General features: G+C 37.2%; 52 protein-coding genes (1 of these 52 running past the window's edge). 32 read left to right on the top strand and 20 right to left on the bottom strand.

Annotated features, from left to right (window positions below; translation table 11 throughout):
• From HHL23_RS08465 to HHL23_RS08450, 4 genes are all read right to left on the bottom strand, one after another.
• Window positions 1–1,618: the 5' end (the start) of a hypothetical protein gene (locus tag HHL23_RS08465; protein ID WP_169234378.1), read on the bottom strand. It extends 2,045 nt beyond the left edge of the window; the window shows 1,618 of its 3,663 coding nt (coding positions 1–1,618); it begins with the start codon at window positions 1,616–1,618; the stop codon falls past the left edge of the window.
• Between the two features lie 440 nt (window positions 1,619–2,058).
• Window positions 2,059–3,519, bottom strand: a complete 1,461-nt coding sequence (locus HHL23_RS08460; RefSeq protein WP_169234377.1) for a RagB/SusD family nutrient uptake outer membrane protein — start codon at window positions 3,517–3,519, stop codon at window positions 2,059–2,061.
• Between the two features lie 8 nt (window positions 3,520–3,527).
• Entirely contained in the window at window positions 3,528–6,482 is a 2,955-nt protein-coding gene (locus tag HHL23_RS08455) for a SusC/RagA family TonB-linked outer membrane protein (RefSeq protein WP_169234376.1), read from the bottom strand.
• A 198-nt stretch (window positions 6,483–6,680) separates the two neighbouring features.
• The gene (locus HHL23_RS08450) at window positions 6,681–6,836 is read right to left on the bottom strand and encodes a hypothetical protein (RefSeq protein WP_169234375.1); all 156 of its coding nucleotides are present in this window, start codon (window positions 6,834–6,836) and stop codon (window positions 6,681–6,683) included.
• A 374-nt stretch (window positions 6,837–7,210) separates the two neighbouring features.
• Between HHL23_RS08450 and HHL23_RS08445 the strand changes: the two genes are divergently transcribed.
• The 12 genes from HHL23_RS08445 to HHL23_RS08390 all read left to right on the top strand — a co-directional run bounded on the left by HHL23_RS08445 (window position 7,211) and on the right by HHL23_RS08390 (window position 16,060).
• Window positions 7,211–7,774: a hypothetical protein gene (locus tag HHL23_RS08445; protein WP_169234374.1), complete on the top strand. Its 564-nt coding sequence runs from the start codon at window positions 7,211–7,213 to the stop codon at window positions 7,772–7,774.
• A gap of 12 nt (window positions 7,775–7,786) precedes the next feature.
• On the top strand, window positions 7,787–8,431 hold the full coding sequence (locus HHL23_RS08440) for a hypothetical protein (RefSeq protein WP_169234373.1): 645 nt from the start codon (window positions 7,787–7,789) through the stop codon (window positions 8,429–8,431).
• 14 nt (window positions 8,432–8,445) lie between these two features.
• Window positions 8,446–9,216 carry a sensor histidine kinase gene (locus HHL23_RS08435; RefSeq protein WP_169234372.1) on the top strand — a complete coding sequence of 257 codons (771 nt, stop codon included), beginning with the start codon at window positions 8,446–8,448 and terminating at the stop codon, window positions 9,214–9,216.
• Entirely contained in the window at window positions 9,213–9,857 is a 645-nt protein-coding gene (locus HHL23_RS08430) for a response regulator transcription factor (protein ID WP_169234371.1), read from the top strand. Before HHL23_RS08435 ends, HHL23_RS08430 begins: the two co-directional genes overlap by 4 nt.
• Window positions 9,858–10,402: 545 nt before the next feature.
• Window positions 10,403–11,248, top strand: a complete 846-nt coding sequence (locus HHL23_RS08425; protein ID WP_169234370.1) for a caspase family protein — start codon at window positions 10,403–10,405, stop codon at window positions 11,246–11,248.
• Window positions 11,249–11,318: 70 nt separating this feature from the next.
• Entirely contained in the window at window positions 11,319–12,329 is a 1,011-nt protein-coding gene (locus HHL23_RS08420) for a trypsin-like serine peptidase (protein ID WP_169234369.1), read from the top strand.
• Window positions 12,330–12,509: 180 nt separating this feature from the next.
• Entirely contained in the window at window positions 12,510–12,776 is a 267-nt protein-coding gene (locus tag HHL23_RS08415; RefSeq protein WP_169234368.1) for a recombinase family protein, read from the top strand.
• The gene (locus tag HHL23_RS08410; RefSeq protein WP_169234367.1) at window positions 12,773–13,987 is read left to right on the top strand and encodes an NUMOD4 domain-containing protein; all 1,215 of its coding nucleotides are present in this window, start codon (window positions 12,773–12,775) and stop codon (window positions 13,985–13,987) included. Before HHL23_RS08415 ends, HHL23_RS08410 begins: the two co-directional genes overlap by 4 nt.
• A 174-nt stretch (window positions 13,988–14,161) precedes the next feature.
• A complete protein-coding gene (locus HHL23_RS08405; RefSeq protein WP_169234366.1) occupies window positions 14,162–14,671 on the top strand; it encodes a hypothetical protein in 510 nt (169 codons plus the stop codon).
• On the top strand, window positions 14,668–15,015 hold the full coding sequence (locus HHL23_RS08400; RefSeq protein ID WP_169234365.1) for a tRNA-binding protein: 348 nt from the start codon (window positions 14,668–14,670) through the stop codon (window positions 15,013–15,015). Before HHL23_RS08405 ends, HHL23_RS08400 begins: the two co-directional genes overlap by 4 nt.
• A 13-nt stretch (window positions 15,016–15,028) precedes the next feature.
• Window positions 15,029–15,730 (top strand): 3'-5' exonuclease, encoded by a 702-nt coding sequence (locus tag HHL23_RS08395; RefSeq protein ID WP_169234364.1) that lies wholly within the window; start codon window positions 15,029–15,031, stop codon window positions 15,728–15,730.
• Window positions 15,731–15,733: 3 nt separating this feature from the next.
• Window positions 15,734–16,060 (top strand): SUF system Fe-S cluster assembly protein, encoded by a 327-nt coding sequence (locus tag HHL23_RS08390; RefSeq protein WP_169234363.1) that lies wholly within the window; start codon window positions 15,734–15,736, stop codon window positions 16,058–16,060.
• Window positions 16,061–16,284: 224 nt separating this feature from the next.
• Here HHL23_RS08390 and HHL23_RS08385 read toward each other — a convergent pair whose 3' ends face one another.
• The gene (locus HHL23_RS08385) at window positions 16,285–17,124 is read right to left on the bottom strand and encodes a sulfurtransferase (protein WP_169234362.1); all 840 of its coding nucleotides are present in this window, start codon (window positions 17,122–17,124) and stop codon (window positions 16,285–16,287) included.
• A gap of 197 nt (window positions 17,125–17,321) precedes the next feature.
• Window positions 17,322–18,170: a hydroxymethylglutaryl-CoA lyase gene (locus tag HHL23_RS08380; RefSeq protein WP_169234361.1), complete on the bottom strand. Its 849-nt coding sequence runs from the start codon at window positions 18,168–18,170 to the stop codon at window positions 17,322–17,324.
• 922 nt (window positions 18,171–19,092) lie between these two features.
• On the opposite strand from HHL23_RS08380, the gene HHL23_RS08375 reads away from it, so the two are divergent.
• From HHL23_RS08375 to HHL23_RS08310, 14 genes are all read left to right on the top strand, one after another.
• Window positions 19,093–20,811: a S41 family peptidase gene (locus HHL23_RS08375; RefSeq protein WP_169234360.1), complete on the top strand. Its 1,719-nt coding sequence runs from the start codon at window positions 19,093–19,095 to the stop codon at window positions 20,809–20,811.
• A gap of 37 nt (window positions 20,812–20,848) precedes the next feature.
• Window positions 20,849–21,046 (top strand): FlmA family RiPP peptide, encoded by a 198-nt coding sequence (locus tag HHL23_RS08370; protein ID WP_169234359.1) that lies wholly within the window; start codon window positions 20,849–20,851, stop codon window positions 21,044–21,046.
• Window positions 21,047–21,300: 254 nt separating this feature from the next.
• Window positions 21,301–22,764: a radical SAM/SPASM domain-containing protein gene (locus tag HHL23_RS08365; protein ID WP_169234358.1), complete on the top strand. Its 1,464-nt coding sequence runs from the start codon at window positions 21,301–21,303 to the stop codon at window positions 22,762–22,764.
• A gap of 15 nt (window positions 22,765–22,779) precedes the next feature.
• Complete coding sequence (locus HHL23_RS08360; protein ID WP_169234357.1) at window positions 22,780–24,654, top strand: S8 family peptidase; 1,875 nt, start codon at window positions 22,780–22,782, stop codon at window positions 24,652–24,654.
• Between the two features lie 5 nt (window positions 24,655–24,659).
• Entirely contained in the window at window positions 24,660–25,475 is an 816-nt protein-coding gene (locus HHL23_RS08355) for a JmjC domain-containing protein (RefSeq protein ID WP_169234356.1), read from the top strand.
• Window positions 25,472–26,035 (top strand): FlmC family 2OG-Fe(II) oxygenase, encoded by a 564-nt coding sequence (locus HHL23_RS08350; protein WP_169234355.1) that lies wholly within the window; start codon window positions 25,472–25,474, stop codon window positions 26,033–26,035. Before HHL23_RS08355 ends, HHL23_RS08350 begins: the two co-directional genes overlap by 4 nt.
• Window positions 26,032–26,292: an acyl carrier protein gene (locus HHL23_RS08345; protein ID WP_169234354.1), complete on the top strand. Its 261-nt coding sequence runs from the start codon at window positions 26,032–26,034 to the stop codon at window positions 26,290–26,292. The genes HHL23_RS08350 and HHL23_RS08345 overlap by 4 nt, the downstream gene beginning before the upstream one ends.
• Window positions 26,276–28,636, top strand: coding sequence for an outer membrane beta-barrel family protein (locus HHL23_RS08340; RefSeq protein WP_169234353.1), 2,361 nt, complete (start codon window positions 26,276–26,278; stop codon window positions 28,634–28,636). The genes HHL23_RS08345 and HHL23_RS08340 overlap by 17 nt, the downstream gene beginning before the upstream one ends.
• Window positions 28,633–29,001: a hypothetical protein gene (locus HHL23_RS08335; protein ID WP_169234352.1), complete on the top strand. Its 369-nt coding sequence runs from the start codon at window positions 28,633–28,635 to the stop codon at window positions 28,999–29,001. The genes HHL23_RS08340 and HHL23_RS08335 overlap by 4 nt, the downstream gene beginning before the upstream one ends.
• A 39-nt stretch (window positions 29,002–29,040) precedes the next feature.
• Window positions 29,041–30,597: a glycosyltransferase family 9 protein gene (locus HHL23_RS08330; protein WP_169234351.1), complete on the top strand. Its 1,557-nt coding sequence runs from the start codon at window positions 29,041–29,043 to the stop codon at window positions 30,595–30,597.
• The gene (locus HHL23_RS08325) at window positions 30,598–32,247 is read left to right on the top strand and encodes an ABC transporter ATP-binding protein (protein ID WP_169234350.1); all 1,650 of its coding nucleotides are present in this window, start codon (window positions 30,598–30,600) and stop codon (window positions 32,245–32,247) included.
• Window positions 32,213–33,109 (top strand): DUF6734 family protein, encoded by an 897-nt coding sequence (locus HHL23_RS08320; protein ID WP_169234349.1) that lies wholly within the window; start codon window positions 32,213–32,215, stop codon window positions 33,107–33,109. The genes HHL23_RS08325 and HHL23_RS08320 overlap by 35 nt, the downstream gene beginning before the upstream one ends.
• Window positions 33,093–33,620 (top strand): hypothetical protein, encoded by a 528-nt coding sequence (locus HHL23_RS08315; protein ID WP_169234348.1) that lies wholly within the window; start codon window positions 33,093–33,095, stop codon window positions 33,618–33,620. Before HHL23_RS08320 ends, HHL23_RS08315 begins: the two co-directional genes overlap by 17 nt.
• Window positions 33,621–33,624: 4 nt before the next feature.
• Complete coding sequence (locus HHL23_RS08310) at window positions 33,625–34,947, top strand: condensation domain-containing protein (protein WP_169234347.1); 1,323 nt, start codon at window positions 33,625–33,627, stop codon at window positions 34,945–34,947.
• Window positions 34,948–34,974: 27 nt separating this feature from the next.
• Here HHL23_RS08310 and HHL23_RS08305 read toward each other — a convergent pair whose 3' ends face one another.
• From HHL23_RS08305 to HHL23_RS08255, 11 genes are all read right to left on the bottom strand, one after another.
• Entirely contained in the window at window positions 34,975–36,501 is a 1,527-nt protein-coding gene (locus tag HHL23_RS08305; RefSeq protein WP_169234346.1) for a TSUP family transporter, read from the bottom strand.
• Between the two features lie 5 nt (window positions 36,502–36,506).
• Window positions 36,507–39,380 (bottom strand): TonB-dependent receptor, encoded by a 2,874-nt coding sequence (locus tag HHL23_RS08300; protein ID WP_169234345.1) that lies wholly within the window; start codon window positions 39,378–39,380, stop codon window positions 36,507–36,509.
• A 125-nt stretch (window positions 39,381–39,505) separates the two neighbouring features.
• The gene (locus HHL23_RS08295) at window positions 39,506–41,179 is read right to left on the bottom strand and encodes an NADPH-dependent assimilatory sulfite reductase hemoprotein subunit (RefSeq protein WP_169234344.1); all 1,674 of its coding nucleotides are present in this window, start codon (window positions 41,177–41,179) and stop codon (window positions 39,506–39,508) included.
• 16 nt (window positions 41,180–41,195) lie between these two features.
• Entirely contained in the window at window positions 41,196–42,902 is a 1,707-nt protein-coding gene (locus HHL23_RS08290) for a diflavin oxidoreductase (protein WP_169234343.1), read from the bottom strand.
• Window positions 42,892–43,737 (bottom strand): uroporphyrinogen-III C-methyltransferase, encoded by an 846-nt coding sequence (gene cobA / locus HHL23_RS08285; RefSeq protein ID WP_169234342.1) that lies wholly within the window; start codon window positions 43,735–43,737, stop codon window positions 42,892–42,894. Before cobA ends, HHL23_RS08290 begins: the two co-directional genes overlap by 11 nt.
• Before the next feature lie 24 nt (window positions 43,738–43,761).
• A complete protein-coding gene (cysK, locus tag HHL23_RS08280) occupies window positions 43,762–44,673 on the bottom strand; it encodes a cysteine synthase A (RefSeq protein ID WP_169234341.1) in 912 nt (303 codons plus the stop codon).
• 33 nt (window positions 44,674–44,706) lie between these two features.
• Window positions 44,707–45,537, bottom strand: a complete 831-nt coding sequence (gene epsC, locus HHL23_RS08275; protein ID WP_169234340.1) for a serine O-acetyltransferase EpsC — start codon at window positions 45,535–45,537, stop codon at window positions 44,707–44,709.
• A 3-nt stretch (window positions 45,538–45,540) separates the two neighbouring features.
• A complete protein-coding gene (locus HHL23_RS08270) occupies window positions 45,541–46,779 on the bottom strand; it encodes a sulfate adenylyltransferase subunit 1 (protein WP_169234339.1) in 1,239 nt (412 codons plus the stop codon).
• Window positions 46,780–46,910: 131 nt separating this feature from the next.
• Complete coding sequence (gene cysD / locus HHL23_RS08265; protein ID WP_169234338.1) at window positions 46,911–47,819, bottom strand: sulfate adenylyltransferase subunit CysD; 909 nt, start codon at window positions 47,817–47,819, stop codon at window positions 46,911–46,913.
• An 11-nt stretch (window positions 47,820–47,830) separates the two neighbouring features.
• Entirely contained in the window at window positions 47,831–48,544 is a 714-nt protein-coding gene (locus HHL23_RS08260; RefSeq protein ID WP_169234337.1) for a phosphoadenylyl-sulfate reductase, read from the bottom strand.
• 84 nt (window positions 48,545–48,628) lie between these two features.
• Window positions 48,629–49,045, bottom strand: coding sequence for an RrF2 family transcriptional regulator (locus HHL23_RS08255; RefSeq protein WP_169234336.1), 417 nt, complete (start codon window positions 49,043–49,045; stop codon window positions 48,629–48,631).
• Between the two features lie 146 nt (window positions 49,046–49,191).
• Here HHL23_RS08255 and pepT point away from each other — a divergent pair, with 146 nt between their 5' ends.
• From pepT to HHL23_RS08225, 6 genes are all read left to right on the top strand, one after another.
• Window positions 49,192–50,439 (top strand): peptidase T, encoded by a 1,248-nt coding sequence (pepT, locus tag HHL23_RS08250; RefSeq protein WP_169234335.1) that lies wholly within the window; start codon window positions 49,192–49,194, stop codon window positions 50,437–50,439.
• Window positions 50,440–50,444: 5 nt separating this feature from the next.
• A complete protein-coding gene (locus tag HHL23_RS08245) occupies window positions 50,445–51,014 on the top strand; it encodes a hypothetical protein (protein ID WP_169234334.1) in 570 nt (189 codons plus the stop codon).
• A gap of 159 nt (window positions 51,015–51,173) precedes the next feature.
• Window positions 51,174–51,407, top strand: a complete 234-nt coding sequence (locus HHL23_RS08240) for a hypothetical protein (protein ID WP_169234333.1) — start codon at window positions 51,174–51,176, stop codon at window positions 51,405–51,407.
• Between the two features lie 149 nt (window positions 51,408–51,556).
• On the top strand, window positions 51,557–52,153 hold the full coding sequence (locus HHL23_RS08235; RefSeq protein ID WP_169234332.1) for a porin family protein: 597 nt from the start codon (window positions 51,557–51,559) through the stop codon (window positions 52,151–52,153).
• A gap of 78 nt (window positions 52,154–52,231) precedes the next feature.
• Window positions 52,232–53,293, top strand: coding sequence for a sensor histidine kinase (locus HHL23_RS08230; RefSeq protein WP_169234331.1), 1,062 nt, complete (start codon window positions 52,232–52,234; stop codon window positions 53,291–53,293).
• Window positions 53,283–54,017 (top strand): LytR/AlgR family response regulator transcription factor, encoded by a 735-nt coding sequence (locus tag HHL23_RS08225; protein WP_169234330.1) that lies wholly within the window; start codon window positions 53,283–53,285, stop codon window positions 54,015–54,017. The genes HHL23_RS08230 and HHL23_RS08225 overlap by 11 nt, the downstream gene beginning before the upstream one ends.
• A gap of 161 nt (window positions 54,018–54,178) precedes the next feature.
• On the opposite strand, the gene HHL23_RS08220 is transcribed toward HHL23_RS08225, so the two are convergent.
• The 3 genes from HHL23_RS08220 to HHL23_RS08210 all read right to left on the bottom strand — a co-directional run bounded on the left by HHL23_RS08220 (window position 54,179) and on the right by HHL23_RS08210 (window position 57,425).
• Window positions 54,179–55,081 (bottom strand): DUF6268 family outer membrane beta-barrel protein, encoded by a 903-nt coding sequence (locus HHL23_RS08220; protein ID WP_169234329.1) that lies wholly within the window; start codon window positions 55,079–55,081, stop codon window positions 54,179–54,181.
• A 153-nt stretch (window positions 55,082–55,234) separates the two neighbouring features.
• Entirely contained in the window at window positions 55,235–56,425 is a 1,191-nt protein-coding gene (locus HHL23_RS08215) for a multidrug effflux MFS transporter (protein ID WP_169234328.1), read from the bottom strand.
• Between the two features lie 181 nt (window positions 56,426–56,606).
• Entirely contained in the window at window positions 56,607–57,425 is an 819-nt protein-coding gene (locus HHL23_RS08210) for a helix-turn-helix domain-containing protein (RefSeq protein ID WP_169234327.1), read from the bottom strand.
• Window positions 57,426–57,671 lie beyond the last annotated feature (246 nt).

Below are 57,671 nucleotides of genomic sequence, written 5' to 3'. Positions count from 1 at the left end.
CCTCAAGTTCAAACTTAGAAGAAATACAGTTTTTTACAGTAATTCCCGGTGTTTTAAATTTAGCAACCTGTCCATTTGTAAAATACAGCTCAATATGAAAAGATGCGCCTTCAAATTCTGAGAAATCAGCTCCCTGTCCTAAAAGATCATTTAAGAAAATAGTATTCCCGTTTCTGGATTTTACAAAATCATTCCCCGTTTTAGTTCCAATGCTGGAAACCAGCTCATGATATACTCCTGAAATATCCCATGAAGCATCAGGAACATTTAAAGACATATTAAGCCCATAAAATCTGAAAAGATCCTTTGGACACAGCTGATAAGTAAACGGAACGGCAGCGGCTTTTGCCATTGGAACAATAACTCCTCCGATACTGGTATAAACTTCAGTATCCGTTTCTGTATTTTCTGCAATAACTCTGTTCCTGTTTTCCGTTGATTCTGAGATGAGAGAATTGATTTCCGAAAACGTATTTCTTCCTTCCAACAATTGATGCAGATCAGATATTCCATTTGCAGCAGCGCGTTCTTTATCTGTTGATCTAGGTTGAAAATCATAACCTAAAATATCCAGTAAAGTATCCATATTTTCAGGTTTTAATACAGTTGCCAGATATTCAGCCTCAATTTCGGGACGGAATTGAAAGTCGAGCTTGGGCAATACTGGTTCAGGAACTTTGGGAATCTGCTGGCAGGGATCTTTCGGGTCATAAATTTCTCCCGGCACTCTCACTAGACAGTATTTCTCTCTGTTTGCTGCTACATCATCGTTATATTTTTCAATAATAGGGGCAATTCTTAACTGATGTTCTTCGTACCGGATTTCGTATTCTTTTTGATATTCATCCCTGTACTGTTTCTCCAAAAGAGAAAAATTCTTGGTCAGTTTTTCATATCTACCAAGCCTTAACCTTCCTTCGGAAATAAGCTGCTGTTTTTTCATTTCCTCACTTGGAGAGGTTTCCTTAAACTCATTGACTGCTATTTTTGAAAGCCTCTGAGATGCGGAATCCGCATTTTCATCCAGCATAAGTTCTTTAGGAAGGACCACTTTAGCATTCAATAAAAGCTTAAATTCTTCTTCATTGAAAGCAGAGGAAACATGTCTTACCAGAAGAAACTGCATAACAAGTTCTTTTATATAAAAATCTTTTTGTACGGCTACCTGATAAATTAAATTATTCCAAAGATCTAACAGATCGGGGGCAATATTAAACTGTCCGTTATATATTTCAGCTTTTTTTGCTGTAAATTCTTCATACGTACACGTTCCTTTATTCCTTGCCAGCCAAACAGCCAATTGATGATCTAAAGAATAAGTTCTCTTGAAGCTTTCAAGACTGTGTATACTATTGGGCCCAGATGAAATACATTTCGTGTTATTTGCAAAAGTAGCTGCACACTCAAGAAGTTTTCTACGTTTTGATCCTGAAGCCTCTACTACCGGTTTGTAAAAAGTACCATCATCTTTTAATTGCTGGGGAGCTAGAATAAATCTTTTATCCTGTTCATTTTCATCTGACAGCTGTGGGCTTCTTAAGCTTACAAACCTAAAAAGTGTCTGTGTTGGAGTGTTTTCTGCCGGCAATTCGGCAGGGAGGTTTTCAATGTTGTTCATTTTGTGATTTTTGTAATTGTATATTAATAATAGATTGCAAGTCATTTTCTCATGACTTCTCATTTTAGCCCTATTTTTTTAGGTGGTTTACGGCAAGAAGATTTCCACCTTTTGTTTTAAAGTCTATTTTCATTTGTGTGTTTTCCTGAGGCAAATATCAGAGCCGGAAGCGACAGAACTTGACGTGTTGAAAAAGAATTTTATTTTTTTTGAAACGATGTACACAAACAACCTAAAGCAATGAAATAGAGAGTTTTAGATCACAAAAAACCGTTTCACTAGTTGTGAAACGGTTTTTTTTATAGAACTTCCCAGTACCTTCCCTGCATTTTATGGGAAACAATTCTGCATAAGTGATTATAAACCAGACTATTGAATCATGAGACAAATTCTAAATAATTTGATCAATCCCTTCTAAAATGAATTTAAGAAATGATCTATCAATTTTGTACAATCTGCGGATTATTATTAATCTCTTTATTCGGGATCTGGAATATGAATTTATCAGGCGAAAGATTCAGTCTTCCAAATGTATGATTCGTTCCCGGATAGATTCTTTCCAGAGGTGTACCCAATCTTTTCATATCAAACCAGGCGCAGCCTTCCCCCCAAAGTTCAATTCTTTTTTGAAGAATAATTTCGTTGATCAGCTCGTTTCCTGAGTTTGAGGACAGCGTATAGGCATTGTTTCTTTTTGAAGTGATTTCATATAAAACCTGTTTCGCTTCTGCCTCTCTACCCTGTCTGGCCAGCGCTTCAGCTTCTATATAATAAAGCGAGGATGCTCTGATATAGATATAATCTCCTTCAAAAAGAGTGGGATCCTTAAATTTCCAGTTTACATATGCAGGGTAATTTTTCTTTTTTCCATTAAAAGTATACGCCGCGCCCTGACTCCCATTAAATACCTTTTTACGATAATCCGTATCCGGTATTGCCTCATAGAGACGTTTATCGATCAGCTTGTAGATCCTTGCGGCACCCGCATACCCTTCATTGGTATTATCAAACATAGAGAAGAATGAAGCATAGTAGTTTCCGATACTCATGGTAGATACGGTGTTATGAAAACCCCATAAGACCTCAGGATTATTGATATTAGAGAATCCGGTTGTAGTATAATCATTTTCAGTCATCAGTGCTATTCCCTGCTTGCTTTCATGCGCATACTTCCCTGCTTTGATATAATCTCCTGTTTCCAGATAGACCTCAGCGGCAATAGCTTTCGCTGTTCTTTGATCGATCTGGGCTCTTGACGGACGTGCAAAGCTGTCCAGAAGGATAATAGATTCTTCAATATCTCTTGTAATCTGCTGATAAACATCCGATACTGACGACCTCGCAAGACCCTGACTTTGGTTACTGCTGGTAAGAACAAGCGGAAGACCCGGTGCTGATTGATTGCCCTTGTAGCTTTTTGCGTAGAAACGGACCAGATAAAAATAGGAGTAGGCTCTCAGAGCAAGTAATTGCCCTTTGATGGCTGTATTATTGGATTTCGTATCGTTTTTTAAATCATCAAGCAGTTTATTGATGACAAATATTCTTGCATAAAAAGTAGTCCACACAAATTCTGCGGCAGAATTACTGGCATTGGTCGCTTCATAATTATAAAACATCCCCAAATGCTGATTGGTGGCCTGTATCACATCATTAGACATCAGATCTGATCCTCCTTTGATGCCCATAATCCCAAAATCAGAATGCGCTGTAGAACCTCCGGCACCGTTACTCCGGAAATCAAGATAGATTCCACCTAAGATTTTTTCGGGCTTTGACTGGTCATTATTCAATTGTTCCCCGGATATATCTCCTTCCGGGAGTGTATTTAAATCATTGGCACAGCTACCCGTTATCAAGGTGATAGAGAGAGCTGCTATAAAGTATTTTATTGTTTTCATCTGTTTTCTTAAAAGTTAAATTTAAATCCTAAAGAAACACTGGACAGCAGTGAGTATCTGTATGGGTCTGAAACTCCGGTTAATGAAGCTCTTGGATCATATCCTTTTCTTTTGGACCATAAGTAAAGATTGTTCCCCGTCACATACACTTTAAGACCTGACAAACCTGCCTGCTGTGCGAAACCCTCCGGTAGCTGATAAGACAAGGTCACATCCTGAAGGCTGATGTAATCTGATTTGATCAGATAAAGTGTAGAATGTCCGTTCTGATTGGTTGAGGTCAAATCTACCCTTGGTAAGGCTGCATTTGGTTTTTCCGGGGTCCAGGTCTTATTTAAATCCGTTGAATAATTAGAAGCATACGTGTCTGAATGGAATAAACTTCTGTAGATATCATCATAGCCATATCCCCCAAACTGGTAGGCAAAATTAACCGCCAGATTGAAGCCTTTGTACGTGAAATCGGTTCCGAATCCACCATATACTTTCGGAATGGCTGATTTTCCCGTGTTGTAATCGGTAGCCTCTTTATAATTGGCTGTAATCGTGGTTTCTTCCTGTTGTGTATTTGGGTTAACAGCTGTTCTATACCATTGTGCATCTCCATTTTCAGGATTTACTCCTGCAAATTTCTTCAGATAGTAGGTATATCTGTCATCTCCTTCGTTCAGAATAAACAGACCGCTTACAAGGCCTGTATTTCTTTGCTCGGCAGGCAGTTTGGTAATTTTGTTTTTATAATGGGTGGCGTTTCCGTACACATTCCACTGGAATTGTCCTGACCGAAGAATTTCCACATTCAGATTCGTCTGAACCCCTTTGTTGATCATGTCTCCGATATTACCGTATTTCACATAAGAACCCGCATTGGAAGGAGGTAAAGGAAGTGCATAGATCATATCTGATACTTTTCTCTCAAAATAATCCGCATTCAGGTTGATTCTGTTTTTAAAAAGAGAGATTTCGAAACCGGCATTCAGATTTTTGGAAGTTTCCCATTTTAAATCTTTATTTCCCTGTTTTTTAAGGGACAGAACGGGTTTGTCATCTCCAAAATTGTTGATTCCATAGATATCCTGATAGGCGTAATAGTCTCTGGTAGAACCATCCAGCAAAATATTATCATTTCCCTGTTGTCCGTAAGAAGCTTTCAACCTAAGAGAATTGATGACCTCATTGTCTTTAAGGAAGTCTTCTTTAGCCACATTCCAGGCTATGCCCAAACCGTAAAAATTACCCCATCTGCTCTCCGGAGAAAAGACAGAGGAACCATCTCTTCTCATGTTGGCATTAAAGAAATATTTCCCGTCATAATTATAAAGCAATCTTGTAAAATACCCTTCTACGGCATATTCATAGCCATTTCCAGACAGATCGGTTATTCTTACAGCATTATCAAAAGACAATGAGTTCGGCAATAAAAGCTGTTGTTTGGATCCTGAAAATCCATCGCTTTTTATTTTGTTTAATTCATGCCCGATAAGAATATTAAAGTTGTGTTTATCCAGTTTTTTCTGGTACGTAAGCAATTGCTGGTGGTTTAAGGTATGTTTAAATACAGACCCCATATTGATTGTTCCTCCTACAGATGAGGAAGTTCCTCCTAATGTATTTCCAAACTGAAGGTTTTTTGTGTTTTCCAGATACGCTCCGAAATTGTAGGTGAAGTCTAACCCTTTAATGATTTCATAATTCAGACCCAAATTGACATTGGTAATATTATTGGTGGTCTGCGATTTGTCGTATTGGAGATTCCCCACCGGGTTTTCAAAAACCGCATAAGACCTCGTTGCTCCGTTTGGCCCTTGTCCATCCCCATAATCGTATAACACCTGTCCACTGTTGTCATACAGGATCTGGTAGTTATTATCCCTTAGAAAAACAGGATAAAAAGGCGCTATATTTCTCGCAAACTGAAAAGGATTGGAAAATCCACCAGATTCACCAAAATCCTGTTTGCTATAGGTATAGGAAAGGCTACTGGTCAGTTTCAGTTTTTGGGTAATCGCATAATCCAGGTTCGATCTTATTCCAAATCTTTTAAATCCGGAACCGATGAGATATCCCTGATCGTCTAAATAATTTAATGACGTATACGATTTTACCTGATCATTATTGGCTGTGATCCCTACACTGGCTTCTCTTCTTAATCCTGGCTTAAAAAGCAGATTTTTCCAGTTATCCTGATACAATAGTTTGGCATCAGGATTAAAAATACCATCCTTCCCTATCAGTGCGCTAAATGGCACATTATAAGCACTATACCCCAACTTATTCAGGGCGGCAATACCAACATCATGAGGGCTCGCTCCGGAAGGAACGGCTCCCGGCTGTTTCAATCTCGCAACTTCACCAACTCTTGCCCGGTTATAAAATGCAGTGTAGTAATCCTGCGGCGAAGTATACACCGAATAATCTTCGATGGATCGGAAATTCACTCCTGTTTTCACATCTGCTTCTATGTGCAGACCTTTAGATTTTCCTCTTTTGGTATTAACGATGATCACCCCATTCGCTCCTCTTGAACCATATAAAGCATTGGAAGAAGCATCTTCAAGAAAAGAAATACTCTCAATATCCGTTCCCGGAATACTGTTCAGGTTTCCATTGTAAGGAATGCCATCCAGTACAATAAGCGGATCGCTGGATGCATTAATAGAACCAATTCCTCTCATTCTGATGGTAGGCTGCGATCCCGGCTGCCCCGAAGATATGACCTGTACTCCGGCCACCTTTCCCCCAATGCCCTGAAGTATATTTCCGTTTTGAAGATTAGCCAGATCTTTCGTTTTCAATGATTGTACCGATCCTGTTATTTCCTCTTTTTTCTGCTTCCCAAAAGCAACCACTACAACTTCCTGTATGGCATGCTCTTTGGAAAGGCTGTCCCTGTTTTGTGCAAAGCCAAATTCTGCAAATAAAATCATGGCCAATGCACCCATTTTACATTGTCTTTTCCTCATTATACTAATTTTGTTTTTAAAATTGATTGATACATTACTTTTATTCCTTCCGGTTATGAAACAAGGATTCCCTTTCCCCCTTTTTAGAGAGATTGCCAGAGAGAAAATTTTGAAACCGGCAGAAAGTAAGCCTGCCTTAAAAAGATTTTGAAATTACTGTGATTTAATTTCTACAGTAATATCCGTGTTTTCGGAAGTTTATACCTGCATCATTCTGCACATCATCAATTCAAAACACATATCAGGAATGATAAGATTGTGTTGTGAAAGGCAAGCATCTGCACAACATTGATGTTGAGTAGATACAGAAGCCATACCGGTGCATAAGTAAGAATTGAATGAATGCTTATTCATGAGAATAATTTTAACTTTTTTTTAACTGTGTCAAAAGTATTTAATTATTTACGAATCAAATCACATGATAGCATGAGATAAATCATACAAACCTACTAATTTTGTAGACTATTAAAAATATTTAAACAGAATGTGAATTAATGGAGTCATTTGATGAGATAAAACAGGAGTAATAAGAACGTTTGAGCTATTCCTCGTTTTAAAGGTTCACGTCTAAAACCCTTACTGGATAAGCATTATACAAAAATGATTTATCTCTCTGAAAGTCAAATGAAAATGTTGTAAATTTAATAAAAGACAAAAACAGTGTTTTCCCTCTTTTGTAGAGTCAAGCAGTTACCTAATTTTGTTTTATAAAATTAAAAACCATCAACATGAAAACTCCTTTTCTATTCAAAAATCTAAGACCGCTCTTTGTCGTTCTTATTTTAAGCTTTTGCACGCTGAGCTGCACCCGCTGCTCCGAACCGCCCAAAGAACCTGTCAGTAACAGTTATAAAAAGAAGCTCATCAGCTACCGTGAAGGCCGGGTACTTTATGATGAATACTCTAAAACAAACAACATCATTCTCACCAGAGCCAGAAACGGAGAACCCGATTCACGCTGGTATTGGTTTTCTGTAGAAGATTTGGAAGGATATCTTCAATATGTAAAAGAAACAGCTAAAAAACAGAAACTGAAAAATCCGGGAATCAGAATTTATATGGGAAAATACCCTATGAATCATCCTAAAAGTAAAATGGCAAAACCGGAATATGCAGGTTATCAAACTATATTTCTGGTACCCACTGCTCAAAACCGGAAAAAGGACAGCACAACTGCTATGTCCAGAACAATGAAGTCCACAGAAGAAAATACCAATGTAACGGAGATGGAAGTCCTGAATATGACCAATCTGGCACCTCCACCTAAAGTATCTACAGTAGATATGCCGTAAAAAATAAAAGCCATGAACTGGAACATAGAAATCGGGAAACAGATATCCATGACCATCCCCGTTGTAGTGATGGTCCTGATGATCATTAAATCCAGGAAAATCGGAAGAGAAAATTTATTTTTTATCGTTGGATACGGATTGCTTTCAATAATCGATATTTTCTGCTATTTTTATTTCAAGGCTACCAATCAATCTACCGAAATGTTTTATGTGATTGGGTTTTTAGTGATCGCCTTTTTTCTGTATTTGCTGTATTACTACCGATTATTGTATCTGCCTGTTCTTAAAAAAATACAGTTCATCTTGCTAATCCTCTTTGTCATTAATATTGTGGTGATGTTTTGTATAAAAGATGATCTCCTGCATCATTTTTCATTTAACATACTGTATACCGATATTCTTTTGCTGATGTTTTCCATTATTTTATTTTTATATCAAACATTTAACTCGGATAAAATATTGGATCTCAATAACTATTTCCCTTTTTGGGTATCGGTCGCCCTGCTGATCCTTTTTATAGGAAGTATTCCGATCTTTTATTTCAGGACCACGGTTTCAGAACATATTTATTTTTTCATTCTATTTATGTTGAATATCATCAGTAACGGAATACTCCTGTTAGGCTTAATATTGAATAAACAGGAAAAACCCAGCTAATTATCCATTGAAGTATGGAAGAAAATAATTTGGTCATTACTTTTACGATTACCTTACTTATTGTCGTTTTGACGATGATCTTCATCTATGTGGTCTTTATCAAAAAGAAAACCACGCTTCTGATCGCTCAAAAAGAAAAAGACATGCGGTTTGAAAAAGAGCTGGCTACTTCACAGGTAGAAATCAAGGAGCAGACTTTGAATTATATAGGTCAGGAACTGCATGATGATGTGGGACAAAAACTTTCGGTGGTGCGCCTAAGGCAAAATCAGCTCATTTCCAAGCTGAAAAACACAGAAAAAGAAGAACTCAACGAGCTGAGCGAACTGTTGGGCGAATGCATACAGGATATCCGGAACTTATCTAAAACATTGATTACCGAACAGATCATTCATTTCGGGTTAACGGAATCCATAGAAAGAGAAGTAAAAAGAATACAGAAGCTGAAATTATTAAAGATAGACTTCATCACCCAAAAACAGGATATTGATATTTCTCCCAAACACGGTTTGATTCTCTTCCGGATCATTCAGGAAAGCATTAATAATATCTTAAAACATTCCAGAGCCAAAAATGTAACGATCCGGCTGGATGATGATCAGGAAACTTTACATATTAATATTTCTGATAACGGAAAAGGCTTCAATACCACCAAAATACAGGACGGTTCTGGATTGAAAAATATGGAACTGAGAGCCAAGCTGATTCACGCAGAATTTTCCATACAGTCGGAACTTGATAAAGGAACACAGACCTCAATAACCTATTACAAACACATCACATGAAAACGATTCCCATAGCCATTGTAGATGATCATACTTTAATGTCTAAAGCATTGGAAAATATGATCATGGAAAACCCTCAATACAGCGTGATCATGAATCATCCTAATGGAGAAGATTTTATTGCCGCGCTGGAAAAGGCCTCAGAATTACCGGCTGTAGTACTGATGGATATCAATATGCCCTACAAGAACGGTATAGAAACCACAGAATGGCTCACCGAGCATCATCCCAACATTAAGGTCATTGCCCTTACCATGGAAGATGATGAAAAAGTATTGATCAAAATGCTGAAGGCAGGGGCAAAAGGCTATCTGCTGAAAGACATGCAGCCCTCCATTCTGTTTCAGGCAATTGATACGGTATTCGACAAAGGAAGTTTTTATACTGATTTTGTCGCCCAGAAATTATTGAAAGTCAAAACAGAAGATATCAAGACCGCTTCTCTCCTTTCCGAATTAAAGGAACGGGAAAAAGAATTTATAAAATGGGCCTGCAGCGAGCTTACCTATAAAGAAATAGCCGATAAAATGTTCCTGAGCCCCAAAACTATCGATGGCTACAGAGATTCTGTTTTCACCAAACTGGAAATTAAAAACAGGGTCGGCCTCGTTCTTTTTGCCTTAAAACATGATCTGTACTGATCTGGTTTTCCGCTTAAATCATTATAGTCCAAAACCATTATAACTCAATCATTCATCCGGTAGATTTTTACAATCTATCGGATTTTTTCGTTTTTCCCTTCATTGGTATCGCCCATAAAATGGTTCAGTTGCAAAGACAGAATGCTTATTTTTTTGACGTAAAGTTCTATTCTAATACCGTATAGTATAAGGAGAGCAAAGAAGGAATCAATTTCATTGATTCAACTAAGCTCACGTTTATCCACCAGCTTCATCAGCGACGCAGTCGAATTCTTTGCCTTCCTGAAAATCATCCACTTCCTAAATAACCTTTGCGTTAAAATGAATTTTATTCACCAATACCTGGAAGCATCAATCATCCGTGCAAATCCGCAGTTAAAAACTTATTCAAACCTCAGAAAAGGTGTTTTACCTACCACATAATTAGGCTCTTACCTCTGTTTTGGTGCTATTTAATAATGGAATTTTGTCCTGTAAAACTAATCCATGAAGGCCGAACCCGAAAAGCCGAAACAGAGTAGGGAAAATTTAAAAAACTAATCGAAATGAAAAAAGCACTAGTAGTAGGAATCAACGACTACGCACCTATTGGATCAGGTGGACCGGATTTAAACGGCTGCATCAATGATGCACGGGATATGGCCAACACCTTGGTCATTTGCGGTTTTGATCCTGCCAAAATCAAAATTCTAACGAATCAGAATGCAACGAGAGCCAACATATTAAATTATCTTAAATCCCTGGTCAACAGCAGTGTAAAAGGAGATTCATTGGTCTTCTATTATTCCGGGCACGGAACAAGAGTCGCTAATATTGGAGCAGATCTGGAAATAGATGGTCTGGACGAAGCTATTTGTCCTCATGATTATGCAAGTGCTGGCGTTATCCGTGATGATGATTTCAAAGCGGTACTCAGCAAACTGAAAGCAGGCGTTAATCTGGAGGTTATCTTCGACTGCTGTCATTCGGGAACCGGAACCAGAAAAATGGATCTGGGACTGGACTTAGAGCTCTCTTATGAAACACCCCGTTTCATTCCACCGATGCTTGAAGATGAATTTTATATGACCTACGCAAGCGAAATGCAGGCCTCCAAAAATTCTAAAAAGGCAATGACCATGACGAAAGCCCTAGTTCCGATTGCCGGAATGAATCATACGTTATGGGCTGCATGTAAGGACAATCAGGTGTCTATGGAAGGAAATATGAGTGGCCAGATAAGAGGCTATTTCACCTATCATTTCTGTAAAATACTGCGCGCTACCAACGGTAATATTGTCAGAAAAACACTCGACAAACAGACTGCCATGGCATTGGCGGCAATGGGAGCAGCTCAAATCAATCAGACAGAAAGCATCACAGCAGAATTTTCTCAAAAAATATTCTCTTAAAAATTCATTGGCGGAATCCGAAAAGCCATCCAAAGAGTAGGAAAAAACTGATTAAAAAAACTAAATAATCATGTCTAAAACTGAAACGAACAAACCCATGACGGCGGAAGAAGTATCAAGACTTAAAACCGTTAAAGCAAAATCAGCTGAAAAACTGACCAACACCGAAAAACTAACCAACCAGGGACCAGCCATGGAAACCATCGACGGACGGTCTTTCCCAAAAGGAATGAAATCAATAGGAATGTCTGCCAATGAAAAAGCAGCAGAAGGAAAAGTTCTTGAAACCGATCATTTCTATCCTACCCATTCAGATTTTGAATACCTGCCTAAACTGGAAGCTAAAAAAGACCGTAAACCAAAATTCATTGAAAGAGAATCTTTCCTAACCACAGAAGGGGTAAAAACTATATTTGGTCCCGATCAGAGAAAAGTATATAATTCTACTGCGTATCCGTGGCGATGCGTGGGGAGAGTAGAAAGCGCATTGGGCTCAGGAAGCGGAGTGATGATCGGCCCGAGACATCTTCTTACCTGTGCCCATATCGTAGACTGGCAGCCTAACAACAGCACGGGCTGGTTAAAATTTACACCGATGTATTATAATGGAAGTGCTCCTTACGGAAGTGCATGGGGAACACTCACTTATTACAAATACAAAGTAGCCGGACCTACGATTGATTCTACAGAAATTCAATATGATTACGTCGTAATTGTTCTGGACAGACCTATCGGAGACAGCACAGGCTGGCTGGGTGCAAAATCATATTCCGATTCATGGGATGGCGGTGCCTACTGGACTCACGCGGGATATCCGGGAGATTTAACCGGAACTCAAAGACCAACGTATCAGACCGGGATTGCATTAGATGGCGATTTCTGGAGCGCCGATGATAATGAAAGTATGACTCATAAAGCAGATATCTGGCCAGGACAAAGCGGTGGCCCATTCTGGGGCTATTGGGATGGCGCTCCTTACGCTGTGGCTACCCAAAGTGCCCATAACCCAAGTGAAAACTTTGCGAGTGGCGGCTCTGATCTCGTTAATCTCGTAATAAGAGCCCGAAACGAGCATCCATAACCAATTTTTTTCTTTATATGAAGAGCCTGACTTTTAGTTGGGCTCTTTTAATGGTAATATTTTGAGATCTTACAAGGTGTGAATTTTTACACCTTATTTTTTAATTTATTTTTCTCAAAAACTCATGTCATTAAACAAAGTTTCATAAATTTATGAACTTTGAGTTTAATGTAACAAAATATGAAAATTGGGTATGCCCGGGTTTCAACCAAAGACCAAAATTTAGATTTGCAAATTGAAGTTCTAGAAAAAGCAGGATGTGAAAAAATTTATCAGGAGAAAATTTCGGGAGCAACAAAGAATCGCCCTGAACTTGATAAAATGATTGAACAGTTTAGAGAAGGCGATGAACTTTATGTCTGGAGACTGGATAGATTAGGAAGAAGCTTGAAGCACATTATATTGTATAAAATAATAGATGAGTACTTTATAAATTTTATTTTATGAAACTACCACATGAACTAGAGGATGAATATGTAAAAGATGTTCTCTATAATTATTCCTTAGAAAACCTTCCTGATGAACAATGGAAGCCGATTGAAGGTTTTGAGAATTATGAAATATCGAATTACGGAAGAGTGAAGAGCCTGAGTCGTCTTTCTCATATATCATTGGGAATAGAGCATTGGGTTTCCGAAAGAATCCGTAAGTTGCTTTTTACCAGACAGTATAATAAATATCTTAAAGAGTATGTTTATAATGTTCACTGTGGGTTATCCTTGGAAGGATGTAAATATACAAGATCTGTTGCTCGTTTGGTGTATTATCATTTTGTTGAAAAGTTTGATATCGAGGATCGATCTTTTATGATTTGTTATAAAGATAATAACGTATTTAATAAGCATAGCAGTAACTTAGAGAAAATTTCAGTCAAAGAGAAACGTCTTACTACTTTTCGCAATGATCGGTCAAGAAACGTGCATGTTGATTACATGAAGCCTGTCAGTCAATATACTGTAGAAGGAGAATTTATTGCTAGTTTTGAAAGTATATATGCAGTGGAAGAAAAATTGGGTATTGCTTGCGAAAGCATTATGGACGTTATAAATAAAACCATTATAACGTCAGGAACATTTCGATGGTTTTTGCGAGATAATCCTCCGAAAAAAGAGGATTTTTACATGGTCAAAACTTCAGATATCTCAAATGGTTCACTTAATAAGTATCTTTGGGAGAAGTTGGGTAAACCTATAATCAACAAAGATAATCCTCCCTCGTGTTTTAATTTGTCAGTTAAAGATATTCTTGGAGAGTACTGGGTTCCAGTTCCCATTTCCGGTTTTGAATCTCGATTTGTCTTATCTAATAAAGGTAGGGTAAAACGGTTAAGTGGCTGGATTTCAAGAGGACGTATTATGTTTTTGCAGGAAAAAATATTATCCCAAAAATTGATCATTAATAGTGAAAAAACGTACTCTCTATCATGTACATTAAGTAATGAAGGGAAATATGTTCGGGTTGTAATGAGTAAATTGCTCTATTGTTGTTTTGTAGAAAAATTTGATTTATCAGACAGAAATTTGATGGTCGTCAATGAAAATGATCCTTTATGGGATATTGATATTTCAAAACTATCACTGCATCCGGCTAATTATGTGCTGAAGGAAAAATATAGAAATTATGATAGACATGGTTTTCATCCCAGATATAAAAAATAAAAATCTCAAAAAACGATATTAAATTAGATTTTCTTCTCTTTGTTATTTTATCGTTTTGTATAAATTATCTGCTTCTTTTGTAATTGATGGAAAGAACAAACCCTATCTAAAATTCTATTTGTAAGAAAGCCGCACTACAAATATTTTAATACATTTGTTTAAAACATATTCTGAATGAATTTCGAGCAGATCAACTTGCACCTTGAGGCTTACAAAGAACACGACCAAATTCTGGATGCCACTAAATTTTTAATCCATTCCTTTGACCTGGAACATGAAAACTTTGCGGGTTTTGGATTCAGGGAAGAACTCTCTCCTACTTCTATGCTTTTGACAGCAGAAGGCGTATTGGGAGGTCCACAAACCGTAATGATCCCGAAGAATTTATTTGATTTTGATCTGACCCTCGTTCTGAATATGGTCGCCCACGAAATGCTTCATGTCCGTCAGAAAGCACCCGGACAGGTGGTCGAAGACAAAAACGAAAGGGAATTCCAGGCCTATTCTGAAATGCTTTTTCATAAAGTATTTCCGCAAATTCCTGAACTCTCGGATCATTATAAAAAATTCTTTGGAGGCCAGGCACTCGAATATTACAGGAGAATGGGTGAAGGATCAGAACTGCAGCAGAAATATGCAGTAGAAAAAACAGAAGTGGAACATTTAATTAATTCATTATCATGACCATAAAGCCGGAAATATCCTGGACAGACTTTGAAAAAATAGACATCCGATGCGGAACCATCGTTTCCGTGAATGATTTTGAGAAAGCTAGAAACCCTTCTTACCAACTTCAAATTGATTTCGGAGAACTTGGAATTAAAAATTCGGCTGCTCAGATCACTTCCCTTTATCAGAAAGAAGAATTAGTAGGAAAGCAGGTCATGGCAGTAGTCAATTTCCCAAGAAAACAGATCGCTAATTTCTTCAGCGAATGTCTGGTTTTGGGCGTTTATGGTGAAGACAAAAAAGAGGTTACTCTTTTAACGCCATCCCTTCCCGTGAAAAACGGAATGCAGGTAGGATAAAACACAAACACATATGATACAACACATTCCATTAGAAAAAGTTTTATTTATTGATATTGAGACCGTTCCGGGATCCGGATCATGGGAGGACCTTCCTGAAACCGAACAGAAGCTCTGGGACAAGAAAACAAGATTCCAGAGAAAAGAAGATGTTACTGCTGCAGAGTTTTACGACCGTGCAGGCATTATGGCCGAGTTTGGAAAGATCATCTGCATCACGATCGGAATGGCAGAAAAGAATGATACCTTAAAAATTAAAAGCTTTTCCGGCCACGATGAAAAAAAGATGCTCCAGGAATTCGGAGAGCTTTTCAACAGCCCGAGGCTCAATAATATCATTCTCTGCGCCCACAACGGAAAAGAATTTGATTTTCCGTGGATTGCCAGACGATTCCTGATTAATGGGATGCAGCCTCCGGTTCCGTTTCAAATGTTTGGGAAAAAGCCATGGGAAATTCCTCATATTGATACGATGGAGCTTTGGAAATTTGGGGACTATAAAAGTTTTGTTTCCCTAGAATTGCTGGCTCATGTCTTCGGAATTCCTACGCCCAAAGATGATATAGACGGTTCAATGGTTTCATCAATCTACTACATAGAAAAAGACTTGCAGCGAATTGTTGACTATTGTGAAAAAGATGTCTTAACTTTGGCAAACGTTTTCCGGCGTATGCGTCAGGAAGATTTGTTGAAAAGGAATATCAATCTAGATTAAAAAATGAAATTTACAGACGATCAAATTGCTGACATTGGTGAGGAAATCATCAAGGTATTAAAATCCGTATATGACCCGGAAATTCCGGTAGATATTTACGAACTAGGCCTTATATATGATGTACAGATCTCCGAAGATGGCGATGTAAAAATTATAATGACCCTTACTACTCCAAACTGTCCGGTTGCAGAGACCCTGCCACAGGAAGTTAAAGACAAGGCAGGAGAAGTAGAAGGAGTAAAAAGCGTAGACTTAGAACTTACTTTCGAACCTAGCTGGCACAAGGATATGATGAGTGAAGAAGCGAAGTTTGAATTAGGAATGCTTTAAATTGGAGTAAGAAAGATGGAAGTTTTTGGAGTTCATACAATCACTCTTTCCAATATAAAACTCCATTTTCTACATCAAGCATAACATAAAACCCGGAAATTTTCCGGGTTTTTCTATTTTAATAAGGTAAATCCATAGAATAAAGAGGAAAGTTATTAAGGTCAAACTATCAGAAATGATATGACTAATGGTAACTTCCAACCTCCTCTTCCAGCTTCCAGCCTTTAAATCTCTTTCGCAATCTCTTTTCCTTCCCTCCTGCTCCATTCGCTCCATGAACCTACATAAAGATCAGGAATCGGGAAACCGGCATAGTCTAACGCCAGAATAGTATGACACGCCGTAACACCGGATCCGCAATGGATGATAAGATGCTGAGGTTGATCTTTTAAAAATTCTGCATATTTTTCTTTTAACACGTCAGGTTTCAGGAAGTTTCCGTTCTCATCCAGGTTTTCAGAAAAAGGAATATTGATCGCTCCCGGAATATGTCCCGCCACCAGATCAATAGGTTCAGACTCACCTTTATAACGATAAGCATCTCTTACATCTATTACTGTTGAAGAATGGTTCGACAGCTCATTTTCAACATCTTCCAATGTTTTAACAGACAGAAGCCATTCCTCTTTTTTAATGACAGAAGATTTTTCAACGGTTTCTTCCCCGGATGAAAATTCTATACCTTCTTTTTCAGCTGACTGTAGTCCGCCATCCAGAACCTGAACGTTTTCAAATCCGAAAGATTTCAACATCCACCAGGCTCTTGCCGCTGCATTGGCTCCGTTTTTATCATCATAAATGACAATATGTGAACTTTCAGAAATACCGAGTTTTGAAAGGGTCTCAACAAACTTTTCAACAGCCGGAAGCGGATGTCTTCCGCCAAAAGCAGCATCTTCCCCTATACTGGCCAGATCTTTATCCAGATCGATAAAACGGGCCCCTTTGATATGCTTACCAAGATAGGTTTGATACACAGCTTTTCCTGCTCTGGCATCAAGGATGATGAGATTGGGATTCTGAAAAACACTTTTTAGTTCGGATGGTGAGATGATTGGTGACATTTTGTTGATTTTGGTGTTAAATGATACGTTTTGGCTAAAGCCGATCGAGTTTTTAATATACGAGAGCGGGTTAAAACCCGCTCCTATTTGATTATGTTCCCGCCAATTTCACGGATGACACAGATTATTATATTATCTAACTTATTTAATTCCTGTATATTCTGTGAAATCTGCGGGAATTTACTACATGTTCATTATTAAAAATGAAAAATATCCTTCGCTCTATTATAAGAGCTTTCGAAGTTCAATAAATTCAGTTTATGATCTACTTTTTCTACGCTCATAAAATTGATCACCTGTTCTGTAGGCATATTTCCTACCAGATCATCTTTGGCCATAGGACAGCCCCCGATTCCTTTGATCGCACTGTCGAATCTTCTGCAGCCTTCGTCGTAAGCCGCTTTCAGTTTTGAATACGAATCTTCGTAACGGTTATGGAAATGACCGCCGAAATTGATCTCCGGGTATTTTGGGGGAATTTTTTCGAATAAGAGGGCAATAGTTTCAGGAGTGGCAACCCCTGTGGTATCAGAAAGCAGAACATCTTTAATTCCAATCTCTGAGAACCTTTTCGCCCAGAAATCTACATCTTCCCACTTCCACATTTCTCCGTAAGGATTCCCAAAAGCCATAGAAAAATAGATATTAAGCTGTTTTCCTTCACTTTTAGCCAGTTCACGCATTTTAATGATCTCATCAAAAGCCTCCTCCTGGTTTTTGTTGGTATTCCTGTGCTGGAATGTTTCCGAAATAGAGAACGGAAAACCTAAAATATCAACACTTTGATGTTTTAATGCTTTTTCGGCGCCTCTGTAATTTCCGATGATTGCGGAAACTTTGGTATTGGATAAAGATGTATCAATATTTTCTGCCACCTCATCAGAATCAGCCATCTGTGGAATTGCTTTCGGGGAAACAAAGCTCAGACAGTCCAATACATCAAAGCCAACCTCCATCAGAGAGTTGATGTAATCTATTTTTTTGCTGGTAGGGATAAACTCTCCCCAACCCTGCATGGCATCTCTAGGACATTCAGTAAGAAACATTTTTACTTTTTGATTTTCTCAAATATAATAAAACTAAACAAGTTTATATACGGCACACACAAATCTAACATTATTTTGATTTTCAAAGATTTATATCCGATATAAAATTTCAATAACTGATATTTCATTACAAATAATATAACCTACCTCCCCAATCTGCTTATCTTTTATAAATAACTACCATATTATTTCTTTTTTGACTTTACTACTCAAACAGAAGGATCGATGACCAAAAAATCGCATTTTTATTTATAATGATTAAAAATAAAAAGCTCTTATATTAATATATTATATAATTATACTCCTGCCTCCTGCTGATATTTATTGAGTAAAATATTGAAATATTATTTAATGATCCTCTTCATCACATCAGCCATTCCTATTGATCAAAATAAGACCATCAAATAGTCATTCAGTAAAATTTATTCAATTAAATTGATAGACAAATTATTTGAGATAAACCACAAAAAATGATTCATTTTACTCTTTTTAATAAATTTTAAAACACCCCGAATCAACTTTACAATATTCAGAAAAAATTAAATAACTCTACTAAATGGGATCTGTTATTATTTGATAAAAAAGATTTTGAAAAAATTCCTATCCTCCATTTCAGATTAAAAAAAAGAGTCCCACTTCATTTAATTTAAAAAAAACAATAACTCCACTTTTCATTTCTTAAAAACAACTATATCACATGAAATTGATTTATCAATCTCAAATTACAAATTAATAAACATTCACAGACGCCCATAAATAGAGGACTTAACATAATAAAAAAAATCTCTTGTAAATGAATTAACTTTGTACATTTGTCTATATCGATATTAAAGCAGAAATGAAAAGCGCTAAATAATACGATATTCATTAAGATATTGAGGAACTAATTCAATTACGTTGATTACAATTTTATTTTGTTTTTATGAATGCTTTGGTCAAAAATTTTATTTTACTTCTACTCCTATTTAGATCAACATTTGGGTATTCTCAAAATAGTTTTGCTTTTCTTGAAAAAAAGGTTGACACATTATATTATTTTAAATCGGGATACATTAATTATAATATCCCAAGCGTAGATGAATTCAATATAAATGGACCAACAATTAATTTACTTAATCAAAAAACAATAGTTTTAGACAAGAAAATCATTGGACACGCGGATAAAAAACCAAATATAAAATTTCAATTACTAACCAAGAATGTAAAACAGATCACTTTACTAGATCAAAAAAGTAAAACTGTTTTACTGAGTCTTTTCCCAAAAGATGGTATAACTGAAGTTGATGCTCCTTTTGAAGACATTGGAAGTATTGAAATAGAAGTAATTAAGGATAAAGACGAGGATTCTGTCTGTGAAATAAAAAATTTATTTTTAGGGTATACTACTATTAATAAAAAAGAATTTACGCCTAATACCCTGTCTGGAAATAGACTCGGAATACCATATGATTCTTATGGGCTCTATACCTATTATCCGAAATTTGACAAGGAAGAAGACAATAAAGGAACCCTCTATTTTGGACTAAAAGATAAAAACAGATCTATTTATGAAAATCTTGATCATCTTACAACAGTTATAGAGCAAAATTATCCTTTCTATTCTAAAAGAGATATTAATAAGCAAGTAACCAAGCCTACAGATACCACCAAAGGCGTGTGCAACTACGTTTCAGAGCTCAACACCTATTTTCGTATAAAATTTAACGATCCTCATTTTTCCGTAAAAGATAATGAGTGCCCGTCTAAAAATAAAAATACCCCAATCCTGATTTATAAAATTGGTCGTATATATCGAATTTCCGGAATTCTGGACGATAGTTTAGGTCAAAAGATGAGTTTGGGAGAAACCATCATTGCGATAGATGGAAAAAGTATAAAGAAAATCTCTGATGAGAAGGTAAATGAATTGCTAATAAAGGCTCCTGATACCAAAACAGAATTAGAGATTGAAGATTTAAATGGAAAGAGGAGAAAAATTGAATATGCTCATCATAATACGTATAAGATACCTTCAAATTTTATTCAAAAAACACAATTTTCAGCTATTGGAGACAGCATAGCTTATTTGAAGATGAAGCACATTGATAAAGAATCATTATACGAATTAATAGCCCGTAAAGAAGAGCTCAAAAACAAAAAAAAACTGATTTTGGATTTGCGTAATAATGGTGGTGGAGATTTTTTAATAGGCGCACAAATTCTGTCTCTATTTATAAAAGATGAATTTAGCTATTATCAGCTAAAAGACAAGTTTTCAGATCAAGTAGATCAGGTAATTATGAGTGACAAAAAGCTGGCCTTCAATATCCCCTCAGAAATGGAGATCAGAGTTCTCGTCAATAAAAATACATCCTGTGTTTCTGAATTGATTGCTTATAATTTAAAAAAATATTCAAAAAAGGTGAAAATAGTGGGGATTGAAAATACAGCAGGAGCTCTTTCAGTTTTGTATGAAGTTTTTTTAGAAAAAAATAACAATATTAAATTCAGAACCAATGCTTTTAGCAGAAGTACAATAATGCTGGACGGAAAAAGTATCGAAGGGAAAGGAATACAACCAGATATTCATGTGAATATCAAAAATGTAAAAGATTTACAGCCTTATGAGGATAAGGTTTTGATAACGGCTATTTCGAAATAAGCATAAATTATTATTAACAAATTTCAAAAATTAAAAAATGAAAACAGAAATTAACAATCCAGAAAACGTAGAAAACGTACAAATTGAATTAGAAAAAACAGAATTAGTAAAGCCAACTCCAATCGACACAATGCTGTCTAACGAAGTTGAAGCTTTATGCGAGTCTTTCGGATGTGGTTACAATGCTGCTAAAGGGAGCGGAGATACTACAGAAGATACAGATATCTTATTCTAAGACGGTCCAGAGGCATTTAGCAATGCTAAATGCCTCTTTATTTTTCATTCTTGTTAAAACATAGAACTTATTTAATTGATGGGTGTAAGAAAGAATGCGCAAAGCTATTCTTCAAACGGATATAGCACAACCTTCTCCGCGCTTCCATTAGGATTATGATGATGGAACGGACTATAAAAAGCGGTCCAACGAATTATTCTATCATTGATTTTAATACCAATATTTAGCTTGTTAAATCTTTAATTCTAATCATTATGATTTTAAAACTTAAAACAAATCCTTACAATTTTCTTATTCCTGTTAAAGAAGAAAATCAGATTATATTATACAATTCTCTTACAAGCGGACTGGAAATACTCAATTTTGAAAGCGGCCAGTTTCTCTTAGAAAAAAGTCAATATTCTTTCTTTGAATATGATGATGAAAAAGAAAAGTACAATGAACTTATTAAATATTTATATGACAAAGAATATTTGATAGATCATGATAAAGATATAAAAACATTATTCTCCCGTTATACGGATGAGAATCAATACAAATTTGCCAAGACCATTAATCTTACTATTGGCACTACTATCACCTGTAATATGGGATGCTCTTACTGTTTTGAATTTGTAAAGCCCAACCACACCTTAAAAGATGACAAAGTAAAAAAAGGGATTAAAGATTATATTGAAGACTTAATTTTAAAATCAGGAAAAAAAATTGAAACCTTATCCATAACCTGGTACGGAGGTGAACCTCTCATTAACGTAAAAGCGATAGAGGATCTTACCATAAGCCTCACAGAGGTTGCCCAAAAATACAACCTTAAATATGTTTCCAATATCATTACCAATGGTATCTATCTGACAGAAAAAAACATAAAAATTCTTGAAGACTGCAATGTACATAATGTACAGATCACGATAGATGGAGCCAAGGAAACTCACGACAAAAAAAGACCTCTAAAACAGGTCAACAAAAAAAACTATGAGGTTATTTTAGAAAACCTTTCTAAAGTTCCTCTTGATTCAAAAATCAATTTTTTGATAAGGGTAAATGTAGATAAGGAAGTTGCGGCTTCCATAGACCAGTTTTTAGATGATCTGAATGATTTTGGTATCTGGCCACAAAGATTCAAGAAAGTTTCTTTTGACCCGGCATGGTTAAGAACCTATGATGAGATTGATACTTCAGAGGAAGAGCTTGATAAAAGAATGAATCTGGATGAATTTTTCGATTTTAAAATGAGTTTCAGAAAAAACATCATGAATAGATTTAATTCATGGAGTGATCGTACGGAGCTAAAGATAAAATCAAAATTAAAATGGGATCTCCCCACCTATCAAACCACTTGTGCCACTTGGGCATCTCCCATAAGTATGACCATAGATCCTAACGGATACATCCATAAATGCTGGGAAACCATTCATGATGATTCTCAGGCACCAACATCAGTATTTGACGGTTATAATGCCGAAAAATTCGCAAAACATTCTTCATTTAACAGATTCAGTCATAACGAAGTCTGCACCAATTGTAAGATTTTGCCTATTTGTGATACTTTTACCTGCTCTCACGAAGCCATAAAAGCCAATGTCCCGGTATGCAGCTCATGGAAATATAAGCTGGAAGATTATCTTAAAGAACAGTATATCAATATGCTTTATTCTCCGGAAACCATTTCCCGACCTCAGGTATTTACATTAGAAAACACAGGACACTCTGCAAAATAAATATTTCAAAGACTTATGACTATTGGTATTATTGATACGGGAGTAGATTATACCCATCAAAGACTTAAAATGTGTACTATTAATGGGATTACCTTATTTAAGGATTCCCTTGGTAATATTATTACAAAAAATGAAGATTTTAGTGATCATAAAGGACATGGTACAGGTATAGCCTCTATCATTAAGTCTCATTTAGAGTCTTGTAACTTATATGTTATAAAACTGGACTCCCACAATAGCTTTATTTCAGAAGATCTTCTGACGGAAGCCATATTTCAGATGATCAACACTAATGTAAACATCATCAATATCAGCATGGGCATTAACTCAGAAATTATCCCTGAGAAAATGCAAAAAGCCGTCAATACCTGCCACGAAAAAGGAATTCCCATTTTTGCAGCTAACTATTATGATTCCACAAAACAATGTTTTCCGGCCAATTTTTCCAATACCTTTTCAATAGGCACAGGGTACATAAAAGAAAAACAAAAGTTTAAAGTTCTTAATAACGACTTTGATATTATAGCCAAAGGAGGCTTTCAGAGAGTGGCTGTTCCGGATCATTCTTTTGCATTCAGTGTGGGAACAAGCCTTGCAACAGCCCATATCACAGGAATTGTTTGCAACGCTTATACAAAAAATGAATGGAAAACAATTCCGGATCTTAAAAAATGGTTAAAAGAAAATTCCGATGAAAGTATTTTTAGCTTAACCAAGCATGACACGGCTGTAACCCGTAATTTATTAAGCATAAGAGAGTATATCAAAGAAGATATTCAAGCATTAGACAGCCTGTTAAAACCCTCAGAAAAAATAAAAAAAACAGCTTTGTTTCCGTTTGATGAGAAGGAAATACAATCGATTATAGAAAACAAAGAACATTCAGAATATGAAATTTCTTTAATTATAGACACCCCAAGGAACATTATTAATAAAGAAAAGAATACAAGAGATATCCCGTTGAAGAAAAAACTTGAAGACGATGACTTCTCTTTATTCGACACCCTTATTACGGGATACTTTAATGATTTAAAGGACGAGGTGAACACGCTGTTCGGACTAAATCTCATCAGAGAATGCTTGCTAAGAAATAAAAACTTTATTCTGTGGGATCATTCGGTAAAAGATATTATTAGAACTCTTATTAAAAACGAAAATATAGACTATAAAGGAGATATCTTTTTAACCCATATTGACAATAAGATCAAAAAGAAGATATATGCTAATATTTCTTGCTCTTTTGAAGCGACCATCCCTTCAATATGTGTCATAGGGACCAATAGCAGACAGGGAAAATTTACGACTCAGTTAAAAATTAAAAAAATTCTTGAGAGCAATAATTATAACGTTTCCTTTATTTCGACTGAGCCTCAGGGTGCTGTTTTAGGCGCAGATTCTGTATTTCCGTTCGGACATAAAAGTTCCGTGAATATAGACGCCGAAGAATGGTATCATGTGATTAATGCTTTAAAAAATTATTCAAAACAGAAAAAAAATCCCGATATACTGATTACAGGAATTCAAAGTGGAATTATTCCCAAATATCCTGTATACGCCAATAAACTTCCAGAAAAATTGATCTACACGAATGCTTTTTATCCGGATGCACTTATTTGTACAATCAGCCCGGATGATACCCTCGATTTTATTGAGAGAACAACATCTGCGGTAAAATCTTATAATTTTTGTGAAGTTCTTTTCTACTGTCTGACACCATGGGTCATCAAACATGAAAAAGGAATTACTTTAAAAGTAAAACTTTCGTCTGAAGAGTATCAGGGAAAATTACAGTTTTTCTCAGAGAAGCTCAACAAACCGGTTATTGACATAAAGGATGATAACAATTCAGATTTAATAATAAAGCAAATTCAAAATTATTTTAAAAAATGAAAACCATGGATTACACTATTTTTTTTGACCAGATAAAAGACCTTTTTCCAACCATAGAAATCAATAACTCATCGGATCTTACAGAATCCGAATTCAAAATAAAATATGGATATCCTGAGGTACCGGTATTACTAAAATCCAGGTTCAATGATCTGTATAAAAGCATTAATTTCAGAGAGTTAGATGAAAAATTTCATTCCAAAGAATGGAATTTTGATTCCACTACAGGAAAAGCAGAAACGAAAATGTCTTTAGAGGACTATTTTCTGAAAGAAACTACTGAATATTATCTTAAAACGAATATAAGGGATCTCGACTTTACAATAGATTATCCGAACCTTTTTAAATGCTGGTATAAGTCTTACCCTACAGAAAAGGGAAAAAAGGAACTCGTCTGGCTTTACTACGGTAACAAAAATACCTTTACCAATATCCATACAGACATTTGGAAATTCAATTCCTGGCTACTGCTGCTGAAAGGCAAAAAACTATGGTTTATTTATCCGAAAGCTTATAACTCTATTATTAAAGAAAATAAAGAAAAGTATGGTATCGATATGATCGATACCCTTATGAATGGAAGTATAAAGCCTTTTATCACGGTTCAGAACCCGGGAGAAATGATGTACGTTCCGAGTGATACCTTTCATTTTGTCATTAATCTGGAAGCATCGCTGGCCTACACCGGAAACTTTATGAATGAAACCAATTATGAAAATGTAAAGCAATATTTCGCAAAATCTGATAATTCCAATAATAAAAAGTTTATCAACAGTATTATTGCAACAGGAATGACTCAATTAAAAATAAAAAATCTATGAAACTGCGACAGGAAATAATAGATAGCAAAAATGTATACATCATTGATGATATATTATCGGAAAACGAAGTGAATTCATTTCACAAATTTGCATCTTCTTTAAGCTATGCAAGAACAGAAAAAAGCATTCAGGTAGATCAGTTTCCAAAATATGTTGTGAATTTTGAACCTGAAAAATTTGAAAACACCACTTTCCTTGGAAAAAAATCTAAAGAACTACTGAACCAGTTTGTTGAAGATTCTCATGATTATAAGGTTTTCAGAGCTTACATCAACCTGTCTCTTTACGGAGATGTTGAGTTTCCTCACAGAGACTGCCCACAGGGCCGTGGAGACATCACGATCCTTTATTACATCAATGAGTACTGGGAAAAAAACTATGAAGGGGAAACTATTTTTTATTCTGAGGGAGATTCAAAATTTTGTGTTCTTCCTAAACCGGGACGATTTATTGTTTTCAATGGAGATGTAGAGCACAAAGGCGGCCTTCCTTCAAGAATTTGTAAAGTACCCAGATATACATTAGCTATAAAATATTGTTATAAAAACCTAGAATTATGAGGCACACAGTAGAACAAAAAGTAAGCGAGATCCTTCGAACAATTACCCGTGAAAGTCAGCTCTTTCATGATCTTACTGATGAAGAAAAAATTCAGATGCTTCCTTCCGAGTCTATGCTTACATTACAGTTTGTAACATATCTGGAAGAAGAATTTGATATAGAATTTGATGATGAAGAATTAGACATTTCTTTCTTCGAATCATTTGAAAATGTTATCAATGCGGTTACGAATCATGTAAATGAAAAAATTGCTTAAAACCTTCATTTTTTATTTCCTTTTTGTAGGAATATCCCTTCATGCCCAATATTCTGTTTCAGGGATTGTTACAGACGGATCATCCAATAAAGTCTCAGATTTACCACTTTTTCTGAGGGCAAAAAGTGATTCTTCAATTATTGCAAATGCTACAACAGCAGTTGATGGAAGGTATATTTTCAAAAATATTCCTCAAGGAAATTATATCCTTCAGATATTGGACCCCAAACGGGAGCAGTTCAAGAATATAACTTTGGAAAAAAATCTTCAGCTGGACTTTTTGGTAAGTACTGAGAAGGAAACTGCTATAGAAGGTATTGTCATAAAATCTCAGCGTAAATTCATCACAAGAGAACTCAATAAAACAACGATTAACATCTCAAATTCCATCTATAAATCAGGAGATAACGGATACACCTTAATGAATGTGATTCCTGGTGTAAACGCCAATATAGCCAATGGTATACAGTACCGTGGGCAGCAAGGCGTATCAGTCTACATCAATGGAACAAAAGTAAGGATGTCCGGAGCCCAGCTGCAGAACTATCTGAAAACCGTTTCTTCGGCATCCATTGAGAAAATTGAATTTATTTCGGAAACAGGAGCTGAATTTGAAGGTGATGAAAAAAATGCAGTCGTTAATATTATTCTTAAAAAAAATTACAATTACGGACTAAGTGGATATGTCTATCAAAATACGCAACAACATAGATATACGAGTCTTTCTTCAGGATTTGGTCTTAATTATAAGACGAATAAGGTGAACTATTTTATTAGTCACAATAATTATTTTGGTAAAAGTTATTCCGACAATGATGAAACCCAGCGCTACTTAAGTTCCGGATTATCAACTATTCAGAAAGAGAAATATGTAGAATCACCTACTTATAATGACTTTAAATTCGGAATAGATTATGAACTGTCATCACATCAGGTTTTGGCAGCAGATTACACTTACTCGATCAACAAAACAAACTCATCAGGAAAAACTGATCTGGCGTATATCCGTAACTCGCTGGATTCTCTCGATTATATAGAAAATGATAAAAAAATCAATTTAAAAAATCACTTACTCAATGTAAGTTATAAATATAAACTCGATACGTTGGGAAGTAAGCTGGAAGCCGGGTATAACTATATTGGTTATTTTAATATATACTCTTCGGCTATCAAGTCTTCTTATTTTACAAATGGTAATACGGAAAGAAGACCTTCGGATTTCCTTAATATCAATAACCCTGTAGATATAGATCTTCACATAGCCTATGCGGATCTCAGCTATGTATTCAACGAAAATAATAAAATACAGTTAGGAACAAAATACAGTTCATCAACAAGTAAAAATGAAATTGAATATTCAAGTAGATATCAAAGTTCAAATTACACCTATAAAGAAAGTATTTTTTCAATGTATTCATCTTATCAGAGTAAAATAGGAACATTGGTATTCAATGCGGGAGGAAGATTGGAACATACAAAATACAATGGGGAAGATTATTTTTCAAACTATAAGATCGCGGCAGACCGATGGAATTTTTTCCCATCCGTATTTGTTCAGAAAAATCTTCAGAATGGAAACATCAATGTTTCATACAACAGAAAGATTACCCGCCCTTCTTTTCAGTTATTAAATCCGTTTAAAGATATTGAAGACACCCGGTTTATCAATGTGGGAAACCCATCATTAATGCCTTTCTTCAAAAACAATTATAAGATCTCTTACCTTCTGAATAACAAATATTCTTTTGATTTGGGATACAGTACTACAAAAGGAGTAATTAATGAAATATATTATTTAGATCCGATAGAAAACATTACATATAAAACCTATGCGAACCTAAATAAAGAAAAGGAAGTCTACTGGAACGTATACATTCCCATAGATATTACAAAATGGTTTAAACTTAATATTTTCACAAGCAACAGCTATAAGGAGCTGATGACCAATAATGAAAAGATAACTTTATTGTCACCCTATTATTCTTTATCGGCAAAGCTTACCCTTCCTTCGAAATATTATTTGGATATCAATTATGATTATAAAGGCAAATCACTCTGGAATAAATATTTCCTGGAAAGCCAGCAAAGTTTGAATTTCACTTTGAGAAAGTCATTTTTTAATGATTCTTTTTCTTTAAGTTTTGATGCTTCAGACCCCTTTCGTTTAAGAAAAATCAAAATTAATATTTCGGAGAGCGATTTTACAAGAAACATCATCAACAGGCTGCCCACTACATTTTATTCTCTCAGTATGACCTATAATTTTAACTATGGCAAAAAAAATACACAAAGAGAACAATTTGACAATACGAACGAAGAACAACAAAAAAGATTAAATAAATGAGAAATCTGACCGTAATAATTCCTCTATTATTCATGTGCTTTTTCAGTACATCATTCATTGATCACCAAAATCAATGGGAAAACGAAATCACAGACTGTGGTTTAAGAATGAAATTTGTGAAGCTCCGCAAAACTCAGGAGTTTGAAGTACCCTGCAAATCTCAGACAAAAAAATTCGTCATAGAATATAAGCTGAATAGTGAAATTGTAAAACTGGATTTCTATAACAAAAACAAACAGCTTTTGCAAACCACTGAGCTAAGCGGAACCTCAAAAAAAGAAATTTCATTAGACTATAGCGGAAGTTTTTTGGTCCAGATCAGTTCTAAAGGAGGCACAGGATCTGTTTTGATCAAAACCAATTAAAACCCCTGAATTATTTTGAAAAGAGATATATTAATACTCATGGATTTCCACTGCCTTTTCAAAGAAGGCAGCTGGGATCTTGATGTTATACGTCAGTTCATTGCAGTATTACATATTTTTAAGCAAGATCATATAACTCTGATTGATCGCGACAATAAGGTATTTTCTACCCTCGTTTCTAAAATTGAATCTATTGAAACGGAAAATATATCGCAAAAAAGCTATTTTGATCAGACTTTACTGGATCAGTATGATGTTACAATAGCTCATTATAAATTAGAGGCAGACTTTGTTTCATTAAGCAATAAAAGAGAATCCATCACTTCCTTTTATTTTTTTAATAACAAATCAAATCCAAATTTATTATTTCCCAGCATTTCTCTTTATATAAAGGAAAATAAGATTTCTTTTGATCTGAAAGTGATTAATGATCTGGTTAAAAATCTGGTAGAGACCATCGGTATTCCATTACACACAGAACCCATTGAAATGGTATTAGAAAAAGAAAAGATTTCTAAAATCTGTATTGTTTGTGATTTTAATCAAAGGTTTTTCATTGGAGACAGTTGTTTTTGGTATTATGACCTGAATCAGAAACTTCACATTGTCAACCAAATAAATTCTCTTCCAAAAAACATGGACCTCTATATAACCAGTGTGCGAAATTATTTGGATATCAAAAGAATATTTAATTCTTCATTTCCTGAAAACGTAACACTTTATAATTCTTCGATTAAAAATATCAATTTTGAATCCTATGATCTGGTGGTGGTTGAATATTTACTTTTCCTCGATGTAAAAACCCTGACAGAAAATAAAAAAGGTAATATGGTAACCTATACCTTCCCTTTAGATAGTGAAAAGATAAAAAAAGTACAAAGCATCTCTTTTGCTAAACAATTTCCATTTTCAGATATTAAGGATCAGCTACAGTACAACAAAAAATACTATAATAATATTGAGATAAAAAATGATGAGATTGATTTTGCAAATCAGTGGCTGGAATTACACGGAGTAGAAAAAAAAGATCAAATATTTGCGCTCAATAACGCCGCCTCGCAGTCTGAAAAAATCATTGATGCTACTGCATTACTGAACATTATCCAATGGCTTATTGAAGAAAAAAAATACAAAATTCTGATGTTTGGTCATGATCTTACGGTGCAGGAAACTCTTAAAAGCTTTTTGAATATCAGCACGTATAACCATATTATTTTTCCAGGAAAGCTGGAATTAAGAAAAGAAATGGCCCTCATGGCTTCAGATCATGTTCATGGGTTATTGTCTCCCTGTACCGGTCTTGCACACTTATTCAACGGAATCAACTATTATCTTCATCATATTTTAGGAAAGGACAAGAAAAAATGTATTGTGTATACCGGCAAACAAACCTATACGGATAATTATCATCCTTTAAAATGGTGGAATTTTAAGGATGTAGACTGCCTCTCCTATATTTATACGAATGATACATACTTATTAGCAGAAAAAAAAGATCTTCTGAATATCAAAAACTTTGATGAGGTATCGGTCCCGACCAAAAAAATCCCTTATGCAGTGTTACGAGATAAAATTGACGAAATTCTTCTATCCTAAATGTTTAAATTTTATTACCATATCGTTAAAAAATATACCAGCCAATATCTTTTGCTGATCATATTATTCACCATTACTAATGCCTTATCATTAGTGACGCCTTATGCATTGAAAATAATCATCGATAAAACGATACCCCATGGAACTTATAATGATTTGGTTCAAATTATTCTCGTGCTTTTGGCCTGTTATATCATAAGAATAGGGCTTGCTTTTTATTCCGGCATTTTATACGTGAATGTAAGCCGGAGAATTGTGGCGGATATAAGAAGAATCCTGTACAAAAATCTGCTCCATAAAGAGACCTCTTTTTTTAAGGAAAGCAAGACCGGAGAGCTTATTTATTTTCTGACGAATGATGTAGACAAAGTGCAGAACTTTTTCTCTTCAACATTGTTGAATTATATTAATAATGTCATGGTCGTCGTTGGAGTCATAAGCGTCATGTTTTATTTTAACGTAGGCCTTACGCTGATCAGTTTGGTCATTTTTCCATTGGTTATCATCAATACCTTCGTATTAAAAGGGAAAATAAAAGAAAGCTATCTGCAGTTAGTAGATATTGAAGGAAATATTTACAATTACTTCTTAGAAAGAATAAGAAACATCAGAGTATTAAAAAGCAATAATGTTTTCCTCAATGAGATTCAGACTCTGAACACCTATCATGATCAGTGGAGAGAACACGCTGTCAAAAACACCTATTGGAACGGAATCAGTTCAAATATTACAACTTTCCTTATCGCGATAGGCCCTCTAATTGTGCTGCTATACGGAGGAAAGCTGATCTATTCAAAGGTATTAACCATAGGAACGCTGATTGCTTTTATTCAATATTTAAACAGAATATATGCCCCTATTATTGCTCTTGCCGTGGGAGTTAACGAATTTTTCCAGTCTAAAGTTTCTATGAAGAGGATTTACGATAATATTGATACCAACCACGAAAACGACTCTTCCGGAGAAGAAGTAGAGGAAGTACATTCTATTGTATTAAAAGATATAGACGTAAAATATAATGATAAAGTGATACTCCACAACTTCAATTATACCTTCAGAAAAGGGAAAACCTATGGAATAAAAGGGAGAAGCGGAATTGGGAAAAGCACCATGGCCAATCTCATTATGAAATTTGTAAAAAGTGATTCAGGACAAATATTTATCAATAATATTCCACTCGAAAAGGTTAAAAACCTCTATTCCTTGGCGGCTCTGATCGAAAAAGAAAATCAGCTTTTTCATGATACGATAAGCAATAATATCCGCTATGGTTCCGAAAAAAAAGAGAATATTGAATTGGAAGAAATACTCCGCATGAGTTGTCTGGCGGAAGTTGTGAATAAATTACACGATAAAGAGCATACAACCATCACTTTTAGCGGCAGTATGCTGTCTGACGGGGAAAAGCAAAGAATTGCCATAGCAAGGGCTTTTCATAAGCAACCGGATATCATCATTTTTGACGAAGCTACGGCATCTTTGGATATCAAACTGGAATACAGCATCATTCAAAGTATAAGAGAAAAATTACCTCATGCTATCATCCTGATTATTTCACACAGAAATAATCTGAATGAGTTTTGTGATGAAATAATAGATTTTGAAAAAATAACCCATGAAAATAATACAAAGCTACTGGTCACATCCTGATCTGTCTACCAGAAATCAGAGAGAATTTATTAAACTCAACCTTAATAAGTATATGACCTTTGCCCTTAGCGTTTTAAGAGCAAAAAAACACTATGATAACGTAGAACTATACACAGATAAAGTTGGAAAAGAATTACTTATCGATCTGCTGGAATTACCTTACACAAAAGTTCATGTATGCCTGGATGATCTTACCGACAAATACGGAGAATACAATCATCTTTGGGCACTCGGGAAAATTTACACCTATTCCTTACAGAATGAACCTTTTTTTCATGTAGATAATGACGCTTTTATCTGTAAGCCTCTTGATGATTTCCATGATGCTCCTATCGTCGCTCAGTCTTTTGAACGCAATAACGGACATCATCAATATAATCTCAGAAAACTTAAAAAGCAGCTGTCTTTTTTTCCGGAAGTACTTAATACAGATTCGGAAATGTTAAAAGACGGATCCCAGTATAATGCGGGAATTATTGGAGGAACCGACATTGCTTTTTTTAAAGAGTTCTGCCAGACTTCCTTTCAGTTTGTTGATAATAATTTAGACTTTTTAAATGATCTGAAAGGCGAAAACATCTGTTTCCCATGCATCTTTGAACAATACCTGTTTTCATGTCTTGCTTATAAAAAAGGGATTGATGTGAAAACTTTACTCCCCATATCGGACACTCCTTTGGATAACTTTAATAGTCTGCTCGATTTTCATGACAAACAAAACGTATTATTCATTCACCTGATAGGAGATCATAAAAAAGAAGCTCATAATATGTGTCTTGTAGCCGAAACGTTGTGGCAAGAATTCCCTGAGTATTATGATAAAATAATCAAAAAATATAACGCGTATGAAATTACTGTGTAATGAAATAACTACCGCCTGGACTAAAAATAACATCTCTCTTTCCGCAATAGAAAAAGAGATCATGAAAATGGAAGATGAAATCAGGACTCATATGAAACCTCTTACAAGTGATCAGCTTATGTTATTTGAGAAAGATCATCTTTCAGAAGCCAATCGTATTCTCCATCTGTCTAAAAAAGATTTTTTGAATGTAAAGTTTCAGCGTAATCCTTTTATCGTTGTCTTCAACAGTGAATATACTTACAACAGTGAGAGGACTGAAAAATCTATCGCTCTAATCCCCAAATTTATTGCTTTTGCAGAACCTAAGATTCTTCCGCTTTATCTTACGTATGAAAGAAGATTTTTTACCCAGTTTCATGCATTGCCCGCAGAGTTTTCCGGTTCTGATTTAATAGAAAAAAGTATTAAAAAAAATGGCATCGAACACCAAGAATATTGGGAAGGTTTCTATGAGTATATCTTAAAAAGATTTTTATCCTTTTTTCTTATAACCCCTATAATTAATTAACGAAATGGAATCAACTTATCATTATCCTTTTATTCGACAGATAAAAGATTTTTATCGTTACAGAGCACAAGGAAACATTTTTTTAGAAGTTGATGTTTATTTTAGAAAAATAGATCTCAATAAAATAAATAACGCTATCACTCAACTTCATAAAAAATACAGTTTATTAAACTGTCAGTTTATATTGAAGGATGATCTGCTTTATTTTCAGGATGAAGCAAAAGATCTGGACGGCTATTTTAAAGAAATTCCGGAAAATAATAGCGTTAAGAATCCTAATGATTACTTTCATCCGATAAGAATCATGAATCAATCTTTAGACATTCACAATGTCCCTCTCATTTATTATCATCTCTATAAAAATGAGGATGTCACTATCTTTAAGATCTTTGCCCATCACATGCTTTGTGATGCGAATGGCCTGCAGAAAATAAAAAATGACTTTATTGGTTTCTATAATGGAGCAGAAGTTACGGAAATCTATAATTTTGGAGAATATTCTGTAAAAAGGAATAATAAACTATTTAAATCACTGGAAGACAATTACAAATACTGGAAAAATGTTCTTTCAGAATATGATGAGTCCATCATCTCTCCTATAGACTTTACGGATTTTAATTCCAAAAGCTATGGCGAGAAAATAGCCTCATTAGTACAATCATTTTATTACACACCTACCGATGAATACTCCAGACAGGGGAAATCTTATCATGATCGTTTCTTCATAGAAAACTTTGAAGAAATACAGTCTTCCATGCAGAAAATAAAGATAAGCTGGATAAGTGTCTTTATGATCGCTTTCTCTAAAACAGCCTACACCCATCAGGGAAAATCTTTAATTGGCCTTCTTGTGTCCGGTAAAAATGATGTATTTTCAATGAACAGCATTGGAGAATATTCTGGGGAATGTTTCTATCCGGCTGAAGATAAAATTTTAGATTATGAAAATATATTGGCTGCAGCAAATTCCTTTATGACCGTATCCAAACATCTCGTTTTTAATTATGCTTTATTGAATTGGGATGAAAAAAAATTTTTCAGAAGGATATGCAAATCGTTCATCAATTTATCAATCGTAGAGCACTTCAATTGTGAGGAAGAGAAACTGAAAAAGTTTGAACCTATTGATTTAATCTTTCTTGAATTGGAACCTTTATTTTTCCTTTCAAAATCCAATGGCCTGGTCTATATTAACTGGAGGTTTAATACGTCCAAAATTAGCGAACAGATGATGGAACAAATTGCTCAGGATTTTACAGATCATTTCAATACATGTTTACAAGCCTGTTTAACGATGCATACCCAAAGTCATAGCTTGTCTGATTAAACACCAAATAAATCCCGCTTAAGCATTTCATAGTAATGATTTTACAATCGTAATAAGGCTCATCACAATCACCACCACGCCCACTACCGCAAACATTTTTTTGGCAGGAAGGCGTGAGGCAAACATCGCTGAAAAAGGAGCTGTAAAAACACCTCCCAGAAGAAGTCCCAGGACAATGTTCCAGTGGTGAATTCCAATGGTGAAAATAAAGGTTACAGCACTCACAACCGTTAGTAAAAATTTAGCCATCGTTGAGCTCCCCACTACATACCGGGGTGTTCTCCCTTCTTTAATCAATGTTCCGGTAACCAATGGGCCCCATCCTCCTCCCGCGAAAGAATCAATAAATCCACCAACCAATCCCAATACTCTGAGATTGGTTCTTTTTTTCTGTCTGCTACTTCCTGATTTTTTATCTTTTCCTTTAAAAGCATTTCTAAGAATATTGATTCCCAAATACAAGGTATAACAGGCTATTACCGGCTTTACAATATGAGCATACTCCTCTCCGAAATGAGACAGCGCAAAAGCTCCGATAAAAGCACCTACAGCCGCCACAGGAAATAAAACCCAGACCATTTTTTTGTTGACATTCCCTAATTTATAGTGACTGATGCTTCCCGCTGCAGAAGTAAACGATTCTGCCGAATGAATACTTGCACTCACCACCGGAGGTGGAACGTTCAGAAGCAAAAGGATGGTTGTACAGATCACGCCATATCCCATACCCATAGATCCGGCTACAATCTCCGCCAGAAAGCCTGCCAGCAGCATCCAGTAAAAAATATACCCGTCTTTACTTAGAAAATATTGAATATCTCCGGACAGATTGAACTGATAAATGATGAGCGCCAAGACTCCGACAAGGATCAGAACGCCTATGATTCCCAGATAAATATTCGCTCTTCTCTGCACTGTTTTGGTAATATTCATCAGTTTTTCCATCTCCAGTTTTGTTTCAGCTGGCTGACTGTTCTTTTCACCCAGATAATTCGTTGTCAGCCTGTTCAGCTCTTTTACTTTATAGGTAAAATCACCTTTTAACTGATTCCGGATGTTCTGCATATTATCCAGAAGCCCGTCCATATCCTCGTCAGGAATGGTTTCCGTTAAGATCTCACGTAACCTTTTGGCCACTGTCGGAGATTTTCCATTGGTTGAAACCGCAATTTTAAGATTTCCTTTCCGGACAATGGAACCTAAATAAAAGTCACACAAACCCGGTTTATCAGCGATATTGACCAGTATATTATGCTGATGGGCCCTATTGCGGATCCGCTCTGCTAAAGAAATATCATTAACGGCCACAATCGCAAGATCAGCACTGTTAAAATCATTATCAGTATAAGACCTTTCATGAAGGGTAAGATTGGGATAATTTTGTTGTAGTTCTTTAACCTGATCACAGATTTCTTTAGCCACCAGCTTAATACGGGCTTCAGGAGAATTAGCCAGAACAGATTCCAGTTTTTCCAAAGCAATATTGCCCCCGCCAATGATGAGCAATGACAACTTTTCAAGCTTTAAGAATATGGGATATAAGGAGTTACTCATCGTATTTAAAGTTTTAGATCATAGGTGAATGCTACATAATACAGTCCTCCGACTTCAGGTCCTGCTGCATACTGAAAATATCGGCGGTTAAGCAGATTCGTTGCTCCGATTTTCACACTTGCCTTAATGTCCGGAATTCTCCATGTTGCCTGTGCATCAATGGTATAATAGGCCGGAATATTGCCGGAGGCTAATGGACTTTCCCATAAGAAACTGTCCTGCCATCTCGCCGCAACCGTAAATCCAATATTTTTAATAATCTCCCGGTTTCCTATACTTAAATTCACTGCCCATTTAGGGGTATTGAAAGCGGTAATGAAGAGATCCGAAGTATTGGTTGAAACCAGATCATTATATGAAACGTTGACATTTACATTATAATTTTTCACCAGATTATAGCGAATTCCCAGAGATGTCCCCAGACTCTTGTATTTACTGTTGCTATTGGTATACACTCTGTATCGGTCCTGCTTACTTCGGTCTAGCATTGCTAAAACGGCATTATCACTTCCGATATTTTCATTTTTTGGCACCGCCACTTCTACCTGCCCGAGAAATCCTTCATAAACATTGTAATAAAAATCCCAGTCGATAACCAGTCTGCTGTTGAATAAGGCTGATTTATAACCTATTTCAAAAGAGGTTACCTTTTCAGGCTGCAATTTCGGCAGATTGGCAGCGGTCAAAAGATTTCTGTTTTTCAAGGCTGCCTGGTTCTGATTGAGTCCTCCATCTACGTCTTTATTGACAGCAGAAGTAAATTGATCAATAGAAGCCAGCGTATATGAATTTTCGAGATAGCCCAATCCTTCATTGGCTTTCGACAAGCCTCCCACTCTTCGTACATTTCCGTTGTTAACGAATGAAAGGGCTTCAAATAAAGAAGGAAAACGGTATCCATTTTGAAAAGAGACCCGGAAATTATGCTGGTTCACAGGAGAATAGACAACGCTTACTCTTGGATTTAATTTAGTGTCAAACTCAGGGTTTCTGTCTGCGCGAAGAGCCAGATTCACCTTTAATTTATCCTGGAAAAAAAGCTTGGTAAGCTGGGCAAAAGCACCGTATTTCTGATAAATGACATTATTACCGAAAGTCCCATCTGATAAAGGAATATTTCTCTCGCTGACCGGTCGTGCAAAATCAACAAAATTATTTCCGTCAGGGGTGATGCTGTAAAGGCGGTAATCTGCCCCGACAAGAAGATTAAAAACCTTTACCAATCTCGTCAGGTCATAAGTCATTTCTGTCTGATAAAAACGGGACTTCTGTTCAAGCTTTGCTCCACCAGTGGCAGGTGCTCCAGCAATTCCGGAGTTGGCAGAATCCCAGTTATTAATCCCGATAATTGTATTTTTTAGTTGTTCAAAAGCAGGTGTCCCCGGAAGTACCCTGTTTTTATCTGCTTCCTGGCGGGCCAGAATAAAAGCGTCATTCAGATTCACTCCTGAATTAAGCCTGTCCTGCAAAGTCGTCTGAAAGATATTTTTCCAGTTGGTATTGGAAAGGTTCGTAAGATCCAGATTATCAGCTAAAGGCTTGAGATTATAAGAGTCTCCTGTATTCTCTATGGACATATAGGCTCTGAATGTCAATTCTTTACCTGTAAGTTCCACCTTATGATTTTGAACCGTTGCATTCTGAAGACGGATCTTGTTTCCTCTCTGAAAAGTGCCATCCAGTAATCCGTAACGGTATACATAAGAAGTTCTCCACTGATCTCCAAAACGATAGTACAATCCAGCATCGAATTTTACATTCTTCACTTCGGGGCTTATCAAATCTTTCTCATAATATCCAGTCCTTGACACATTAAAAGTGGCTGGCTTTCCGTTATAATTTACTTTTACCGATGTCCGGTTGTTTCTTTCATCTCCATATTTGTTCCAGAGATCTTCGGCCGGGTTATTAGTCAGAGAAAAGTTGGGATTGGCGGTGATCAGTGAATTGAGATTCTGATCTGTACGGTTGTCAGAGATCCAGTCGACTCCGCTGAAATAGGAAGCATTGATCTTTACGGCAAAGTTTTTACTGAGGACTTTTGCAATTCTGACTGCACTTTCTCCCAGAGCAGCTGTTTTGTGGTTGATATGATCCACATGATTCACTCCACCTCTGAAATAAAGGCTGACTCCTTCCGAAGTAAACGGATCTTTGGTCTGTAAGCTCGCCAATCCGTTAACAGCATTCATTCCATACAGCGCGGAAGCTGCTCCGGGCGTAATTTCCATGGATTGGATGTCCAGTTCTGTTGGACCTATGGCATTTCCCAATGGAACGCCAAGCGTGGCGGACTGTACATCTACACCGTCTACCAGCTGCATGAAGCGGAAGTTATTCGGAGAATTGAATCCTCTGGAATTGGGAACTTTTAAAGTAAGACTTGAAGTTAATAGCTGTAGCCCTTTTACATTTTCCAATGTTTCATAGAACGAGGCAGCAGGACTTTCCCGGATGGTTTTAATGTCAATTTTTTCAATCGCGATGGGAGATTTCATTATTTTTTCAGGTACACGGGAAGCTGAAATTACGACTTCATTGATGATCGTGTTCTGAGGATTTAATTCCACTGCGATTTTACTAGACAGCGATAATATTTCAGCAGTCTGACTGGCAAAACCTTCTTTAGCAATCACAATTCTGAAGGGTATTTTCACCCTTGTTCTCAAGTTAAAATTTCCGTCCTGATCGGTTATTGCGGCATCCTGGGTATGCTCTACCTGAATATGAACTCCGGCAATTCCTTTATGCGTATCGGTATGTTTAATGATTCCGCTTACTTCAATAAGCTGTTGTGCCTGTACAAGGCCAGTGAAGAAAAGAGTAAATACTATAAAATATATTCTTTGCTTAAAATAGGTTTGGTGTATGGATTTCACTTGATTAAAATTTTAGGATTAAAAAATGATTTATGCGTCGTCAACTAATGAACAGCACATACACATTCGCATTCCTAAAAATTGAGCAGCTTTTTTGTTTCGGTAAAGAGAATTGATCATGATCTTTATTTTATGGTTTGTAGATATCGATAGGAGAAATCACCGAAGGTTTCTTCTGAATGCCTGCCTTCCGAATAGATTCCAAAAAGTTCATCCAGGGTTTCGAGGATTTCTTCTTCTCCAATATTTTCCTTAAATTTTGTATTGAGGCGCATTCCCAGTCTGTCACCTCCGATATGAAGGTTGTATTTCCCGTAAGCAGTTCCTACCAGACCGATCTCCGCATTCGGTGATCTTCCGCAGCCGTTCGGGCAGCCGGTCATTCTGATGGTAATATCTTCGTTCTGAAGTCCGTATTTTTCCAGCACAGGTTCTATTTTCGTGACTAAAACAGGTAAATAGCGCTGGCCTTCTGCTAAAGCCAGTGAACATGTATTTAATGCGACACAGGCCACAGAGTTTTTACGCAGTGCGCTGACCTCATCCGTATATGTTGAAATTCCATGCTCTTTAAGGAGATTCTCAATTTCAGCTTTATCTTTTTCCAGAATATCGGAAAGAATAAGATTCTGATTGCAGGTGAACCGGAAATTCACGTTTCCCGTTTCTGCTATTTTTAACAATCCAGATTTTAAAGGATAGCCGTCTATATCAAGGATTCTTCCATGCTCTACAAAAACTGTATAAAACCACTTCCCTTCATGATTCTGCACCCAGCCGTAGCGGTCTTTTCTCTGTTCAAACTTAAATTCCCGGGCAGGTTCAAAGGTAAAGCCACATCTTTTTTCAACTTCACTTCTGTATCCTTCGATGCCGAGCTTATCGATTGTGTATTTTAATCTTGACAATTTTCTGTCGCTTCTGTTTCCAAAATCACGCTGTACCGTAATAATTTCATACACCGCTTTCAGCACTTTTTCTTCTGTGTCTACGAAACCTAAAAGAGATGCCAGACGCGCATAGGTGGCATCATTTCCGTGGGTGGCACCAAGTCCTCCTCCTACCGCGATATTATAACCGACGATTTTGTCATTTTCAATAATGGCAATCAGAGCAATATCATTAATAAAAACATCTACATCATTATTGGGAGGAATGGCAATTCCAATTTTCAGTTTTCTTGGGAGATATCGGTCCTGATACAGAGGATCTTCTTCTGTTTTTCTGTCAATAGCCAATTCATCATCGATCCACAGATCATAATAAGATTTTGTTTTCGGAAGACACATTTCACTGATCTTTCCTGCTAATTCATAGATCTCCTGATGCAATGGTGATTCGGAAGGGTTTGAGGTACAGGTTACATTTCTGTTCACATCACCACATGCCGCAATTGAATCCAGGTGCTGAAGATTGAAGTCCCGGATGGTAGGTTTCACATGAGATTTCAAAATTCCATGCAGCTGAATGGTCTGTCGGGTGGTAATTTTGATCACTCCCGTAGAGTGGTTTTCTGCAATTTCATGAAGCCCCGCCCATTGTTCAGAAGTTAAAAATCCTCCCGGAAGTCTCAACCGGATCATATACGAATACAGCCATTCCAGTTTTTTGGACACTCTTTCTTCCCGTCTGTCCCTGTCGTCCTGCTGGTACATTCCATGGAACTTGATGAGGGTTTGGTCATCTTCTCTAATGGCTCCGGTAAAGTCGTCTAAAAGGCTTTCTTTTAAAGTTCCCCGAAGTCCATTACTATTTGTTTTTATTCTTTCTACTGGCGAAAGGTTATTCTTATCTGTCATATTCTTCATTTACAATTTAATACACATCTTTTACGTATCTGCCACTGAGCTCCAGTTCTTCGAGATATCCCTGAGCTTCCTCCAAGCTATGTTTTCCTTTATCCTGAATAATGTTCAGAATAGTTTTCTCCACATCTTTACTCATGGGTTCTCTGGCTCCGCAAACGTAAAGTGATGCTCCGCTTTCCAGCCAGTGATATACTTCCTGGGCTTTTTGCTCCAGTCTGTGCTGTACATATATTTTTTCCTCGGTATCTCTGGAAAAGGCAAGATCCAGATGGGTCAAAGTCCCTGTTTTCAGAAAATCCTGAAGTTCGGCCTGATAAAGGAAATCTGAAACAAAAGTCCGGTCTCCGAAAAAGAGCCAGTTTCTTCCCTCTGCTCCTACAGCATCCCGTTCGTAAAGAAAAGACCTGAAAGGCGCAATACCCGTTCCGGGACCAATCATAATGATATCTTTATCCGGCTTGGGAAGTCTGAAATGTTTAGCTTCCTGAATATAAAATTCAATGGTTTCTCCTTCCTTAAATTCAGCCAGGAAACCGCTGCACAATCCGTTTTGTTTTTTATCATGAATGAAAAACTCAGATTTGGTCACTGTGATATGAATTTCGGTATCGCCGTGAGCTTCCAGGGATGAAGAAACAGAGTATAAACGTGGCGACTGGCCTGTTAAAACGGTAATAACCTGTTCAAATTCATCAGCATTTTTTACCGGATAGATTCTCAGCAAATCCAGAAGGCTTAATCTTACTTCAGGAATAGGATGCCCTGTAATTTCTGCATACTGAATAACTGTTGTTTTAAGCAGATAACTGATATTAAGATGTTTATATAGCAATTCTTCTGCGCTGGCCGTAATTTTTGGAGTTTTAATCTGCTTTTCAGGGTCAATTCCTGTCAAATTAATTATTTCCTCCACGTCATCTTTTGAATTGAAGGCTATAACGCCCAATGCATCACCCGGATTGTAAACAAGGGGTTCTTCCGTTTCTATTTCTATGTGGTATGTTTCTTTGTCGGAACCTATATCGTTGAGATTGATGATTGTTGAAATCTTTCCCTGGTATTTTTTTCTTCCTGTCGATATTTTTGGAGATGCCGTACTTTTCTGGCTGCTTTCTTTTGTTTTATTAACGACATCCAGGATATGTTCTGCCCAGGTGTGAGCTTCCTGTTCATAATCGATATCACATTTTTTCAGAGGAAGGATTCGTTGTGCACCAAGCACTTCAAAACGGAAATCGATGTCTTCCCCTGTTTTGCAGAATAAGGGATAGCTGCTGTCTCCGAGAGCAAGAACTCCAAATTTCAAATGATTGATGTTCAAATCATTTTCGTGAATATGATCATAAAATTTCTTCGCAAGAATGGGTGGATCTCCTTCTCCCTGAGTGCTGATAATGATGAAGAACAAATCTTCTTTAGCCAGATCTTTTGGTTTGTATTGGGAAAGATCTGCCAGTTTTACCTGCACTCCTTTTTTCTTGATGATTCCGGCAAGTTCTACCGCGAGTTTCTTACTGTTTCCAGTTTCGGTACCATAGGCCAGAGTCATTTTCTTTGGAGAAATACTTTCGGTAGTGATTTCCGGGGGAAAAGCCTCTGCCGAAGAAGAGTGCTCTGCAAGACCCGCCAGAAAGCCACTGGCCCAGACGGCTTCATCTCTTGAAAAACCACCTGATATTTCTTTGAGAGCTTTTAATTTAGTTTCAGACAGCATATTCTAATATATTTTGAGGGTTGGAGACTAAGGTTCCGTTCGTTACAGATTTGAAATAAATCCCTTCCTGTGTAGGTGTTTCCAACCAGGAAAACTCATCGTGCAGGTTAACTACTTTTCCTATCACCACTAGTGACGGAGATACAAAGTCTTTGTCTCCAAGGTCTCGATGGAAATCTTCCAAAGAAGACGTGTACACTTTCTGATAAGGCGTTGTCGCCTGCTCTATAACCGCAATTTTTTTATCGTCAGATGTACCCAATGCTAAAAATTTCTCTACCAGACCATTGAGGTTTCCTTTAGACATATAAAAAACAAGGGTGTCATCGGATGTTCCAAGCTCTTTCCAATAGGCATCACTAAGAATTTCCTTTTTATAATAGGTCAGAAAACGTACGGAGGTAGCATATCCTCTGGCTGTTAGAGGTATTCCCGCATACGCCGCCGCTCCTGAGGCCGCTGTAATTCCAGGGATGATTTCGAATGCTATATGATGCTCTTTCAATGCTTTCAATTCGTCTAAGACATTGGAAAAAAAGGAGATATCTCCACCTTTAAGTCTTACCACTGTTTTTCCCTGAGAAGCGTAATCTACAATCAGGGTATTGATGTGAGCCTGAGGCGTAGAGGCATTTTTACTGCATTCTTTTCCTACATATATGATTTCGGTCTTTTTATTCGCGTAACGGTCTATTATTTCATGACTTACGAGACGATCACATAAGATGATATCGGCAGCGGCAATGGCTTTTACAGCTTTTACAGTGATCAGATCAGGGTCGCCAGGTCCTGCACCGACAAGGTAAACCTTTGGTGTATTATTTAATTCTTTCATTTTAAATCTTCTTATTAGTGGTCTCTAGAACAGTCCTTCGATGGACAGGTATCTTTCGCCTGTGTCGTAATTTATAGTCAGAATGGTAGATCCGGCGGGAATTTCAGGAAGTTTTTTAGCGACTGCAGCCAAAGCCGCTCCGGTAGAAATTCCTACGAAAAGCCCTTCTTTTTTTGCGGCTTCCTTAGTCAATTCATAAGCTTCTTCTTTATTGATCTGTACAATTTCATCAAGGATTCCGGTATCAAGTATCGAAGGGACAAATCCGGCTCCCAGACCCTGCAGAGGATGCGGAGCTGGAGATCCGCCACTCAGTACGGGAGATAATTCTGGCTCTACCGCAATCACTTTGATATTGGGAAATTTCTGTTTCAGCACCTGTGCAATTCCTGTGATATGACCTCCGGTTCCTACCCCTGTAATCAGGTAGTCTAATCCTTCGGGAAAGTCTTTCAGGATTTCCTGAGCGGTGGTTTCAATGTGCACTTTCACATTCGCGGGATTGTCAAACTGTCTAGGAATCCATGAATTGGGGGTTTCTTTCGCCAGTTCCTCTGCTTTTTCAATCGCTCCTTTCATTCCTTTTTCCCTTGGGGTGAGGACGAATTCTGCTCCATAAGATTCCATAATTTTCCGGCGTTCCAAACTCATACTTTCCGGCATCACGAGAATCAGCTTATAGTTTTTTACAGCCGCTACCAGAGCAAGTCCAATACCTGTATTTCCGCTGGTAGGTTCTATAATAACGCTGTCTTTGTTCAATAATCCTTTACCTTCAGCATCTTCAATCATGCTTAAAGCAATTCTGTCTTTGATGCTTCCCCCGGGATTGGCTTTCTCAAGTTTGATCCAGATTTCATTTTCTGTACCGAAGAGTTTATTAATTTTTACGACCGGGGTATTTCCGATGGTTTCTAGTGTGTTTTGGAACTTCATACCGACTCAATTTTATGTTGTTTTTTGTTGCTTTTAAATCACAAATGTTAAAGATTCGGGAAGGGTTCCGTTATCTTTTATTTTTATTTCACTTTTATGATAGACCAGAGAACCGGAAGGAACATCCTGGGTGATCCATACGTTTCCACCAATGATGCTTTCTCTGCCTATAGTTGTATTCCCTCCCAGAATGGTGGCTCCGGAATAGATAATAACATGGTCTTCAATATTCGGATGTCTTTTTTCATTGGCTTTATCCTTTGAAACATGTAACGCTCCAAGGGTTACGCCCTGATACAGTTTCACATGATTCCCAATGACAGTCGTTTCCCCGATGACAATTCCTGTTCCATGATCAATAAAGAAATGTTCTCCAATGATTGCCCCGGGATGAATGTCTATTCCTGTTCTGCTGTGTGCATATTCTGAGATCACACGAGGCAGGATTTTTATTTTTTGAATCCAAAGCTGATGGGAAATCCTATACACATACGTCGCAAAAAAGCCCGGATATGCGAGGAGTATTTCTTCCAGGGATTCTGTCGCCGGATCAAATTCTAAAATAGATTCAGCATCCAGGATCAGTGTATTGTAAAGATCCGGCAATGCAAGAAAGAAATCATCGGTCTGCTTTTCAGCAAACACCCCATCCTTTGATGTATTTTTAACCAAATCAAAAAGAATTTTGTGCAATTCACCGAACTCTATATTAATCTGATCTTCAGTATTTAAACCCTGTGAAAGAAACAAAATATGATACAGCTGATTTACAAAACCTTCCATCTTCCTCGTATCAAAGAATCCCCGGGAACTGGTCTTCTTTTTTTCAAGAATTTTCTTTATAAAATGATCCGGCACTTTCATCGTCTACTGAATTATACAGGCTGCAACGGTAGCATTAGAGGTTTCATCAACCAGAATCGCTGATCCCGTTTTTTTATTACTTATAAAATCATCAAATACCAAAGGCTGCGCAGTTCGTATCGTTACTTTTGCAATCTCGTTAAGCTTTACTTCTCCTTCTGCAGTTTCCTGTTCCAGTGTATTGACATTGATCTTATAATCGACCTGTTTTACCACGGCCTTCAGCTGTCTGCTATGATGTTGCAGCAGGTATTTGTTGCCCGGTAACAGGGCTTTGTGATCAAGCCAGCAAAGTAACACTTCCACTTCTTTTTCAACGGTAGGAAGTTCTTCTGCCACAGCAAATAGATCTCCCCTGCTGATATCTATGTCCTCTGTGATTTGAATTAAGGCAGGCTGTCCTTCAAAAGCTTCCTGAACTTCAGCTCCATTCACTTCTATGGATGCAATTTCAGTAACAATTCCCGCAGGAAGTATGGCTATTTTATCCCCTTTCTGAAAACTTCCACTGATGATCTGCCCTGCATAACCCCTGTAATCATGTAGCTCTTCAGTCTGAGGGCGGATGACGTATTGTACCTGAAAACGGCTACCTCTGTTTTGCTCCTGATCAAGCTGTACTTCTTCCAAATATTCAAGAAGTGAACTTCCCTGATACCATTCTGTAGTGGACGACAAGGAAACAATATTATCTCCTCTCAATGCGGAAATGGGGAAATAGGTAACATCGTTTAAGCCCAGGCCTTCTGCCATTTTAGCATAATCTGCTTTTATGGTTTCAAAAACATTTTCTGAATATTCTACCATATCCATTTTGTTAATCGCAACGGCTACTTTTTTCAGCTTAAGCAATGATGCGATAATGGAATGTCTTCTGGTCTGCTCAATTACTCCTTTACGGGCATCAATGAGAATAACCATAAGATCTGAATTAGAAGCTCCGGTAATCATGTTTCGGGTGTACTGAACATGCCCCGGAGCATCTGCAATAATAAATTTTCTTTTTGATGTCGAAAAGTATCTGTAAGCGACATCAATCGTGATTCCCTGCTCTCTTTCTGCACGGAGCCCATCCGTTAAAAGAGCCAGGTCTACCCCATCATCATTTTTGTTTTTAGAGTGTTTTTCCAGAACCTCCAATTGGTCCTGTAAAATGCTTTTGCTATCGTAAAGCAGTCTACCGATGAGGGTGCTTTTCCCGTCATCTACGCTTCCTGCTGTTATAAATCTTAATATATCCACGAGTTTTTTGTTATAAATGATTAATGATGATTGATTAATGATGAGCAATAAATAATACATAATGAGGAATATGTACTCTGATACTATTTTCCAAGTTGTATTATTGCTTATTACTCATTGCTCATTACCTATCAGAAATAGCCGCCTTTTTTACGATCTTCCATAGCCGCCTCGGTTACCCTGTCATCAATTCTGGTTTCACCTCTTTCTGATATGCGGGTAGCCACGATCTCTTCAATTACCCTATCTACTGTCGCTGCTTCCGATTCTACTGCCGCCGTGCAGGTCATATCACCCACGGTGCGGTAGCGTATTCTTTTTATGATAACAGTATCTTCTTCCTCCAGAACAGCATGCTCGGAATTTGCAATCCACTGTCCATTAAGGTCTACCACTTCTCTTTCATGCGAAAAGTAAATAGATGGCAGTGCTATATTTTCTCTCCGGATATAGTTCCAGATATCAAGTTCTGTCCAGTTGCTGATTGGAAACACCCTCACATTTTCTCCTTTATGAATTTTTCCGTTAAAGATATTCCATAGCTCAGGTCGCTGAAGTTTTGGATCCCATTGTCCGAATTCATCGCGAACAGAGAATATTCTTTCTTTTGCACGGGCTTTTTCTTCGTCTCTTCGCGCTCCACCGATGCACGCATCAAACTCGAATTCTTCAATCGTGTCGAGAAGGGTAAAGGTCTGCAACCAGTTCCGGCTTGGAAATTTACCTTTAGGTTCTGTCAGTTTTCTTTTGTTAATGGTATCTTCCACTTTTCTTACGACCAGCTCTACATCCAATTCTGCAGCCAGCTGATCTCTGAAGCTTAAAACCTCCGGAAAGTTGTGCCCGGTATCGACATGAACAAATTTGAAAGGAATCTTGCCATAAGGAAATGCTTTTGCGGCCAGATGTGCAAGGACAATACTGTCTTTTCCTCCGCTGAACAGTAAAGCCGGACGCTCAAACTGCCCTGCTACTTCCCTTAAAATATAGATGGATTCAGATTCTAACTGATCTAAATAATTGAAATGATATAATGACATATTTTATTTTTTTATTGATGAACATGCAAGCCGCATTCTTTCTTATCGGCATCTTCCCACCACCAGCGGCCTGCTCTGAAATCTTCTCCTTCTTTGATTGCTCTTGTACAGGGTTCACATCCTATGCTTACAAATCCTTTTTTGTGAAGATGATTATAGGGAAGATGATTCGCTTTGACATAGTCTGTCACCTGTTCTGTAGTCCAGTGAAGGATGGGATGAAATTTGATGATCTGATGATCTGGGTCCCACTCCAGCTGCGGCATTTCTTTTCTGCCTGCGGAATGTTCAGACCTTAAGCCTGTGATCCAAACCTTATATCCGTGAAGTGCTTTTTTCAAAGGAATAACCTTTCGGATATTGCAGCAGGCTTTTCTCTGTTCTACCGATTGATAGAAGGAGTCGGGTCCGTTTTCTGAAACAAATTGCTGCAGCGATTCCGGATCCGGATAATAAGCCTTAATATTCTTTTTAAAAAACGCTCTGGAGGAAGTCCAGGTTTCATAGGTCTGCTCAAAAAGTCTTCCCGTATCGAGGGTGAAAATATCAATATTCAGGTTTTTTATCAGATGAGTGACGACCTGATCTTCATAACTGAAGCTTGTAGAAAAGATGACTTCACCAGGGAACCTGTTGGAAATAACTTCCAAAAAATCATCACTGAAAGCACCTGCAGAGGCCTTTTCCAGCAATTCATCGAATTCTATTTTCAGGGTATTTTCCATTTGTAGTTGAAATTAACTCCTGCAAATATATATAAATCCCACTTATCCTACCAAATTAATAGGATATAAAAATTAAAAAAATTTTCAGCTGTTTTTTATAAAGGAAGTAAGGGTAGCTTCCATCATGCTTTTTCTTGTCTTTTCTCTGACAATCATGAGTTCATTTCTGAGATAGCATGTTGCCTCATCGACGCAATCATCGCAAGGTTCATAAAAATTCAAAGAAATACATGGAGTTAAAGCGATAGGCCCTTCAAAAATACGGTAGATGTCGGCCAGTGAAACCTCATCAGGTGACTTCAGGAGATAGTACCCTCCGGCGGTTCCCTGTTTACTGTTGACCAGCTTGGCTCTTTTCAGTTCTAGAAGAATCTGTTCTAAAAATTTTTTGGAAATATTCTCATCCTGTGCAATAATAGCGGTTGACAAAAATCCCTGATTGTAGTTTCTTGCCAATCTAACCATTGCTTTCAAAGCATATTTGCAACGTTTGGACATCATAATAGATGCAAGTTATGATAATTTATTTGATTAACGAAATTGGAGCTCCAGATTAAAAAAATGAATCTTAATTACCTTCTGAAAATATCCCTTAAAGTCCAAATTTGAAAAATTTACATTGTATATTTGTTGGAAATTTATGATCGATGAGTATAATAGAATTCAACCCATTGTGGAAAGAGAAATTATTAAACCGTTTTCTTACCTATGTAAAAATATATTCAACCAGTGATGCTGAAAGCGAAACAACACCTTCTACTCCCCGACAGTGGGACATTGCCAATCATATTGCTGAGGAACTGAAAACAATTGGTTTAGAAGATGTCTCCATTGATGAACATGGTTATATTATGGGCTATGTTCCTTCTAATGTAGAAAATGATAAAAGGCCAACAATAGGTTTTATTTCACATTATGATACTTCTCCTGATTTTAGCGGGGAAAATGTAAAACCTCAGATTTGGGAAAACTATGACGGAGGTGATCTTCTTTTGAACCAGGCTACAGGATTTACCCTGTCTTCTTCTAAATTTGAAAGTTTAAAACAATACATCGGACAAACACTGATCACGACAGACGGGAATACTCTTCTTGGAGCTGATGATAAGGCAGGATGTGCAGAAATTGTAACAGCTGCGGAATATCTTATCGCCCACCCGGAAATTAAGCACGGGAGAATTGCTGTAGGATTTACTCCTGATGAAGAGATCGGAAGAGGCGCACATAAATTTGATGTGGCTAAATTCGGTGCTGAGTGGGCTTATACCATGGACGGCAGTGAAGTGGGAGAATTGGAATATGAAAACTTTAATGCTGCAGGAGCTGTAGTAAAAATCCACGGATTGAGCGTTCACCCTGGTTATGCTTACGGAAAAATGGTTAATGCTGGACTTTTAGCTGCTGAATTTATACAAATGCTTCCAGCGAATGAAACTCCGGCTACAACTAAAGGTTTTGACGGCTTTTATCATTTAATGGATATTACGGCTGATATTTCTGAGGCAAAACTTCAATATATCATCCGTGATCATGATGAAGAAAAGTATGAAGCCAGAAAAAAATTCATGGAGGAAAAAGTAGCCGAATTCAACCAAAAACATGGTGAAGGAACTGCTGAAGTGGAAATCAAAGAGCAGTACCGAAATATGAAGCAGCAGTTTGAAGGAAAAATGCACATCATTGACCTTGCTGCAAAAGCGATGAAGGAAGCGGATATTGAGCCTAAAATTAAGGCAATCAGAGGAGGAACAGACGGAGCTCAGCTATCTTATATGGGACTGCCTTGTCCTAATATTTTTGCAGGAGGAATGAACTTCCACGGACCTTACGAATATGTCGCGCTGGAAAGCATGGAAAAAGCAGTGGAAGTCATCATTAATATTGTAAAAGCTTAATTCTGATGAAAAAACTTTCAGCATTAGCCCTTATTTTGATTTTTTCTTTCAGCAGTGCCCAGGTCTCTGAGTTTCAGAAGGCAGACTCACGGTATGAAAGAAAAATAAAGTCTCTGTACAAGAAATATCCGAAGCCTAATGATGAAAGGACTAAGCAGGAGTGGCTTCTTACCGAAGAAAAAATCTCGGCATACAAAAATGCTTTAGAGAAGATTTCCGAGGAAGAAAAGAAAATGACAGCGGATGTTCCACCTCCTATGGCGCCTAAGATCACCAGGGAAGCAGAATATGAAGCGGGAAAAGCCTCTTTTCAAAAGCTTTTAAATGAAGCGATAGATCTTACTTTCCTGAATTTTTCAGTCAATCCTTATAAAATAAATTTAAAATTTACTTTAGACTCTAAAGGGAATGCCTCCCATGTGAAAGTAAAAGGGAATAATGAAGATGTGAATGCATTTATAGAAGCCGCTTTTTACCGGATAAGGGATAAGGGCAAATGGAAACCTGCAGAATCAAATGGACGACCTGTCCTTTCTGTGGTCAACCTTCCTTTACAATTGAATTTCAGTAAATAAAACAGATCAACCCATTGCAGATGCAGTGGGTTGTTTCTTTTGTGTTCTGTGAAATTTTTATCTCTTATTTCTCCTATTGATGAAAAGTATTTAATTTTTTGATTATATTTACTTATACATCAGACTATTAACTTACAAAATCAATTAAGTATGAGAAAAATGAAAAAACTATTAAGAAAGGACCTGTCGACGATCCTGGGTGCAGGTATCAATGGCTGTCATATGAACGGTGAATCTGCGTATTGCTGGACGGATTGTGACTGTGCTTTTGGAAGAGCCTGTGAAATGGATGATGATGGAAATCCGGGAAGATGCATCTCTGTAGGAAATCCTGGCGGCGGCGGCGGCGGAGGGTGTAATCCCCCATCTAATTGTGAAGAACAGCCTTTTTAATCATTACCATCGGAAGTACCCTCTTCCGATTTTTTTTTGCTTTTCAGCTAAAAACAGATCCTTGTCAATGCATTTCTGCCATTCATCAAATAAAGTTTTATCCGGCTTGTGATAGTTGTTGTTTTGCATCACATTATTAACAGCAATTTATGAAACAGCAGTTTTTAGCATTAAGCTCACTTTTATTATGTATTACCTGTTCGGTAGAAACCAAGGCCCAGCAGAACCCGGCTTTCCATATCGGGATCAAAGGTGGCGCCAGTTTTACAAAAACCTCAACGGAATCCTCAGCACTGGAAGGGAAATACGGCTTCGGCTATCAGGGAGGAATTATGACCAGAATGGATATCGGAAGTCTTTATGTACAGGGAGAGGCGTTATTCAACAAAAGAAAAACATCGTTTGACACTAAGGATGGAACTTCAGCAAAACTAAGCTGGAATTCTATTGACATTCCGATCGTGATCGGTTATAAACTCGTCAATACGAAAGATTTTAATGTAAGAGCATTTGCGGGAGGCGTTTACAGCTACGCCTTTAAGAACAAGCTTTCCACGTCGAAAGCCCTGCAGGAAGGCTTTAAAAGCTTTGATAAATCGAATATTGGAATCACAGGAGGTGTGGGTGTAGATTATAAAAATTTCACGGCAGACCTCAGATATGAAACGGGACTTTCAAGCATCAGCAAAGAGTTTAAGTCTAAACCTCACAGTTTGACACTGGGAATAGGATATTTCTTATTCTAAAAACTTAAATTATCTTTACCTATTAGAAACTGCGCCCTGCAGTTTCTAATTTTTTATCAATCTGCTTTACCCTTCTCCATGACAAAACCTTTTATTTTAAGAGAATATATTTTTGTTAGTCTTTTCTGGCTCGTTTTTGCAGCGGCTGTGTACATCAACTTTCAGGCTACCTCTGACAAACCATCTGCTGTATTTCAAACGATTGCTCTTGTCATTACTTCTTTTATTTTCACTCATTTTCTCACGACAAGACTCCTTCCTAAAGCTTTACGGGCAAAAAAGATGAAATTATTTCTGATTCAGGCAACAGGCGTTATTCTTTTATTGAGCTTTATTTATTCTTTGATTTTCACTTATATTGAAGTGAGCTCAAAAAACCAGCTTCCTGCTTATTTTGCGGGTCATCTTCCTTTTTTATGGAAAGGTTTCTACCTTGCACTTCCAGCTTCTTTTCTTATCAACGGATCTGCTTGCGGCATCAAATTTTATCAGGAACACGGAAGGATAGAACGGGATCACATTTTGCTGCAACAGGCTCATCTGGAAAATCAACTTAAGTTATTACAGGATCAGATCAATCCTCATGTGGTCTTCAATATTCTGAACCACATTCATATTCTGATGAAAACGGATACTCAGCTTGCGGATTATTTATTGCTTAAATTTTCTGATATTCTACGTTATCAGTTGTATCACTGCAGCCAAAATGTGGTGCCTCTGGCTCAGGATATTGAACATCTTCAAAATCTGGTAGAAGTGGAGAAATTAAGATGGGGCAATGAACTGGAGGTGAATGCTGATTGGAACATCGGAAATAAGAGATCATTTATTGCTCCGCTCCTGTTGGTTCCCTTCATCGAAAATGCATTCAAATATGTCTGCAGGCTCCCTGGCCATAAGGGTTATGTGAAAATTTCATGTATGGAAAAAGACCATTTTCTTGTATTTAATGTCGAAAACTGTTATTCCGAACTGGCCACCTACAAAAAGAAGGAAGGATCCGGCGGAATCGGGCTTCAAAATGTACAAAAACGTTTAAAATTACAGTATCCGGATGCTCATGAGCTTAACATTCAGGCAGACAATAATGTATACAAAATCACTTTAACCCTACAATTATCCGACAACAATGAGCAGTAATATCCCCAAAATGAAATGTCTGATCGTAGATGATGAGCCATTGGCAAGGTTTCACCTCAAAGAATTAGCAGATCAGATCGATTTTTTATTGGTTGAAGGTACTTGTGCGACGGCATTGGAAGCCGATACTATAGTCAAGGAAAAGGAAATTGATCTTCTTTTTCTGGATATCAACATGCCTTATTTAACAGGTCTTGAATTTCTGGAACAGCTTGAAAATCCACCTTTATGCATCCTCACAACTGCCTATTCTGAATACGCTTTGGAAGGATACCGCCTTCAGGTTGTAGATTATCTTCTGAAACCCATTGCTTTTAACCGTTTTTACCAGGCGGTCAATAAGGCGCAGCAGCAGTTTATCGTGTCTGAAAAGATGAGGAAAAATTCTCCTTTTGATGATCCTTTTCTCTACGTGAGGCAATCGGATAGCTTTATCAAGGTTTCCTGGGTAGACATTTTGTATATCGAAAGTATGCAGAACTACACAAAAATTCACTTTAAAGATAAGGCTCTGGTGATTCATCAGACGATGAAGGCTATTGAAGAATCTCTGCCTTCTGAGCATTTTTTCAGGATCCATAAATCTTTCCTGATCAATATCACCCACATCGATATGATCTCAGGCGGACGCTTATTTATCAATAAAACAGAGCTTCCGATTTCTCGTACCCGAAAGGAGGAGCTGCTCAATCAGGTGGTGTACAAGAAGCTTATTAGCAAATAGAAAGGAAGAGGGAAGCTGGGAGAAGGGAGTTATTGTTGTCGAAAATTAAATGATTGTCTTTTTCATTTGAATCTACAAGGATGCTAATAATCAACAGACTAAAAGCAAATAATTTTGGATAGTCACTTCCATCTTCCTGCTCCCATCTTCCATCTATGCTCTTAAGGCAAGTTCCACCTCAATGATACTGCGACATAAAATGTGCTGGCAAATTTGGGGTCTGCTATTTTTTTGTCTTTGAAAATACTGTTGATCTTTCTGTCGTTTTCATTGAAACTTCTCAGCAGAGCGGTTCCCCCCGTTAGCCGAAGGCTTAGCTTATCATTCAGCTTTAATTCCGGTCTTATTCCTGCTGTGATCTGCTGGTACCCCAGCAACATGGATTTTCCGTCTTTATTTCTTTCTACCGTCATTCCGCTGAGGTTTACCACCGCTTTCAGGGCAAATTTATCTGAAAACAGGTAACCGGCTTCCATTCCTTCCGGGAAATTGATGTTCAATTTAATTTTTCCGTTGGTTTTCCAATCGAAATAAATCCACGGTAAGATCATAGGAACCCCAAAAGCAGTCGTCAGTACAGGGCCCCCTCCAAGGGCCAGATTAGGATTAAAATGTCTGATAAACAAGATTCCCCCTTGTCCCAGAATGTCGTCAGAACTTATTTGCTCAAGATCCGTGTAAACACCTACTGATGCTGTCATCATCATACTCCATTTTTTTCCTAAGGGTCTCATGTGCTGGATTCCGACTTGTGCATTCAGCATCTGATCCGGAAATAGCGGTCTTTCGTAATCTTTATGCGCCATTTTTGCATAAGATCCACTCAACAGAAGTGACCAGGCTTTTATTCTTCCACTGCTGTCTTTTTTCATTGACAATGGAATGCTGAGATTAAGATCGACTCTTTTAAAATTGCTCTTAGAATTTGTTTTTGCACTGTCTTCGGGACGGATGTAACTGGAAAAAGGAATATATTCTGTTTTAAGCTCTCCGGATATTCCGGACTGTGCACTGACATAACATCCAAACAATCCGCAAACGGCTGCCAAAAGATTTCTCTTCATAATTTAAATTTTATGCAAAGAGATACCTTTGGAGGTCGTTTACAAAAATTACTTGATTAAGTGTTGGGATGGTATGACCAAGCGGGGAAATGGTAGGATCATATCAATACAATGATATTTTATTTTAAACTAAATCGTCCCTTTGCATTTCCCTTATACGGAAACTTTTTTATTCTTAAATGAACGGTAAGCAAACCAGACTGCAATCAATGCAATGCCTGCACGTAAAATAACCATCGGCATGATGGAGTCTGCTTCTAAAAATCCCGCCAGTCCTGAAAGTAAAAAAGTAACCATCAGCTGCATAAATCCCATCACAGCCGCCGCCGTACCACGGCCTTCTTTAAAAGGCGACAAAGCATGAGCGGAAGTAATAGGGAATAAAATTCCGATAGCCAGCAATGACAGATACAGCATCATAATTTCCAGTACTACCGAAAGATTTCCTGCAGCAATAAGGATATGCATGCTACATACGATCAACAATATAAGGGTGGCTGCTAATAAAAGCTTTGTCTCGCTTATTCTCTTTATTAATTTAGGCGTAATATATGCTGCGGTTATTAAGGCTAATGAATTAAAGCCAAATATCAAACTGAAAGTCCCACTGGAGAACCCATGAAGTTTCATAAATAAAAACGGCGCATTAGAAATATAAATAATCAGAGAAGCGAAGGCAATACTTCCAATCATTGTACTGTTGATAAACTCTTTATTAGAAAGTATTGTTTTTAGGTGATCCTTTAATCCTTTTTCATCTGCCGTATGATCAGAAAGCGCCATTCTTGAATTGGTTTCTGGAACATATTTACATACCATTAACAGGGTTAAAAGACCCATTATGCTCAAAAAAGCAAATGAGCTGTTCCATCCCCAGAATTTGAGAAATACACTTCCCAATAGCGGAGCAACAATCGGAGCTATTCCACTGATCTGGGACTGCTGAGAAAAAATGGCTACAGATTTTTGTCTGTCGTAAAGGTCAATAACGATGGCCCTCCCGATTACAATGCCCGCACTTCCACCAAATGCCTGCAGAAATCGCATCGCCCAAAGCACGTAAATATTTTCTGTAAAAAATATCGCTGTAGCCCCTACAATGAAGAGGAAAAGTCCGCAATACAACATGGGTTTACGCCCTGTCCTGTCAGACAAAGGTCCCCAAAGTAATTGTCCGAAAGCAAATCCTGCAAAAAACACAGAAATTGAAATCTGAATATGTCCGATATCGGTTTGGAAAATCTGGGCCATGCTCGGAAAAGCGGGCAGATAAAGGTCTATACTCAGTGATTCCAGGGTGTTGAGTAGTGCCAGAATAAACACAACGATACTTAAGTTTCTCATAAAGGAGTTCAATCATTAACCGATCTACACAGATCTTTTTTTCTTCCGGCAAAATTCCGGTAAAAAACAAAGCTTTTCAATACAGGAACTGAAGGAATACCAGCACAAACTGAGGACTATATTTTATGATTTTTATGAAAACTTATTATTTTAAGATGAATTTAAAAGAACTTTCTGAAGATTATGGTTTCCCTTCTTTAAATCCCTCTGGATTCCGGCCGGTATGTTTTTTGAAGAAACGTGAGAAATAAGACGCGTCGCTGAATCCCAGTTTAAAAGCAATTTCCTTAATGGTCAAAGCTCCAAAACTAAGTTCTCTTTTAGCTTCCAAAATAAGTCTCTGAGCGATCATTTTTTTCACTGTCGTTCCTCTGGAAAGGCGTACAATGTCATTGAGGTGGTGAGTGCTGACTTTTATTTGATCCGCATAGAAACGGGTCTCTCTCTGAATGGTATAATATTCTTCGATCAGGCTTACCAACTGTTGGATGCGCTGTCTATCATTAATTGAAGGATCCTGCTGCCCGATCTGTTCTGTGATAATGATACAAAATGCTCTGAGGTAGGTTTTTAATAAATCGACCCTTGATGCGCCAGTATATTCCTCTTTCATAAGCGAGATAATGGTATTGCAGGTTTCTGCGCTTTGAGGATCTAAAGAAAAGGGACACGTTCCGCCCGTGAGAATTGTTTCGATATCACAGGCTTCTTTAAATATCTCCCTGCTCACGGCCAATACATATCCTTTTTCACCTCTGAGCTTCATATTGAATACCTGTCCAGGTGCAATGATACAAATCTGATTATTTTTAAGAGCGTGACTTTCAAAATCCAGTTCTAAGCTGCTGCTTTTCCTGACATCGCTGAACCAGATGATTTCAAAGAAATTATGCCTATGAACATCATTAAAATTTTCCGGATGTCCTGTATCAAGAGTCATCAGCTGAAACGGTTCAGAAGTGAGGTGGTGGACGGGGATATTTTTTTCTGATGGAGGCATTAATGCATTCTTTAATGTGATTCGAATAAACAAAACCCTCAGCGAAGAATACCGGAATTTCCACTGTCCGCTGTATGATTGTTTCTTTATAAATGTAAAAAATTATTTACTTTTATGCAAAGAGTCCGTCTCACAACCAGTGAGGCGGATTTTTTTTGTATTTATTCGTTTTTCTTTTGAAGTTTTTTCCAGTTTGAAAAGTGTCTCTTATGCCACTTTCTTTCTTAGGTTGTGAGCTAAAGCATG

The organism is Chryseobacterium antibioticum (assembly GCF_012927325.1).
GTDB classification, from domain to species: Bacteria; Bacteroidota; Bacteroidia; order Flavobacteriales; family Weeksellaceae; genus Chryseobacterium; species Chryseobacterium antibioticum.
The sequence above is the reverse complement of the archived record's forward strand: the minus strand, read 5'-3'. Positions and strand labels throughout refer to the sequence as shown.

Excerpts from the sequence above, each read along its gene's own strand:
- HHL23_RS08460 (WP_169234377.1), bottom strand. The coding sequence starts at position 3,519 with ATGAAAACAATAAAATACTTTATAGCAGCTCTCTCTATCACCTTGATA.
- HHL23_RS08455 (WP_169234376.1), bottom strand. The coding sequence starts at position 6,482 with ATGAGGAAAAGACAATGTAAAATGGGTGCATTGGCCATGATTTTATTT.
- HHL23_RS08450 (WP_169234375.1), bottom strand. The coding sequence starts at position 6,836 with ATGAATAAGCATTCATTCAATTCTTACTTATGCACCGGTATGGCTTCT.
- HHL23_RS08445 (WP_169234374.1), top strand. The coding sequence starts at position 7,211 with ATGAAAACTCCTTTTCTATTCAAAAATCTAAGACCGCTCTTTGTCGTT.
- HHL23_RS08440 (WP_169234373.1), top strand. The coding sequence starts at position 7,787 with ATGAACTGGAACATAGAAATCGGGAAACAGATATCCATGACCATCCCC.
- HHL23_RS08435 (WP_169234372.1), top strand. The coding sequence starts at position 8,446 with ATGGAAGAAAATAATTTGGTCATTACTTTTACGATTACCTTACTTATT.
- HHL23_RS08430 (WP_169234371.1), top strand. The coding sequence starts at position 9,213 with ATGAAAACGATTCCCATAGCCATTGTAGATGATCATACTTTAATGTCT.
- HHL23_RS08425 (WP_169234370.1), top strand. The coding sequence starts at position 10,403 with ATGAAAAAAGCACTAGTAGTAGGAATCAACGACTACGCACCTATTGGA.
- HHL23_RS08420 (WP_169234369.1), top strand. The coding sequence starts at position 11,319 with ATGTCTAAAACTGAAACGAACAAACCCATGACGGCGGAAGAAGTATCA.
- HHL23_RS08415 (WP_169234368.1), top strand. The coding sequence starts at position 12,510 with ATGAAAATTGGGTATGCCCGGGTTTCAACCAAAGACCAAAATTTAGAT.
- HHL23_RS08410 (WP_169234367.1), top strand. The coding sequence starts at position 12,773 with ATGAAACTACCACATGAACTAGAGGATGAATATGTAAAAGATGTTCTC.
- HHL23_RS08405 (WP_169234366.1), top strand. The coding sequence starts at position 14,162 with ATGAATTTCGAGCAGATCAACTTGCACCTTGAGGCTTACAAAGAACAC.
- HHL23_RS08400 (WP_169234365.1), top strand. The coding sequence starts at position 14,668 with ATGACCATAAAGCCGGAAATATCCTGGACAGACTTTGAAAAAATAGAC.
- HHL23_RS08395 (WP_169234364.1), top strand. The coding sequence starts at position 15,029 with ATGATACAACACATTCCATTAGAAAAAGTTTTATTTATTGATATTGAG.
- HHL23_RS08390 (WP_169234363.1), top strand. The coding sequence starts at position 15,734 with ATGAAATTTACAGACGATCAAATTGCTGACATTGGTGAGGAAATCATC.
- HHL23_RS08385 (WP_169234362.1), bottom strand. The coding sequence starts at position 17,124 with ATGTCACCAATCATCTCACCATCCGAACTAAAAAGTGTTTTTCAGAAT.
- HHL23_RS08380 (WP_169234361.1), bottom strand. The coding sequence starts at position 18,170 with ATGTTTCTTACTGAATGTCCTAGAGATGCCATGCAGGGTTGGGGAGAG.
- HHL23_RS08375 (WP_169234360.1), top strand. The coding sequence starts at position 19,093 with ATGAATGCTTTGGTCAAAAATTTTATTTTACTTCTACTCCTATTTAGA.
- HHL23_RS08370 (WP_169234359.1), top strand. The coding sequence starts at position 20,849 with ATGAAAACAGAAATTAACAATCCAGAAAACGTAGAAAACGTACAAATT.
- HHL23_RS08365 (WP_169234358.1), top strand. The coding sequence starts at position 21,301 with ATGATTTTAAAACTTAAAACAAATCCTTACAATTTTCTTATTCCTGTT.
- HHL23_RS08360 (WP_169234357.1), top strand. The coding sequence starts at position 22,780 with ATGACTATTGGTATTATTGATACGGGAGTAGATTATACCCATCAAAGA.
- HHL23_RS08355 (WP_169234356.1), top strand. The coding sequence starts at position 24,660 with ATGGATTACACTATTTTTTTTGACCAGATAAAAGACCTTTTTCCAACC.
- HHL23_RS08350 (WP_169234355.1), top strand. The coding sequence starts at position 25,472 with ATGAAACTGCGACAGGAAATAATAGATAGCAAAAATGTATACATCATT.
- HHL23_RS08345 (WP_169234354.1), top strand. The coding sequence starts at position 26,032 with ATGAGGCACACAGTAGAACAAAAAGTAAGCGAGATCCTTCGAACAATT.
- HHL23_RS08340 (WP_169234353.1), top strand. The coding sequence starts at position 26,276 with ATGAAAAAATTGCTTAAAACCTTCATTTTTTATTTCCTTTTTGTAGGA.
- HHL23_RS08335 (WP_169234352.1), top strand. The coding sequence starts at position 28,633 with ATGAGAAATCTGACCGTAATAATTCCTCTATTATTCATGTGCTTTTTC.
- HHL23_RS08330 (WP_169234351.1), top strand. The coding sequence starts at position 29,041 with ATGGATTTCCACTGCCTTTTCAAAGAAGGCAGCTGGGATCTTGATGTT.
- HHL23_RS08325 (WP_169234350.1), top strand. The coding sequence starts at position 30,598 with ATGTTTAAATTTTATTACCATATCGTTAAAAAATATACCAGCCAATAT.
- HHL23_RS08320 (WP_169234349.1), top strand. The coding sequence starts at position 32,213 with ATGAAAATAATACAAAGCTACTGGTCACATCCTGATCTGTCTACCAGA.
- HHL23_RS08315 (WP_169234348.1), top strand. The coding sequence starts at position 33,093 with ATGAAATTACTGTGTAATGAAATAACTACCGCCTGGACTAAAAATAAC.
- HHL23_RS08310 (WP_169234347.1), top strand. The coding sequence starts at position 33,625 with ATGGAATCAACTTATCATTATCCTTTTATTCGACAGATAAAAGATTTT.
- HHL23_RS08305 (WP_169234346.1), bottom strand. The coding sequence starts at position 36,501 with ATGAGTAACTCCTTATATCCCATATTCTTAAAGCTTGAAAAGTTGTCA.
- HHL23_RS08295 (WP_169234344.1), bottom strand. The coding sequence starts at position 41,179 with ATGACAGATAAGAATAACCTTTCGCCAGTAGAAAGAATAAAAACAAAT.
- HHL23_RS08290 (WP_169234343.1), bottom strand. The coding sequence starts at position 42,902 with ATGCTGTCTGAAACTAAATTAAAAGCTCTCAAAGAAATATCAGGTGGT.
- cobA (WP_169234342.1), bottom strand. The coding sequence starts at position 43,737 with ATGAAAGAATTAAATAATACACCAAAGGTTTACCTTGTCGGTGCAGGA.
- cysK (WP_169234341.1), bottom strand. The coding sequence starts at position 44,673 with ATGAAGTTCCAAAACACACTAGAAACCATCGGAAATACCCCGGTCGTA.
- epsC (WP_169234340.1), bottom strand. The coding sequence starts at position 45,537 with ATGAAAGTGCCGGATCATTTTATAAAGAAAATTCTTGAAAAAAAGAAG.
- cysD (WP_169234338.1), bottom strand. The coding sequence starts at position 47,819 with ATGTCATTATATCATTTCAATTATTTAGATCAGTTAGAATCTGAATCC.
- HHL23_RS08260 (WP_169234337.1), bottom strand. The coding sequence starts at position 48,544 with ATGGAAAATACCCTGAAAATAGAATTCGATGAATTGCTGGAAAAGGCC.
- HHL23_RS08255 (WP_169234336.1), bottom strand. The coding sequence starts at position 49,045 with ATGATGTCCAAACGTTGCAAATATGCTTTGAAAGCAATGGTTAGATTG.
- pepT (WP_169234335.1), top strand. The coding sequence starts at position 49,192 with ATGAGTATAATAGAATTCAACCCATTGTGGAAAGAGAAATTATTAAAC.
- HHL23_RS08245 (WP_169234334.1), top strand. The coding sequence starts at position 50,445 with ATGAAAAAACTTTCAGCATTAGCCCTTATTTTGATTTTTTCTTTCAGC.
- HHL23_RS08240 (WP_169234333.1), top strand. The coding sequence starts at position 51,174 with ATGAAAAAACTATTAAGAAAGGACCTGTCGACGATCCTGGGTGCAGGT.
- HHL23_RS08235 (WP_169234332.1), top strand. The coding sequence starts at position 51,557 with ATGAAACAGCAGTTTTTAGCATTAAGCTCACTTTTATTATGTATTACC.
- HHL23_RS08230 (WP_169234331.1), top strand. The coding sequence starts at position 52,232 with ATGACAAAACCTTTTATTTTAAGAGAATATATTTTTGTTAGTCTTTTC.
- HHL23_RS08225 (WP_169234330.1), top strand. The coding sequence starts at position 53,283 with ATGAGCAGTAATATCCCCAAAATGAAATGTCTGATCGTAGATGATGAG.
- HHL23_RS08220 (WP_169234329.1), bottom strand. The coding sequence starts at position 55,081 with ATGAAGAGAAATCTTTTGGCAGCCGTTTGCGGATTGTTTGGATGTTAT.
- HHL23_RS08215 (WP_169234328.1), bottom strand. The coding sequence starts at position 56,425 with ATGAGAAACTTAAGTATCGTTGTGTTTATTCTGGCACTACTCAACACC.
- HHL23_RS08210 (WP_169234327.1), bottom strand. The coding sequence starts at position 57,425 with ATGCCTCCATCAGAAAAAAATATCCCCGTCCACCACCTCACTTCTGAA.